Genomic DNA, 42,920 nt, shown 5'->3' with positions numbered 1-42,920 from the left:
AGGCTCTCGAGATGGCCATCGCTAACCGCCAGCCCGAGCCAGGGGGCCTCGTCCATCATTCCGACCGCGGAGTTCAATACGCCTGCGGGGCCTACTCCGAACTTCTGCATCGTCACGGTATCCAGGCGAGCATGAGCCGTGTCGGGAATCCTTACGATAACGCGAAGGCGGAAAGCTTCATGAAAACGCTCAAGCAGGAAGAAGTGCAAGGCCTCACCTACAAGGATGCGGCCGATGCGCGCAAACGGATCGGAGCCTTCATCGATACCATCTACAACCAGCAACGGCTACATTCGGCGCTCGACTATCTAACTCCGGAGGAATACGAACAGAAGCATTCACGCAGACGAGAGATGGACAAGGCCGCATAGGCGTAACACGGAAACTGTCCGCGATTTGCCTTGTCTCAGTCTGGGGGTGCACTCCACAGCTGTCCGCGACTTAGCGGAATCACTGTCCGGCTTTTGCGAAATGCGCAGTCATGCTGCAGGATCGCCAAAGTGCCGAGCGCGGCAAGGTCGACGTGCGGAACAGCTATGATGCGCCAGTTCGCGCTGGCGACCCGATCGAACATCCACGCTGGAATCTCCAGCCAACGATCCGATACCTGGCCAGAAACGCTGCAGCGGAAAACCTTTGCGTCGTGTCGATCACCTCATGAATATGGACCTGGCGACCTGCCCAAGGATGGCATGCGTAGAGAAGATCGCGCTCCGGGCCGGTGCGCGTTTCGTTGTCGAGGTGTACAACACCGTGCGTCCGACGACGCGCTTGGCGGCGCCGTGCCGCTCGACCGCTACCGCGTCTCGCAGCGCCAGAATCGCGAAACCGACGAGCCGTTGCCAAGGACGATCTCATCCGCCGCGTTCAGCAGCATGGCTTCGTCTCCATCCTCGGCCACCCATGTCAATGAAGGCGATCGGTCGGGTCTCGGGCAGCGGGTTGGATCGGCCAATCGCACTTGCCGGGCTTGTTTCATCCAGATGAACAAGTGGTTCGCGTTCATGCCATGACGTCCCGCCCACAACCGACACCGAATCACCGGACTCCTGCACCTCACGCACGTCTGGATAGGAGGGCACGCCATCCCTGAGCGGCGGTTTTTCGCCCGGATGCGCAGCCGCTCACGCATTGTTCTTCCTCACCGCTTCGTCCATCGCGGCGCGCAGCAACGGCGGCAGAGGCTGGATGGCCCGTTCCGCCTCCATGGTGCCCGGCAGATGCGTGTCGCAGAATTTCTGGGCGACCTGAACGGGCGTTTTCGGTCGCCAGCTGCAACGGCAACGTTCGGGCTGATGTCTGCGCTTCAGCTCCGCAAGGAAGCAAGGGAGACAAGCAGCCGCCGAAAACCATTTGGTTGCCATGCCAGAATCTCCTGCTGTTCGAGTGCCTCCGTCAGTCCATCAATTCGACAGGAGCGGCAAGAGTATGGCCTATCAGGTCCAACTACTTGATCCGCTCCAAGATCGAAACGTAGTTCGCTACCGCGGTACCGCCCATGTTGAAGATGCCGCCGAGCTTGGCGCCCCCCACCTGGGTGCCGCCGGCCTCGCCGGTCAGTTGCATGGCCGTCAGCGCGTGCATGGAGACGCCCGTCGCCCCGATCGGATGGCCCTTGGCCTTCAGCCCGCCCGAGGGGTTTACGGGCAGACGGCCACCCTTCTCCGTCTGACCTTCCAGCGCAACCTTCCCGCCCTCGCCGTGCTTCGCCAGTCCCATCGCCTCGTATTCGATCAATTCGGCGATGGTAAAGCAGTCATGCGTCTCCACGAAGGAAATGTCATCCAGCGTCACGCCCGCCTTCTTCAGCGCCCGCGTCCAGGCTTCCTCGCAGCCTTCGAACAGCAGGATATCGCGCTTCGACATCGGCAGAAAATCCTGCACATGTTCGTTGGCCAGGAAGGCAACCGCGCGGCGCATGGCGAGAGCCGTGACCGCGTCGGCCAGCACGATCGCCGCAGCGCCGTCCGACACCAGAGAACAATCGCTCCGCTTCAGGGGCCCGGCGACGAAGGGGTTCTTGTCGCTCTCCTGCCGGCAGAAGTCATAGCCGAGATCCTTGCGCATGTGAGCGTAGGGATTTTCGACGCCGTTCCTGTGGTTCTTCGCGGCAATGGCGCCCAGTGCGTCGGATTGGTCGCCGTGGCGTTGGAAGTAGGCGGAAGCGATCTTGCCGAACTGGCCGGCGAAACCTGCCGGAATATCGCCCTCTTCCTTCATGTAGGAGGCGCGGATCAGGTTCTTCTGCACCTCCGCCGGTAGGACGGCCGTCATCTGCTCGGCGCCGACCACCAGCACGATGCGTGCTGCCTTCGCGTCGAGCGCGCGAATGCCCTGCTTGACCGCTGCCGAACCGGTCGCGCAGGCGTTCTCCACGCGCGTCGCGGGTTTAAAGCGCAGACGGTCGTCCGCCTGCAACACCAAGCTCGCGGTGAAGTCCTGCGGCGAGAAGCCAGCGTTAAAATGGCCGAGCACGATCTCGTCCACGTCGTCGGGGCCGATGCCGGCGTGGTCCAACGCGTCGACCGCCACCTTCGTAATCATGCCCTCCAGCGTTTCGCCGTCGAGCTTGCCGAAGCGCGAATGCGCCCAGCCGACGATGCATGCGGTCATGGCCGTTCCTTCTCTCGCGGCTCGTCCGGCCGCACTGCAGCGGCGCGTAAGGCGAAGTTCAAGCTTGGCGGCATCTTGTCTACCTTCGACGTGATGAACTCGGTGGACTGATGCTATCGGGTGAAACGTCCACTCTCGCTCGGCCAGGCGACGCCGCACGCGAGAGCAAGTTCCTGTCGGACACCTCAGGCGGCGTAAAGGAGTGTTGGTCGCCGACACGAGCTCATGTATGTGGGTCGCTTCGACATCGCGGAATACGCTGACGATCATGCGGGCATTGAGTAGTTGCCAAGCCCTTTGCCTCGCTCAGAGTCCGCGAAGCGACGGGGCCGCCCCAACGTAGGTATGATACTCGTTATAGGAATTGTGCGGCAGATAGCCATGCGCCACGGCCACAACGTTCCCGTCGCGGTCTCCAATGGCGACGGTCGTGCCGCCACGGCACGTCCTCCTGTGGTGAGGATCGGCTCGGCGGACGCGCGGTGTAGGGCGAGCCACCTCACCGGCAGAGGCCGACAAACGGTCTCACAGTTCGGTGTCACACGAGCACTTGGGCCACCAAAGGTTCCGTGTCGGATACCGTTCTTCAGGACTCGATGCCCAACGGTCGCCAAGGGCATCATCCTTCCAGCTTCGACGCAAGCGCATCGCGCTGCCGCAAAGCTTCAGCAAGGATGCCGTCTTGATCCATGGTGGCTAGCCTCCCGCCCTTCATCACGATTTTGCCGTCAACCAGCACTGTGTCGACAGGGATCATGGACGAAGATAGCGCCAGCAAGATCCCAGAGTCGTCACGCCAAGAAAAATGGGTGATGTCGCGTGCCTCGCGGATGACCACGTCAGCCCGTTTGCCCACCTCAAGACTACCAATGCGGTCGCCCAGCCCAACGTTCATAGCCGCGTCAATCGTCTGCATGTAAAACGGATCAGCGTCGTGGAGCCGCTCGCCAATGGACGCGGAGAGGTAAAGGCTTAGAAGGCCGGCAATACCAATTGGATGGATCACGTTTGTATCGATCCCCAGCGAAACGCTCACACCCTGCTTATAAAGATATGGGAACCAGCATTTATGAGGGGGGGTGACCCGGTAACCAAGGGCATTATTGGGGCACCACGAAAGCCCCGGCTTTTCGGAGATGATGAGTTCGACGTCGGCATCGTCGAGAATGTTCATATGGGACAACATAGTGGATGGCTTGAGAGCGTTCAGACGATGCATGCGCACGGCTCCCGAGTCACCGCGCTTCCGTTTCTCGTCCGCCACGAACTCCGCCAGGAACGATTGATGCTGCCAAAGGATGACATCAGAATGTGCGGCAAGCTTTGCCGCTTCACGCGTCAAGTCGTCAGTCGCAGTGCCTTCGCCATAGAGACAAACGTACCCCCGGACCAGCGCGTTCTCGTCCTTGTTACGCCTAAGCTCGTAGCTCCATTGGTCGACGACACGCTGTGCGTCCGGCGGTGCCCGTTCTGCCAATGCGTCATTGTGCAATTGTGGGAAAATTTCGCGAAAAGACGATAAATCATCCCATCCGAAAGGCGCCGAAACCATCGCCCGCATTCCGCACCGCGTCATGGCATCCGCAAATGCATCAGTCTCAAACACTGTTCCAGGCTCGAAGTGAAGCGTGAACCCCCGCTGGAGCATCGAACAAGCCGCCGCCGCCGAGTAGGCGGCCGTAATTTCAGGTGTCGTTGCCGCTTTGAGAGAGGCATAGTTGACTTTACTCACTGCGCCCGATGCCGGTGAGAACGGGGCGCCATGGTATGGCATCCCAGTCATGTGCAGATGGGTCTCAATAAAGCCAGGATGCACTAGCGCGCCGCCAGCGTCGATTGTTGTCGCAGCCCTGTAGGCCGCCGCAATGTCCGCCTCGGGGCCGACAGCGACGATCTCCCCGTCCGTGATGGCTAGAGCACCAGGGCGGTAGTGGGGCCTAGCCCTGTTGCCGGTAAATACGTCACCGTTCAGGATTAGAATGTCGACTGCTCGTTTTGGCATGCCAGAGACTCTCATCTGTGATTGTATTTGTCGGATTGTTGATCTCGATCATCAGCCTCCGCTAAAAATCCTGGGCTGTCGACGGCGGAAGCATTATGGCAAAGCCCTGATTGTTATGCAGGCCGCGGATCTTCTCAGCCGGCAAATAGCGCGGGCCGACGATGTTTCCATGGCCTTGCCTCCTCCAGATCTCGCGCGACCCGGATTAGTGTGGCTTCGTCACCAAATCGCCCAACGATTTGGAGACCAATCGGCAGCCCGTCGACACTCTCAGCGAGCGGGAGCGACACAGCCGGTTGGCCGGTTATGTTGAAGATCGGCAAGTGACAGCCCTTGAAAGCCCGTCGCGTCCACTCCTCTGCTGACGAGTCGGTGTCGAGCAGGCTGTGCACCCCATGCGGATGCGCTACAAACGGCTGACTAGGTGTCAGCAAGATATCGAAACCGATTGTCGCTTCGGCCACCTGAAGCCGCAACCTTCTTACGGCTGCCTCCTGCCGCGCTATAATGGGGAGCGCATTTCGGTCAACATACAACTCGCGACGCCCGTACTCCCAGTACTTCAGATTGATCGGCTCAATGTGCTCGGCGTCGATGCTACGGCCGAGCGAGCGGGCAGCAGCCTCAAGCTCGTTCATATACATACCCGCTTCAGACAGGGCCAGGGTCACAAGATCGTCGAAATTGAAGGGCGGTAGGATCTCGGTGATTTCGTGACCCATTTCCGCGAGAAGGGTCGCAGTATCGTCTACCGCCCGCACTACTTCAGAGGCTACAGCCACCTCTCCCCAAGTGCGGCGCGCTATTCCCACCCTTAGCCTGCCAGTTGACCGTTCAAGCTCGTCCAAAAACGGGCGCTCTGGCTTCACAATAATGAATGCATCGCCCAAGTGCGGCCCTGAGAAAGCGTCGAGCGCTGCCGCCATGTCGCGAACACTCCGGCAAATCACAAAATCCCTGGCTCGGCCTCCCGTCTGGTCCTCGTTGCCGTCCGATGAAATCCGGCCCCGAGAAGGAAGACAGCCGACAAGACCGCACCATGCGGCCGGACCTCGGATAGAACCGCCGGCGTCGTTGGCGTGAGCGATGGGCGTGATACCCGCGGCGACCGCCGCTGCGGCGCCGCCTGAGGAACCACCAGCCGTCAGAGCCAAGTTCCAAGGGTTTCGCGTTATGCCGTGGAGGATTGTTTCGGTCGCTCCTGACATGCCCAACTCGGAGGTCGCTGTTCTACCAATCAGCCGCAAGCCCGCCTTCCTTGCCAATTTGACAAACGTAGCATCGGCGGAGGGACGGTATCCACGGTACAGCCTGCTGCCTTTTTCCTGCAGGCGCCCGGCTTCGCCCGGTCCGAGGTCTTTCCGGAAGAACGGAACTCCTTCGAAATGGCCTGAAGCTGCTGCCCCCACTCTCTCGAAGTCGTCATAGAACTCGATAACCGCGTTGATGTTCGGATTAACCTTACTGAAAGCGGCATGGGCAAGCTGTGACAGGTCGCTCGCCGTCACATCCCTTCCCTTCACCAGAGATGCCAATTCGCACGCGTCGAACTGGACGTACTCGCTAAGCTTCATCTTGATCGCGCTCCTACGCTTCTGCAGCTTGGACGGCACCTGCGCCCAAACAACCAGAGGGCGCCTTCGCGGCAAGAGGAAAAACTTATGGTCAACTTGAATGAGTTATGTTCCGCACTTTCGTTCTGACCTGGCCGTAGTCGCTTACGTGAGATCCAACCGAATGTTTCGCGCCCCTCTCCTCCCAATCATTCTTCCCCTCACGGTGGTATTTCCAAAACCGGTCGCAGATCTGCCGGACTTTGGCGTGATAGTTGTCCGGTGCCCCAGCGCGCGCTGGTCGCGGAGCCGCCGAGCGTCCCCATGAGAAGGCGAGCACCCTGTCGCAACCCTCAGCAAGATCTGTATTTTAGGGCATCCGCACAATAGTCCGCGTAGGGAACCAACCGTATCACCTTCCAGCCACTCGGTAAGCCATGGGTATCCGTCATCACGCGGCGGTCGCCGCAGCGGTGAAGATACCGATGGCGATGTCGAGTCTGCTACCGCTGCCGACATTGATCCGTCAGATGCCGCCGCCCAAGACCCGCCGTGCTGACCTACGACTCGTCGCATTGCGGAGAGGATCTGCTCGGGATCGATGATCCAGACGAAAGAACGAGGATCGTGATTGGCCGGATCGAAGGCGGCAAGTTGTGGCAGAACGAGATGAGGCGCCCGCCACAGCAGACCGAGGTCGCGGAAATTAAGACAGATGTCGCCGCCGGTGCCGCGCGAATTCGTCAAGCGCATCCGGAAATCGCGGCGATCTTGTTAAAATGCACATTGTTCCTGCTGGTCGCGTCGGCCATCCGTCGGCGCCACAATCTGCTAGTCTACGATATTACCGGCCTTTACCGGATGATGATGTCTACAGAAAGCGGGAATGCAGCGATTTGCTAAGGGGGCCGCAACTAAGTAAGATTTCAGTTGTTTGGCTCCGTTGGCGATTTGCCGGTGTGTGCGCCCACGCCCTTCCGGACGCGGTCTCAATTATCTCCGCCCCATAACAACCAAAGGCCGGTAATAACAAATGGGGCGTGACCAACCGGGTGCGCTTATTGAAGCTAACAGGCCAGAAGCGAGCGATAGCTCGGATGTCCACGATAGTTTCCGCGCAATGAGCTTACCCCTACAACAGCCTCAGGTTAAAAATGGTCTTTGAAGTTATGTGATGAACGACCAAATGCCCCCGTCGAATTCATCCGTTCTTCGCTTGATCGCCACGAGGCGCACACACGTACTACAGGGAGAGTCAACGCAGTGTCTAGATTTCCGTCGCACGCCCAAGTTGTTGTAATAGGCGGAGGCGTCGTGGGTGCGAGCGTCGTTTATCACCTCACGAAACTTGGCTGTACGGACATTGTCGTATTGGAGCGTAACGCCATTGGCAGTGGCACGACCTGGCATTCGGCCGCCGGACTGGCGACCACAAGCGAAAGCCCTGCCTTCCTCCGGAATTTCCGCTATTCCCGAAGCGAGATTGAATCCATTGAAAAAGAAGCCGGGCTTAGCGTCGGGCGAAAAGTAATTGGACGGCTGATCTTTTCTCACGATGAAAAGAGTATGACGCGGCTGCGGCGGATGGCGGCCCATGGTAGAAGCGCGGATCTCCCGCTAGAAGTTCTGACCTCTGCCGAGACGCTGGACTTGCTGCCGATCCTTTCTCCCGAAGGCATCTTGGGCGGCCTTTGGAACCCTGACGCATACCGTGTGGACCCTACAGGCCTGACGGAGGCGTTACTTCGCCTTGCGCGACGTAGGGGAGCGAAAGTATTCGAGAATGCTCGAGTAACGTCGATTGCTGCTGACTCATGCGTGCGCGCAGTGGCAACGGAGGAAGGGAAAATAAGTTGCGAAATCATCATCAATTGTGCTGGGATCTGGGCTCGCGAAATTGCGGGAATGGTGAATCTTTCACTGCCGATAGTCGCTAATGAACATTTCTATGTTATTACAAAGCCTATCGACGAAATGCCCACCGACATACCGAGTTTTCGTTCTGGAGACGACTTATTCTATGGCCGCGAGGAAGTAGGAGGACTTCTTCTGGGTGTATTCGATGAGAACGCACGAGTCATAAATGTCTCTGATTTGCCAAACGATTTTGCATTTGGTCTGCTACCAGAGCGATGGGAGCAACTGACTCCGTACGTAGACAACATTGTCGAAAAACTACCCATTTTTGCCAGAGCAGAGATAAAGACATTTATCAATGGTCCAGAAGCATTCACGCCGGACCATCACTACATTCTCGGTGAAGCTGACCGGGTGAAAGGATTCTATACATTGGCCGGCATGAACTCTGGTGGCATCGGTGCGTGCCTCGGGGCAGGTAGACAACTTTCCGAGCTTATTATTGAGGGTTCTCCGACTGAAGATGTGACGGATGTTGACATATGTCGCTTCCAAGAATTTGAGAGGTCGGACGAATGGCTGCGACTAATCGGTCCTGACCTGACTAGTTCCACCTATTTTTTTACAAAACCCAGCTCTATCCAAAACGTCAGGGACGTGCGGATCTCCCCTGTTCATCCTTTACTCAAGGCACAGAATGCCAATTTCGAGCCAGTTTGCGGCTGGGAAGTTGCGACGTCGTTCGGCAACCCTGATAATGATCCAATTTCGGCGGAGGTCTCGCTGCTCGGCTCAGCCGCAGGTCTCGTGGACCAGAGCTATTTTGGCAAGATCCGACTCAGCGGCTCAGACGCCACGGATGTTCTTAGGAAGACGACTGCCGAGTCCCTGCCTGAGATTGGAACGGCCGCCAAGACATTGGCGCTTGTGAACGCGCGGGCGGGCATCGAGAGCATGCCCACCGCTCTTCCACAGGGGACGAACGATTGGCTGCTCCTTGTCGAGCCAACTGAGGCGCCTCGGCTCCGCCGGTTTCTTTTATCTGTAGCGGTGCAGAGTAGGGTTGCCGAGGAAACCTCGGCTTGGGCCCAATTTCTCATCGCTGGACCATTGGCAGAAAAAGTCATTCGCGCCTTAGCGGGCTTCGACGACATAGGGCGGATACTTAGGAGCTACATCGGTGTGACGCCTGTAATAGTTTCGCCGATTGGCGCAGAATTTGTCATTCTCTGCGCCACCGAATATGCAGTCACACTCTACAAGCACATTCTGGAGCACAGTAAGTTGGCCGTTCCGCGGTTTGCGCCTGTGGGTTCATCGGCAATCGAGCGGCGGCGTATAGCGAAGGGGGCTGCCCGATGGGGGCGCGACGTTAATGCGTATCTCCCCGCGGTGCTCGGAGGGACTGAAATTGACTCTCATGTCACCAAAATAATGGCATTTCGAACCACCGGGGTGACGCCGGCCGACCCGCAGGTTCACGCTCCAATTTGGTCGGACGATGCTTGTGTCGGCTACGTTACGTCGATTGGAAAAGCACCAGACGGACCTAGTGTGACCGCAATCGCCAGGATATTCGGAAGTCTCGGCCGGGAGATTTGGATTGACACCGGCGCTGGCATGGCCCGACTCGAAAAGTATCCAACGTAGGCCGCAGGCACGTATAACCTCCAGAGGCCGAGGTTATCGCCGAGTTAGCCGCATGGCCGACCAGCTCGCTAAGTTCGTGGAGCGCGGCTCAGCAGAGGACATTGAGACGGTTGGGAACGGTGGATGACGTCTCGCCAGACTGGGCGCTTCTGTCTCCAACCAGAAAGCTTTCATCACTCGCGCTCACTTGGCTTGGGCGCGGTGATGATTTACTGCGACACGCTCCTCTGATCACCTGGCCATAAATCTTCGGCCCTCGTAATAACTCTCGTTGCTCGCTTGCTAAGTCCCTTCCCAATTAGAATGGCCAGGTAAGCTACTGGAGTATTTTTATGTCTGCTGGACGCAAAGTCGTGATCACTTGCGGTCACAGGCGAGGCGCACACGCCAACAATGTCGCCATATCTGCCGATCACCCCGGAGCAGATCGCCGAGCGGGCGATCGGTGCGGCGGAGGCGGCGCCGCGATCGTCCATTTCCATGCCCGCAATCCGGAGGACGGCCGCCCGACCCCGCACCCTGACTTATACGCTCCGGCTATCGCTCGTATACGCCGAGAGTCCAATGTGGTCGTCAACATCACAACGAGCGGCGGCCCGAAGGCGGCCATCGAAGATCGGATCGCGGCCGCGCTGCGATTCAAGGGAGCTGGCTTCCTTGAACATGGGATCGCTTTCTCCCTACGGACGGCAGCGGATCCTCGACAGGACTATCACTGGTCTGTCCTTGCGACCGGAAAGCATCAGTTCCGGCTGTACAACATGGGGGCGACCATCGGTTCAAACGTGCGGGTGGGGATTATCTCTACGTCGAGAAAGGCAAGCTCGCCCGGTCCAATGCGGAGCAGGTGTTGCGGATGCGGGACATCCTGCCCCTTTTGTCCTTCGACATCGCGACACCAGATGAGGCCCGGGAGATGCTCGGGCTCAAAGGGCCAGAGCAGACCCTTGGTTGAGATGCTGGCTGCAATGGACGAGTCGCTGAGCCCGGAGGTTCATGGCGGATATTATGGAATTGCTGTGGGCTACCTCGATGTCGAGGTGCCACTGAATCTGACTTTGTTGCCGCAGCTGAGCGCTGAGTGCTCGCTTGACAGAGGGACCCAATGATCAATGAGCGGAATGTCAGCCCCATACGTGCCGCGCCGGGGCCGTGGAGCGAGGAGGATATCAGGCGCATGCCAACCCGAGGGTTTCAGAAGGTTCTTGGGATTGAGCTCGACGAGGTGTCCCCCGAACGCATCGTTGCACATATCGACGTCGAGAACCGGCACATCAATTCTGGCGGCGCGGTGCACGGCGGCGTGCTCATGTCCCTTGCGGACAGCCTCGGCGCTATAGGGGCGCTGCGAAACCTCGGACCAATGCAAAGAACGGCGACGCTTGAGTCCAAGACGAATTTCGTGCGCCCCTGTAGAGGCGCGAGGATTTCCGCCGAATGCCGACCGCTTCACCTGGGCCGACAGACATCCGTGTGGCACACCATGGTGCGGGATGAAGACGGAAGGATCTGCGCACATGTGTGGCAGACGCAGATCCACATTGACGTCCAGGTTTGACCGGCCGGCCTTTCACCAAGACGGACGTCAGAACCATTATCGTCCCAGGTCAAGGAAGTCAGCGAGCGCGGGGGGCGAGAAATACGTCATAAATGCGAGGCCTGTTGGCGGATACCTTCGGGGTCCATGCCTGGAGGGGCGATCGGGAGGAGGGTACTCATCCACCGTAAGACCGCCGGCATCGCGCGCATTAGAGACTAGAAAGAGGAAACAGGATCGATCATCTGCTGATGCTCGATGTTGGAGGCAGGGTCCCGGTCGGGGAATCTTCGATGGAACTGAGTGGCCGACTACGTCGATGCCCGTGCTTAGATAGAAGCAGCCCCAGGCGTACACACGGAAATGCGGTATCCAACCCGCGCATAAGAGTTTGCAAACCGTCGTCTTGAGCCTGTCTCCTATATTGCGCATTAGCAGCTAGCCTATGCAGGACCAGCCAGTATTGGCGGGGTGGACAGTCGTGGCTATGCCGCCTGCATTGAACACTTGCATTGAACATAAGAATTCCAACGGGTCAGAAACCTCACTCTGCCAGAGCGTCGGTCGATATCCCCTTCCCGTGGATCTCTTCTCCTCGGCAGACAGCACGATGGCGTGCGTCGTCGGGTCGACGTAGGGGCCGACCACGCCGCGCAGCTTGTCTATGAACTGCGGATCGCTGGAGAGCTTGAATTGTTGCCAGCGGTTTGGCTGCAGCCCGTGCGCCTCCAGATACATCGCAGGCACTGGGGTTCATGTCGGCTGCTTGCGCCATCATGTTGGCGGTCCAGTGCGTCGTTTCGCCCGGCGGGTTTTCCAACGTCAGCGCCACCACGCGCTCGGTCACTTCCGGTCGAAGCGGCGGAATGCGCGAGGTCTTGTCGCGCAGCCGCTCGAAAACCTACCGCGGCAAAACATTCCTGCCAGCGCTACACGCAGGTCTTGGACTTGCCGTTTTGCCGCACGATCTCCACAGTGAGTGAGCGCCCACGCCGTCGGGGCTCAACAGTATAATCTGAGCGCGCCAGCTGCTGCGCGCATTGCGATCCCTGATCAGCCCAGCTAGGCGCTCGCGATCAATCGAAGAAACGGTGAGGGAAATTCCTGTGCACACGGCTTTGCGACCACCCTCGCCTCGATAGTTGAGCAGCGTCGACCGCTGGCGAGAACCGCGAGAAGGTGTCGACAACGGTGAGCACGCGGATCTTGCGGCCGGTCGCCAGCTGGTCGTGCACGAAGTCCATCGCCTAGTCACTCTGTGTAGGATCGGCACGATCTTCTGGCAGCTTCGCCTTGGCGTCTTGTCCCTGACCTGCAGAGTCCTCTCCTCGATAGATTCGCTTCGGGTTGACCCCCATTCTTCCCGGTGCAGCAGCACAGGAATGCCATCAAGCAGATCGCCCCACACTCTGAGGTGCTCGCTCCAGTGCTCCTTAACACCCGAATCGCGCGCTCGCGGACCTCGGGCCAATAGCTGTTGCCGTTCCGTTTGTTATGGCTCCTTCCTCCCAGGAGTTGGAGCCTCCGCAATCTCGGCCCGGTGCAAATTTCGCAAATCTCCCGCCTGCCCGTGACGCCGATGCTCCAGAGCCTGCTCTGGCTTGCAATAATTTAATAAAAACGCTATATCTTTGTCACAAAAGTTACAAAATGAGCGGGTTGGCGAACCATGCTGACATCTCCGCATGAGGAATGGTGTTTGGTTTTCATAACTCCACAAATTGCAGTATATCTCTTGATTTCAAGTGAGACTGCAGGGGCTTTCGAAAGGGAGCGCCAAATCCAGAAGAGCCATCGTGCATAGCCTCCTTCGACAGCTTGGGGAAGGGCGCTGCTTCATCCCGGTTGGCGCCCACCCGATTGGACTTCCGATCGCTCATCGCATTGTCCCCCCACAGTCCTCCGCGCGCGGATATGAAGATGCTTTCATCGCCTCTCCGGAATGCCTTGTCACCACCAAGCGAATCGAGGTCAGCCAGGGTTTTGTGGACCAGGAGTACGGATTCGGTCGGCTGGCATTTGTCTTCCATCTCAATGGCCAGCGGATCGTTGACATTTCAGGTCTGGGGAAACGCCATCTCAATGGCCCGTCGTTCAGCGTCCACTATCTGCCCAACGGCGCCACAAAGAAGAGCACTTGGATGACGAACGACCGCGAAACCGCGGTCGTGATTGGTTTCTCGCTTCATACGCCGCCCCAAGTGGTCAGCAAACTCCTAAGACAGGTGCCGGAGATTCAGCGTTTGCTACCGGTCTGTGAGAGTAAGCCGATGTGGCTTGAGCGGCCTCTGACAATCGAGATGGAGCAGGCGGCGCGCTTCATATTGTGGCCAAAGGTACATCCAGCCTTGTTCCCCAATGTTCTGATGACCAAAGTTGATGAGCTTTTGTGTCTAGGGATTGATGCTCTAATGTATTGCGCGTCTGCTGAGCGGCTAAACTCGGTGCAGGCAAAGTTGCAGCAAGCGTGGCAGATCATCGAAACAAATTTAAGGGACATTCCATCGGCGGCTGAGCTTGCCCGGAGGGTGGATTTGCCGGCCAGCACATTTTCAGTAGAATTTGAGAAAAGATTCGATATTTCGCTCTCAGATTTCAGACTACAGGCACAAATGAGGAACGCGCACCATCTGCTTGTGACAACGGGTTTGCCGCTAAAGTCGATCAGCTATCAAGTGGGCTATCATCATTCGTCCAACTTCTGCACGGCCTTCAGACGCTATTTTGGCCGAACGCCGACAGAAGTGCGGGATGCTGCGAGATGATAGTAATAGTGGGCATAACGGTAGCGGCTGTGGGACATGCGGCGCGGAATCCAGTGCTTGCATCACTCTTCGACAGCGCGATCCGCCGCGGCAGGCGCAGGCGGTGGAAGGCCCAATGACGACCGCTCGCGTTCGATATTTTCTGGCCTGCGGATTCCGATGATTTACCGGCATTCCGATCAAAAACCGGACGGTGATGTGGAGTGCACCCCCAGACTGAGACAAGGAAATCGCAGACAGTTTCCCTGCAAGGGGAGGAAACTGGAGCATGGCCGGACGGCAAAGTGTCATTGATGAGGACCAAAAGCTGGAGCTGCTCCAGTGCATGAGACGGGAGAACCCGCCAGCAAGTTGGCAGATGAGCTTGGCATCAGTCGCCAACGACTTTACGAGTGGCGTGACTACCTCAGGCTTCATGGTAATCTGAAGTCACGTTGGCGCGGCCGGCCGGCCAGATCGATAGCAGTAATTGACGCGGTCGCGTTGCACAGCGCAGTTGATGTGCCGGCGCCTCAGGAAAGGCACTGACCAAGGCCAAGCGCCGATAAAGGAACTGGAGCAGAAAGTCGGGCAACAGCAGCTTGATCTCGATTTTTTTAAGAAGCCTTGCGGCACTTCGAGGAAGATCATCGTCGGAGCAGCGCTCCTGGCGAAACGGGATCTTCAAAGTCATCGAGAAGATGACGACCGGCCTGTCGCAAGGCGAATTCAACATCGATAGAATGTGTTGGCTCGCCTTGCGACAGTGGGAACTTCATGCCGTGTGCGCGCAGCCACAGCAAGACGCGGCACGCCGAGCCCAGTTCGGCGAAACGGGTGAAGATCGTACGGATGACATTTACGACCGCCTCGTCAGGGTGGAGAAGGATCTCGCCGTCATCCTCGCCCAGACGAAGCCGACCGGCAGGCCACGGCGCAATTCGCCACGTGCCGCTTTGTTCTTGATGCCGCCCTTGAGGCGGGCGCGCAGGACATGCAGCTCGGCCTCGCTCATGGCACCTTTCAAACTCAACAAAAGCCGGTCGTTGAACAGGGTCGGGTGGTAGATGCCGTCGGCATCTCCAATCAGCGTGTCGGTCAACCCGGCCAGCTCGATCAACCGGTGCCAGTCGGCGTTGTTGCGCGCCAGCCGCGAGACCTCCAGGCCGAGCACGATGCTGACCCGGGCGAGCGCGACCTCGCTGGTCAGCCGGGCGAAACCGCTGCGCATGACGTTGCGGACAGACCGAGATCCTCGTCGAAGACCACGATGCGCTCGGCCGGCCATCCGAGATCGCGCGCCGACCAGACAGCGCGTATTGCCGCGCGGTCGATCCGCGGTTGTTCTCCACCTGCGAGGTGCTCGACTTGCGCAGGTAGACGATGGCTTGCCGCGCTAGGTGACTGGCGGTGATCTTGCTGTGTTCAGTCATGATCCGCTTCCCTGGCCATGAGCATGCGCGCGATCATCAGGGCGAGCCGACGCAGCGCGTTCGCTCGCGCCTCCACGTCCAGCCTTTCCCAGGCGGGTGGGTCGGGCCGCCGCTCGCTTTCTTCGTCGGGAAAGGTCAGCTTCAGCTGTCGTTGCATGCCGCGCCTCCTTGTGGTCGGGCGGCGACTCGCCGCGCCGCTCAAGGAGAGCGTCGGCCACAAGGCGCAGATGCAGAAGGTCTGCAAGCCGCCCAATGCCCCCATGATTGGCCGGCGTCCCGGTGGCATCGCCCTTTCCGGCGCCGAGATCCGTCCATGCCACGGGAATGTAGGTGCGGCTGCCGTCCGGCAATTCCACAAGCAGCACAGGCACGCCGCGGCGCTTGTCGGACACCCTTGCGGCAACGCGCGCCACCAGGCTATCATGATTAAACCGGTCGAAGGAAACATCTTCAGACTGCCTGTTACCAATGCGTTCCGGCCGTCGGTGACGATCACCCGCGCGGGCCATGCCTTTGAAGGGGCGGTCCCTGGTTGCATACAGCCGGCTTAAGCGTGTGCTCAAACTCATCCGAGCATTCCTCAATGCGGAGGTGATGGAGGACGGCTCGGTCCGTCCGGTGGACGAAGAGACCCCGCAAGGCGGCGGCGGTCGCGAGGCGCCCGGTATCCCGATGAATCCTGAATCTCACCAGGCCTTAGAGCAAGGCTCAGAACCAGTTGCGTTTTCCAAGGTCTCGGAGGATCTCGCGTGCTGCATTGTGACCCGGTACGCCCGACACGCCCCCACCTGGGTGTGAGGACGCGCCGCACTGGTACAGACCGCGTATTGGTGAACGATAATCCGAGTAGTGAGCAGCCGGCCGCTTGAAGAACATCTGGTCGATGCTCATGTCGCCGTGGTTGATATGGCCGTTCGGAATGTTGAGCTGATCCTCGATGTCTTTCGGGAGCAGCAGCTGCGTGTCGATGATGCCATCGGAGAAGCCCGGCGCGAACTGGTCCAGCGTATCCAGCACCGACTTCAGGAATCTTGATCGCTCCTGTCCCCACGATCCATCCGTCAGCTCGTAGGATGTGTGGCCGCCGTAAATCTGAACGATATGCTTGCCCTTTGGCGCCAAGCTGGGTTCAAGGACAGTGGGCTGCGTGATGATCATGGACGGCTGTGACGAGTACCAGCCGGGCGCGGCCTCGACGTAGGCTCGCTCGAGGTACTGCATATCGGGAGCAATCTGGACGATCGCCGGGTTTTCCATCCGCGCCTCGGCCCTATTGTACGACGAGTATTTGGGCAGGGCCTCGCAGGCTATGTTCAACTTGAACGCTGCGCCCTTGGTCTTGAAGCGCTGGATTTCCGCCACAAACTCCGAAGGCAGCTCCTTCTCCGGCACAAGCTTTCCAAATAGGAGCTTGGCGTTGAGGTTTCCCACGATTGTTTTGGCGTGGTACTCCGTGCCATCGCTGGTGACCACCGACCTCGCATGCCTGCCGCGGACGTCCACCTTAACCACGTCCCGTTCCGTCAGGATTTCAACGCCATGAGCGCGGGCGCATGCGGCCATGGCTTGGGTAATCGAGCCCATGCCCCCGACGATCTGTCCCTTAATCGCGTCTTCCTCGACCCGACCCGTGCTGCCACCATGCAGAGCTAGCCAGGCGGATCCTGCCGTTCGCGGGCCGATCAGGCTACCACCCACAGCAAAGGCGAAGGCGGCCTTCACTTCGCTACTTTCGAACCAGCGGCTGAGGTACTCCTCCGAACTCTGTGTAAAGAGGTCAATTAGCTTGTAGAAGTCATTTCCAGCCATCCGGTTCGTCCAGAGGAACTTGGCAGTCTTCATCCGTCCGCCTAACGACTCCGCGACCAGGTCCACGGGGGTTTGCAACTTCAGCTCGTGCACAAACTCGGAAACCCCAGCCAGATGGGCGCGGAACTCCGGATAACGGGCTGCGTCGGATTTTGAGAAGCGTGAGAGCATGGCCTGCGTCTCGGCCATATGCCCGCCGACCATCATAGACCGCAAGTCGTCCACCGGCCTAAATACCCGGTAATCGGCTTTGAACGACTTAAGTCCGTACTTTTTCAGCTCAAGATCCGAGACGACCTTCGGATGGATCTGAGCACCCACATACGAATAGACCGAGAAGGTGAAGCCCGGGAAGACCTCCTGGGAAAGCGCTGCACCTCCCACGACATCGCGCCGTTCGAGCACCAGAACACTGAGGCCAGCCTTGGCTAGGTAGCAGGCGCAGGCCAGTCCGTTATTTCCACTGCCGATGACGATGGCATCATAATTCTTGGGCATTGCCTGTCCGTATCTGAGTTCGAGGGGGTGAGAGGCCGCACACACTACTTGGTTTCTTCCCGGATCCGTGCGCCGCAACTCTTGCTGAGCTGGAAGGTCGGCCGCACGAACAATACCCAACCTTGTGCCATAAGCGGCCCGCGGTCATTGGTTTTTAGTTATGGCCAAGTTGGGATTACTATATGCAATCCGTCCGTGCGGGTGCTTGCCCAGAACAATCAAATCTAGTGGCCCGGTCTGCCATACCGACGCGAAACTCCGCAGTTACGATTGGGAGAGCGCCCCTCCTATGCGGTCTCGAGACGGAGACCCTGCGATGTGCCAAGGTAGCGTTTGAGCGTATTCCGGACGCGGCGGCACCGGCTGCGGTCATGCCGTGCCGAAAGTACTGGAGCCCCCCGCATGGGTTCTGTGAAGGTAGCCCAATCACCATTCGGTCACCCTGGGTGGCGCTGCCTGCGAAGACGCACCCGATACGGTCTGCAGGAGTAGCGGGTGGAAGGGGGGCGAAAAGCTAAACCGGCGTCGCCGGTTGGGTCTCATAAGCAGATCGGCCTGAACTGTGCCGAGTGTAGACCATCGACCGCGGGCCGGGCTACAACGTCTTAGTGAGATAACGAAGTGAGCGCCGGAAGCCTCGGATTCAACCGGCAACGCCTCCAAGTCGCGCGATGGCGTGGGAGGTAAGAAGCGATCAGACGCGGGAGGATTCGTCTATCTTCACTGCCGGGCGCGGACAACACGCTCGAGACGGGGGAAAGCTCTCATTGCCCCGTCTTCCGCAACGCCCCGGGGTAGAGCGCACCGCCTAGGGGCATCAAGGTTGGAAATCGGAACACGGTAACTCGGATCGTCTGCCCAGTACGGAACTGGGCTCGCCGCGACGGCCGGAGATGGACGACCACCGAGGGCGGAGCTTCCGTAGTAGTCGGAGCGCGGGAAAGCCGCGCGCACGGCGAAGGGAAGCAGGAAGACGGTAGACTTGCACGACGGAGGAGTGATCTGTGGAATGGATCACCGGGCCGCCAAGGCTTGGGTACTCGGCGTTCAGCGCGAACTCTACCAGTTGAGCAAGGTAAATCCCGAAGACGCGTGGCGGGACATGTGGGGTTCGGTAGCTGCCGCGATAACCGAGTTCCTTCAACTCCCGGAAAAGCCGGCTGCCGGTAAGGCCGGGATATCGCGTAACACGTCCGCTATCGGTCCCGGCGTCCGCCGGAGACGGAGCTGCGCACACGGGTACGCGACCTCGCCAACGAGCGCCGCCGCTTCGGCTATCGACGCCTGTTCATTCTACTCCAGCGAGAGGACGCGCCATCAGGGGTCAATCGCATCTACCGGCTCTAACGCGAGGAGGGCCTGACGGTGCGCAAGGGCCGAGCACGGCGACGAGCGGTCGGCACGCGGGCGCCGATCCTGGTTGAGGCGAAGCCGAACGCGCGCTGGTCGCTGGACTTCGTCCATGACCAGTTCGCCTGCGGGCGGCGGTTCCGGCTGCTGAACATCGTCGACGACGTAACGCACGAATGCCTTGCCGCGATCCCGGATGCGTCGATCTCCGGTCGGCGCGTTGCTCGGGAAATGACTGACCTGATCGCCCGGCGCGGCAAGCCGGACATGATCGTTTCCGACCACGGCACAGAGTTCACCTCGAACGCAATCCTCGCCTGGTCGAAGGATCATCGCGTCGAATGGCACTACATCGCGCCGGGCAAGCCGATGCAAAATGGCTACGTCGAATCCTTCAACGGCCGAATGCGCGACGAGCTGTTGAACGAGAGCCTGTTCTTCGGCCTCGACCACGCCCGCAGTGCCATCGCCGAATGGAGGCAGGACTTAAATCCTGTTTCATAACACCCATCTGTCTATGTCGTTGAAGTGAATAGGTTTTGCTGATCTGGATGCGATCCCATGGGGTATTTTGGGTTTTGCCGCGCGCGATGAACGATGCGCTGAGCCGCCGGTTCGTCAACCGTTGATCGGCTGAAGACCCATGGACCATCCGGCAGAGGATGAACGCCTTCGATCTCGCCCGCCTCGGCGGCGAGCCTGAGGGTCTTCGGTGCAACGCCGAGAAGGCGCGCCGCCTTGTGATGCGACCTGTGCGCGGTGACCCGCTCGCGTGTTCATCGATTGCCGTGGCCGGTCACCAGTCCATTGCGGTTGAGGATGCCGGCAATCAGATCATCATTAGCGATGAGCACCAGTTGGCGGACGGCCGCGATGATATCGCCGGACGTGCTGTTGCGCTGTCCACGGCGCCGCTTCGGCAGGCGCAGTTCAGTATGGACGCCGCCAACCCAATGGATCAGGAGAACGATCTCGGAGGCTTCGTCATCGATATCGGCGACCACCTCCCGGATGACGGTACGAACGATGCGCTTCTTGAGCCTTGCATCCGTCGTCGGCGCCGCCCACACAGCCTTGAGATCGGCGGCGAGCGCGGTGACGTGTATTGGCGACAGAAGTGATGGCTCCGATGTCGAGGCATCATGCGCGGCAATCCTGCTCTCGATCTTGCCGACACGCGTAAGCGCCCGGTTCCATCGCAACTCCAGTTCCGCCGCAACCAGCCGGTTCTGCGGATCGATGGCGTCGTATCGCCGGAATGCCCGATCGGCGCTTTAGCGTGCCGCCTCGCGATCGCGCATCAGAGCATCGCGGACCTGATCGCGGCGACTGGCCGCTTGCGCTTCGGCCTCGACGGCCGCGGCTATCGCTCCCGGCTCGACAACCCGCAGAAGAGCTTCCTCGATGACGTCGTCGACGCGTAGTCAGGCGATGCAACGCGGCTCGCCATTGTCAAGCAGACCCCGCCAGCAGGAATAGCGCGGAATGTTGTGTTTGGTTCCCGTGTAGCGGACCGTCAGCTTGCGGCCGCAGCGCCGGCAGCGGACAAGGCCGGCGAGCAGAGCGTCGCCATGCTTGGGCGCCCCGTGATGCCGGCTCGTGGGCACGTTGTCGCTCACCATCTTGCGGATCGCTTCCGCCCTTTCCCAGCCGACGTAGCCTTCGTGTGCACCCGGGATCAGCGCCAGCCATTCATCACGCGCCTTACGGCGGCTGTGCGAGCGAATGGCTGTTGCATCATATCCCGACGCAGCACGAGTCTTGCCATAGGCGTAGGCGCCGCCGTAGATCGGGTTCTCGATCATTCGGTGGATGGTCGCATAGCTTGGCCTGCGCCAGACCACATCGCCATTGTTGCGCTTGGCGGGCAAATCCAGCCCATGTTCGAGGAACCAGAGCAGGGCCTGGCGGGCACTGCCAAGTTCCGCCACCTTGTCAAACACAAGGGTGATGGCCTCCTGCATGCGACGATCGGGATCCTTCTCCAGCCGGTCGCCGACCTTCACAAAGCCGACCGGGGCAGCGACGACGAGTTCACCGCGCCGGGCCTTCTCATGGCGGGCCGACAGGGAGCGCTGACGCAGAAGAGTGAGCTCATACTCGTTGAGACTGCCCTTCAATCCCAGCAGCAGCCGGTCATTGCCCTGGCGCGGTGCGTAGACCGTCTCCTGGTCGATCAGCACGGTATCGACGACGCGGCACATCTCGATGAGCTGCTGCCAGTCGCGGCTGTTGCGGGCGAAGCGCGATACCTCCCGCACCGCAACCGCCCCAACCTTGCCGAGACAGACTGCGGCGACCATCCGATCGAAGCCCTTGTGGGCGTTCTTTCGTCGTGTTGTTCAACACCGCGAGGCCGCATTCCACCCTCGGCTACCAGACCCCGGCGGCCTCCGCCGGAACCCTCGCCGCAACCGGCCCCGACGCTGCGCTCAATGAAGGCTTCGCGTCTCCGCCGGTTGCTCAAACCGCGCCATACGGCGCAACAGAAACGGCCGAGGCTCTAATCGCCGCTGGATGAAAGTTCAGTGGCAGGTCAGGGAGTATTGAGCCGGCATCGACAACGCCGCCGCCTCAAATGCTCCGACCCGTTCGCTAGCAGTATCTTTCCCGAAGCAAGTCGACTGCGTGCGTGCCTCGGTTCGAGAGCAAACGCGCCACATGTTTAGAATCCGCCAATCTGTTGCGAACGCGACAGCACGCCCCCCCGGAAGGACGCGAATTTGCTGCTGCGCAAGTTGGTCTAGATCTTGCGCTGTCCATTATTGCCGCACGGAAAGGGCGGTCGCAGGACTCCTAAGTTAACGGAAGGGGCATCGTGAGTGCTTCTCCTACGATTTTCCACTGCGACTTCTTTGCGGTAGCGAGCGATGCTGTTCGTAGGCGTTCCAAGAGAGGTGTGACTATGAAATCCTCGTCAAGGGAGAACAAGCCGGTCAAGAGGTTCTGTGGCAAAATCGCCACGGAGCTTGCAACAGGAGGGATGCCCTCCAGTTTCAGGAAAGCCGAAAGGATTTCCCGATGACCGGAGCCAGTCGGGAGCAGCCTCAAAGCCAACAGCAGCAGGCGCGCAGGCCTCGGCCGGAGGCCAGGATTGCGCAGGCCCTGCCGCCGGAATCGGTGACGTGCGACAGCCCGCAGCTTCCGGGCCAGACCTTGTCCATGACCGCTCCCGCAGGGCATCTGACGCTGACGGATCAGCAGGGCGCCCCTCAGGCCGAGCTCGGATTCGTCGCCTATACACGGGACGATGCCGATTCGGCGACTCGTCCGTTGACGTTTGCGGTGAACGGCTGTCCGGGCGTTTTCTCAGTCTATCTGCATCTTCTCGGGGTCGGAACCTGGCTCTTGCCGATGGGGGGACCGACAATCAGCCCCTCGACTCCGCCGACCCTCGTGCCTAAACCCCAAGACTTCGACTTCACGGATCCCGTGTTCATTGAGCCCCCCGGCACGGGCCACAGCCGCGTTGTCAAGAGGGCGGAGACTTATGCTTCGGGCGAGTATCTGGTCGATCTTGTGCGGGGCCTACAGCGCAAGCAGGCCGTCGATCGGATCACTCGACGCGTGGCGAAGTTGAGCAGGCTCGATCCCGAACTGACGCGCCCCCTTGCAGGGCGTATCGACTTGCGCACGATCCAGCAGGAGTTGCGGCGTGGCTCATCATGGTCAGCGCCTACGGTACGGATAGCGCTTGATCGCCCGCCCCCTCATTCCAAATCCCGACAGGCGTCTCCCGCACCCGACACCAATCTTCATCTTGCCACAGAACAGAGACCAGTGTGGCTGCAAGGGTATGGGTCGAAATACATACGGTCGCTGCTATACACTATTTTCAAATCCACCTTGATCACCGCTGGAGACAATACCGATGCGTTCCCTTGAACTTATCTATAAGGCCATTAATGAGATCAACGCCCAGAACCCTAACGCACCGCCTGTCTCGAAGGGTCCTGATACCCTGCTCCTTGACGCCAAAGGCGGCGTTGACTCTCTTACCTTGGTCAACCTCGTAGTCGCTATCGAGCAGGTCGTTTTTGACGAAACCGGCAAGTCGATCGCTCTGGCGGACGAGTCGATATTCTCGTCGGCCGAGAACCATCTTCAGAGCATTGGAAGCCTCTCCGCCTATCTGGATACCCTCTCGCTAGACGCCTAAAGTATGTCTGAGATCATCAATTTACACGGAACCCCTCCAAACCCTAGGGTTATTTTAGTAACCGGCTCCAGCCGCGGAGTCGGCCGAGGTGTCGTAGAGGCGTTACTTGCTAGAGGCAATGATGTTTACGGCTGTTCGCGCAGCAGAGGCCAGTTGCTTGAACATGAGCGATATCGCCATGTATCGCTTGACGTCGCAAACGAAGCGGCCGTGCGGACGATGCTCAATTGCATCGTAACGACACACGGGCGTCTTGACGTTGTAGTCAATAATGCGGGCGTGAGTTTATCACGCCTCGCCCTGTTAACCCCGGCATCCGATTTTATGAATGTCCTAGAGGCTAACTTAGTAGGAGCATTTGTTGTCATGCGCGAGTCCATCAGGTTGATGAAACGCGCGAAGTTCGGCCGAATAATCAATTTTTCGTCCGTCAATGTACCGCTGGCAAGTGTAGGTGGCGCATCCTACAACGCCAGCAAAGCGGCACTGGAGAATCTATGCATCACCCTTTCGCGTGAATGCGCTAGCGATGACATCACAATAAACTGTGTTGGTTTGTCGCTCGTAGGCGAATCCGGTATGGTCGATGCTCTATCTCATGAATCTCTCGCGGATAAGAGACAGAATCTTATTAAGCCGGCCCTGCTGAACGTCCAAGATATACTGCATGTAGTGGACTTTTTTGCTTCGCCATTCGCCCGTAACATTACAGGTCAAACCATATATTTTGGAGGCGTTTCGTGAACGTGATTTCCAACGTGCACAAAATCACAACGGAACTTGGACGGCAGAATGGCTATATTGTAGAGAGCATCAGTCGCCATGCCATCGTCATTGATCCAGGCGCAGAAGCGGAGCGTTTTCTTGGCGTCATTAGCGCTCGGAAGCTAATGCCACTGGCTATCCTCAACACACACGCCCATTATGACCACGTTGGCGCTGTGTGCAGACTGATGGAGAATTTCGCGAATCTACTGTTCTACCTTCATGGAGCAGATAGAAACTTGCTTCGTCAAGCGAACCTTTACCGTAGCTATTTTCGCAAAGGACAATCGATATCGCTTCCGTCCGACTTCATCGATCTTGCGGATTTCGACGGATGCGGTTTGCCATTGAGAGACTTCCAGGTCGAGTGCATTTCGACGCCTGGCCACACCAAAGGCAGCGTCTGCTTTAGGTTGGGCGATCATCTATTTACCGGAGACACTCTCCTCCCCAATGGAGCCGGTCGCACAGATCTGCCAGGAGGGTCGGTCACACAGATGCAGGAGAGCATCCAGCTCTTAATGAAACTGCCAAGTCACCTCACGATGTATCCGGGGCATGGTGCCATTGGTCCGTTTCGTGACGCTCAAGCTCTCGCAGCTTCAACAACCGCGCTCACAAATTGAATGTCTATAAACATGGATACGTCGATGGATCCTCTCGAGCGCCCCATGGTCACCAAAGCCAGCATCGAGGCCATTGCTTATGCTCTGCCTGAGCGCGTTCTTACAAATGAAGAACTCGCACGCGAAAACCCAACTTGGGACATGGTCCGCCTCCTTGGTAGGACAGGAGTTGAAGAGCGGCGTATCGCTGCGCATGACGAAACTGCTCTGGACCTGGGCTACCGTGCATGCCTTGCGCTCGAACAGCGAGACAGACTGGCCCGCGGCGAAATTGACACAGTTATCTTTTGCACAGAAACGCCGGACCATCCAATACCGCCGAACTCGTGCATTTTACACGAAAGGTTAGGCCTTTCACCACGTGTTATGGCCTTCGACATTACACTCGCTTGTTCAGGATTCGTATACAGCCTCGGTATTGCGCGTGGTCTTGTACTAGGCGGAGTCTCGCGACGCGTCCTGATAGTTACTGCGGATACCTACTCGCGCCTCATTCATCCAGCAGATCGCTCAAGCCGCTGCCTTTTTGGAGACGGTGCGGCAGCGACAGTTGTATCCAGATCAAGCAGACATCAGTGTTCAACAGGTGACGATCAGCTCGATGTGGTCGATGTTTTGTTCGGCACGTCAGGGGCTCAGTACGAGCGCTTCATCGTTCGAGCAGGTGGCGCTCGTTTACCTCGATCTACCGAGACGGCAAAAGAAGTTTCCGATCAGAGCAACAATATCCGCACGGCAGAGCATATTGAGATGGATGGACTTGGCGTATTGTCCTTCTTCAACACTACTATCCCAGAAACCGTGCGCGACCTGCTCGATCGAAACAATCTTCGCGTCGAGGACGTTGGATCATTTGTATTCCATCAAGCGAGCAAGATGGCAATTGATGGTATTGCTCGTTCGCTGGGTCTCAACGCAGACCGACTCATATTCGATATGAGAACCCTTGGAAACACGGTATCTGCGTCGGTCCCAATAGCTCTTCGAAGAGCGCAAGAGGTTGGAAGAATCCGCAAAGAACGACCGATCGTTCTGTGTGGATTTGGCGTCGGCCTTTCGTGGGCGTCAGCACTGATCAATCCGTAGTGTCAACGAAGGCTTGTCCCAGCCACTTCTCTACGAGCAAAATGCGGCAACGATGATGGCAACTGACTTCGGTGATATCAGCTTTCTCATATACAAGTTCCGCGAGCGTGGCGGAGAGCGAGCGTTCGCATGGCATGGACAGTACATTACGTATATGGAGCTTGCTGACCAAGTCGAGCATGATGTCGAGTGGCTTTCCAATGAACTCGGAATCGGCGTAGGTTCACGCGTTTTCCTGCTAGGCGATTTTTCATTCCGCTCGATCCCGCTCCTACTTGCGCTGATCGCTCGCCGGGCCATCACAATCCCTCTCACGGAAACAACCTACTCGAACGTAGGGGATCTGCTGAGCGAGATTGGACCTCACCTTATTCTCGACGTGCGAAATGTAACTGAAATTTCCTCCGTTCCTGTCGTTGAGAAAGGAATACCCCAGGCTGCAGTCCATAACCTGTTCGAGATTTTGTTGGAGCGAGCAGTGCCAGGGCTCGTGCTCTTCACCTCGGGCTCGAGCGGAAAGCCGAAAGGCGTTGTTCATGATTTCTCCCGATTGCTGACAAAGTTCCGTAACCCTCGCCTCGGGCTTATAACGCTGAACTTCCTTCTCTTCGATCATTGGGGGGGGCTGAATACTCTGCTTGGCTGCCTCGCCAGTGGCACCCTTGTCGTGTTCCCCGAGACTAGAACCTCGCATGAGATTTGCCAACTCGTTGAGCAGCACCGCATTGAGTTGCTTCCGACGACACCGACTTTTCTCAATATGCTCCTGATAAGCCGTGCATATGTAGAGTATGACCTGTCGAGCTTGAAGCTGATCACCTATGGGGCCGAGCCGATGCCGGAGACCACACTTGTCAGCTTGAAGTCGATCTTCCCCAATCTGGAGCTCCGACAAACCTATGGTATGATAGAATTTGGTGTCATGCGCGCTAAATCAAAGGCGAGTGACTCGCTCTGGGTAAAGCTAGGTGGCGAGGGCTACAAGACGCGTGTCGTTAACGGCATTTTGCAGGTTAAAGCAGAGTCGGCAATGTTGGGGTACTTAAATGCGCCAAGTCCGTTCACAGAGGACGGATATTTAATTACAGGGGACATGGTCGATCAGGAGGGTGAATACTTCCGTATTCGTGGCCGACAGTCAGACGTGATCAATGTAGGAGGGCAGAAAGTTTACCCCGCAGAGGTCGAGACCGTTATTCTTGAGCTACCTGAAGTTGTCGATGCCGTGGTTTATGGCGAAAACCATGTCCTCATGGGAAAAATCGTCTGTGCAGACATCATCGTTTCTGGTAGATTCGATAAGGCCGCTATGCGGCAAAAAGTGAAGCGCCATTGTCACATTAAACTTCAGTCGTTCATGGTGCCTGTCCGTATCGGTTTTCCAAAAGAGGGGTTCCATACTAGCCGCCTGAAAAAGAGACGGGCTCGCTAGTATCGTGATCCACAAATCAGTTACATTCTTGCGTAACCTTGAGTAGGAGGCGAGAATGGCAAAAGCTCGAGCGGTGGCGATTGTACTCGATGATGCGGAGAGAGTGGCGAGTTGACAGCGCTGACGCGCAAGCATGGTGCACCCCAGGCATACGGCGCCGGCGATGTGTCCCCAGTGACAGCAAGCTAGTCCTCGACCCCGAGCTTGTCCCTGGGTTTCATGCCTCCATTTCTGCGGAACGCGGGGGGCCGCCGAGTTCTGGTCAGACGTTTCGCTTCTGCACGGTTCGATCGATTCGACCGAAGTCAAAGGTCAAATAGGAATTCGTTTTGACTTCAACTGGCTTTTCTCGCCGGAGGCGAAGGGGGACCCTGCCCTTCTCGTCTCAGCCCGAGGTCTGTCCGACCGGGCCGGTGCACAGAGCCGCATAGTTGCAGTTTCACCGCCGATACCTGTCATGGTAGACTGATGTTGAGGGTCGTAGTTGGGCCGTGACAACCTGAGTGGCTTTGACTCCGGAGTGACCTGCCCCGGGCGAGCCGTCAGTACCGCTGAGAATGCCGCCCCCCTAACCTACTCCCTTCAGGCGCTGTCATTATCCGGGTCCCGTTCTAGACTAGGGCGCTGTATCCCAAATAGGGCTGCTGCATTGTTTCGGCTCAACCCGAGCACAGCATCAAGCTCCTTGCGCGTCAGGAAGGGCGCACTTGCGGTCCGGTTCGGGCTGTGATTGGCACCGTTTTCGAGAAAGAGGGCATGAACCCGCCCGGCTGCCTGCATGCCACCGTTGAAGAACACGGTCTCGAGCATTGTGACCGGGTCCGTTGAGGCCCACAGCAAATAGCGCGTCAACGCGACGGCATAGTCCTTGCCCGTTTGGAGGTGCAGGAGGTGGGCGTCGATGTCGCGGACCAGTCGGTGTGTTGCGGCAATCAGGGTGGAGAGATCAACCAGCGTCGGCGGCACATCTGCGTCAAATCTCGCGACGATGTCCTTGATCGCGACGCCACCAAACTCCTTTTTGATAAACGCGACATGCTGGAGCAGTTGCTGTCGTTCAGAGCGCGAGCGATTGGCTCGGTGCTCCTGGTGCACGAAACGGTTGCGCCATGGCCACCAGCAGGGCGACCGCGAGTACGTAGGAAGGATGAACGACGCCGCTGTAGTGGGAGCACAAGGATGCTATACGTTCGGGCCAGGTTGGGCGGTGGTCCTCGCCGGTTGCCTTGCGGCCGTTCAGGCGGTTCATCCAGAGCCGGTGCGGTAAGCCCGTCGACGCGGCTCAATATCCTGAGGTATCGGTCGAGGACGTCGACGATGACCACCATTGTGCCGCGCAATGCGAAATTGTGCGTTTCGCTCCACTCTTCGGCGGTGCTGGGTAGGCTCCAAGGCATGACGAGATCCGGCGGGGCTGGAACGGCCGCTCTTATGATGTTTCCGGCCAATCTTGTCGACGGCGATCATGTCGCGGTCCATCATCCCGATCAGCTGCTGCCGCAGGATCAGTCATCGTGGCCCTGAGTTGCAAGCTGTCGTAAGCAACCCTTTTAGATAAGTTCAGAGCGCCACAACGACGCCAGTCGTTGGCTCGTCCTCTTCGCCGTCGCCCTCCCCACTCGCCAGCCCGACCGGAATATCGCCGGCCAGCAGCTTCTCCTTCGACAGCAGCCCGTCATCCTCGAGCGCCTCGAAATCCGGCAGCTGGCGCAGCGTGTCGAGCCCGAACTGCGACAGGAAATTTTTGGTCGTCACATAGGTGTAGGGCGCGCCCGGCTGCGGGCTGCGCGGCCCCGAGGCGATCAGCTGCTCAGCGCGCAGCACACCGATCAGGTCGCGAGATACCTCCTTGCCGAAGAAGCTCGACAGCTCACCCCGGGTGATCGGCTGGAAATAGGCAATGCACATCAAGACCAGCGCCTCCGCCTGCGACAGTTCTTTGCCCCCTCGCCCGCCGCCGTGCCGAAGGCGGCGCGGATGGCGTCGCCAAAGACTTTTTTGGTCCGGTGCTGCCAGCCGCCAGCGACCATGACCAGCTCGTAAGGGCGGCCGGCAAGTTCGGCGCGGATGTCGTCGATGACCAGCTCCAGATTGCAGTTCTTGCCGACGACGCGCGCCAGCACCTCGCGCGGCACGGGTTCATTTGCCGCAAAGATCACCGCTTCGACGCGGCCCATCCACTCGCGCCAGCGCAGCTCCGGCGGCAGGTGGTCGAGCTCGGTGTCGAGCAGCGCCGGCTGATCGTTTGGCTTGCGGCGGGCGGAGGCTTCGGCCATCGCTAGAGCCCGAACAGACGAAAGGTGGTGCGGCCGGAGAGCTCGCGCACGGCCTCGAGCTGTTGCAGCCGCTCGAACAGGCGGCGCGCCGCAAACCGCGACAGGGTTTTGGTCGTCAGCGAGCCGGAGACGGCGTCTTCACTGAGCAGCAGAAAGATTGCGTCGCCGGCGCCCTTGGCGCGCAATTTTGGTGCAATGGCGATGAGCCTTTCGGCACGACGCGACACATCGGCGGCCAGCCGGCAGGCATCGGCCGCCGCGTGAACCAGCGCGCCGCAGACCGCGCGCTCAAATCCTTCTCCCCCTGGTCGGAACCGCTTGCCGTCGGCGCGAAAAGCCGGACCAAAGGCCTGAGTCATCAGCAGCGGCAGGGGGTGCGGCCAGCGCAGGCTTTGCGCCAGCACCAGGTCGGCGAGCCACCAGGCCAAAAGCTCGGAGTCGGGCCGCATCGCCACGACGCGGGCGGCGATCGCCGCGGCGGCAAACGGCGCCGGCCGCTGCGACCCCGCAACTTCTTCTACCTCCGTGGAGAGGTCAGCTAAAGCCGCGCCGTCCCAATGGAGCCCCAGCTGGTCGACGATCTTTTCGAGCCGATCGGCGCTGGCAACGGGTGGCTGCGCTGCCAACTGCCGCCAGCCGCCCAAAATAGCGCCGGCGGGGGCCGGGATCGGCGCCGGGCGGGCGCAGGTGCCAGGCGTCGCGCAGGGCGGCCGCGTCCTCGGCGCGGCCGGCGAGCCGCATGCTGGCGGCGGCGCAGTTGAGCGCCAGCCGCTGGTGCCAGGCCCCGGCCCAGCTGGCTTGCGCGCGGGCGAGCGTGTCGAGGGCGGCCAGGGCGGCGCCGGCCTGGAAGGCGGCGTCGGGGCCCCGGCCCTGGCGGGCCGGGGGGCCCGCCCCCCGCCCGCACCGGGGGGGGGCGGGCCGGGGGGGGGGGGGGGGGGGGGGGGGGGGGGCGGGGGCGGGGGGGGGGGGGGGGGGGCGCCCGGGGGGGCGGGGGGGGGGGGGGCGCGGCGCTGGCGGTCGCGGGATCGAGGCGAATCATGGCTTTCGAGGGTAAGGTGGCGGTGCGCTTTGCGCCATGATTTTCGCGCCCAAACGCACAGCCTGTCGGACCAGCACGACGAATGATAATCTTGCCTTATCATTCGTTATGGGGATGTACGGCATGAAACTGTACATCTTGACGCCGAGCCCCCGAAATCATACAGTCAAAGCCTCCGAAAAGCGAAGGATTCGCCCCCATGCCCCGCTCCGCCGTCAGTGACAGCCAGCGCATGTCGTTTCGCATCAAGCCCGCCGACAAGGCGGTGATCCTGCGCGCCACCCAGCTGGCGGGCGCCGCCGGGATAACGGATTTTGTCCTGCGCACCGTCCTCGACGCCTCGCGCGAGATCATCGAGCGCAACGACCGGATCGTTCTGTCCGAACGCGACGGACTGCGCGTTCTGGAGGCGCTGGAGAACCCGCCTGCCCCCAACGAGAAGCTGATCGCGGCGGCGCGGACGCTGCCCGCTGATCTATGAGCCTGCCGGCGTGGGGCGAGGAGCCCGTCGCCCGGCACGACCGCGACAGTTTCGACTGCGGCGATGCCGCCCTCAATGAATTTCTTCGCATGCATGCGCGCCGCAACCATGAGCGGGGCGCTTCGAAGACATTTCTGGCCGTGGCAAAGCACGACGCAACGGTTCTCGGTTTCTACACGCTGAGCCCCGCCGCGGCGGAGTTCGAGCGCGTGCCGGAGAAACTCCGCAAAGGCCTGGGCCGCTATGAGATCGGTGGCTTCCGGTTGGCGCGCCTCGCCGTGGCGCGGTCGGCCCATGGTGAGGGACTGGGCGGCCAGTTGCTGGTTGCGGCGGCGTTGCGCTGCATTCGGGCCGCGGCCGAGGTTGGCGGCACCCTGATGTTCATCGATGCCAAGAATGAGCGTGTGGCGGCATGGTATCGATCGTACGGCGCGCTCGGTCTGGAGGATCGGCCTTTGTCGCTCTTCCTGCCGTTGGCATCTTTCGAGGCCGCGCTTCGTCTCGGCGGGAGGCTTTGATCATGACGGCCGCCGACAGGTCCAAAGGCGCCGGCCAGGACGACGATCTACCGGACGTCATCGAGATCATCCGTGCCATGGGACTTGATGCGATGGACGAGGACACGGAACCCCCCTCCCCTGCCCTGCCGGCGGCCGCAGCTCAGGCGGATGATGGTCCGCGCCTGCCGGCGCATCTCGAGAAGCTTGCCGATCGAGCGCGGGACTATGTCGAAGCGGCAAGCTCCGCCAACACCCGCCGCGCCTATGCCGCCGATTGGAAGCATTTTTGCGCCTGGGCACGACGACAGGGTGTCGATGCGTTCTCGCCCGATCCGCGAGTGGTCGGCCTCTATATCACGGCTTGCGCGTCCGGGTCTGTCTCTGGAGACAAGCAGCCCAACTCGGTATCGACCGTCGAGCGGCGGCTGTCGTCGCTGAGCTGGAATTTCACTCAGCGCGGGCAGCCGCTCGACCGCAAGGACCGTCACATCGTGACTGTCATGGCCGGCATACGCAATACGCACGCCGCGCCGCCCCGGCAAAAGGAGGCGATCCTGCCGGAGAATCTGATTGCCATGCTGGAAACGCTCGACCGCGGCACCCTGCGCGGGCTGCGCGACCGCGCCATGCTGCTGCTCGGCTTTGCCGGCGGGCTGCGCCGCTCCGAAATCGTCGGTCTCGATTGCGGCCGCGACCAGACCGAAGACGGCCGCGGCTGGGTCGAGGTTCTCGACGAAGGCATATTGGTGACGCTGCGCGGCAAGACCGGCTGGCGGGAGGTCGAGATCGGCCGCGGTTCGTCCGACGCCACCTGCCCCGTCGCCGCCCTGCAGACCTGGCTGAAGCTCGCTCGCATCGCGCACGGACCGCTGTTCCGCCGCGTCGCCGGCCAAGGCAAGGCTGTTGGCTCGGAGCGGCTGCACGACCAGGAGGTGGCCCGGTTGGTCAAGCGCACGGCCCTTGGCCGCCGGCGTGCGCGGCGATCTTCCGGAGGGCGAGCGGGAGATGAAATTTTCCGGGCACTCGCTGCGCGCGGGCCTCGCCTCCTCGGCCGAGGTCGACGAACGCTACGTGCAAAAGCAGCTCGGGCATGCCTCGGCCGAGATGACCCGAAAGTATCAGCGGCGCCGCGACCGATTCCGGGTCAATCTCACCAAGGCGAGTGGCCTCTAGGAGGTCGGGAAAAAGCCCCCTCCCCTTCCCGTTTGAATCGAACAAGGAGTGGTTTTCCGTCAAAAGCCCGGCATGATCAGTCTCAACGTCGGATAGGTCCCGTATCGGCCGATATCGCGGGCTGCGCGAGGAGAAACGGCTTGCCCAGCGAGCTTGACGCTGCGAACACTCGAAGAGTGTATTGGCGCGAACGCAATACCCATCGCGCGCCCTGACCCTAGCCCGAATTGGCCAAACAAATCGTAAACGCAGGAGCGCGCATCGATGGAAACCAGGATCATCGACAGCCGTAACGATTTTGCGCAATGGGCGGTCGATAGGTCCAACGCGATCCTGACGGATCAGGGTTCTGAACTCGCCACCGCGGCCCGCAAGGGAAACGAAGCTCAGATCACTGAGACAGCACAGGCGCTCGGCCAAGCGATCGTCGACGCGCTGATGGAGGCGTTCGATGGTCTCGCCGGCGACGAATGAGCCACCGCTTGGCCGGCACGACTGGCGGCGCCAACGGAAACGACGGCCGGTACGCGCGCTCCCAAGTCCATCCAGCCATCATGATTTCAGACTGCGCCGAATCCGCCTCGGCGGCATCGCGAGAGCTGCGCGCCGGGCTTGCCGCCTCTTTGAGAGGAACGCTACGGCAGAAGCCGCTCCGCTATCCTCGTGGCGGAGATGACCCGAAAATATCGGAGGCGGCGCGATCGGTTCCAGGCCAACCTCACCAAGGCGTCCTCTGAACAAGCCCCTTCCCCACGTGGGGTCGACTTTGTCGCCTTGCCGGCTGATGCTGACAACGTATATACTTCATGAGTATCTAGCCCGCAGGAGGCCGAGCATGCCGAAAGAGGCGGTTTTCACGATGAAGCTTGAACCAGAGTTGCGCGACGCCTTCATGGCCGAAACCGAAGCCGACCATCGGCCGGCGTCGCAGGTGGTTCGCGAGCTGATGCGTGACTACATCGAGCGCCGGCGCGAAGAGCGCGAGTATGACGAGTTCCTCCGCCGCAAGGTCGAGGTCGCGCGATCCTCTATGCGGGCCGGCCGAGGCCGGACGAATGACGAGATCGAGGCTGCCTTCGCTGCCCGGCGTGCCAAGACGGCAAGCTAGGCGTGAGGGTCGTTTGGACGCCAGAGGCCGAACACGACCGAGCCGACATTTGGGACTACATTGCGGCCGACAGCCCGTCAGCGGCCGCTCGGATGGACCAGCTTTTCAGCGACGCGGCGGCGAGGCTGGCGGATTTCCCCAAGCTCGGCCGCACCGGAAAAATCCCCGGCACGCGCGAGCTGATTCCACATGAGAGCTACCGTCTGGTTTACGAAGTCGAAGGCGAAAGCTTGTGGGTGCTGGCCTTGGTGCATACAGCTCGCCGGTGGCCGCCGACAAAAGAGTAAGGCAGGGCTGATATCAAAGGCAGGATTTTCGCGCCACTTCCGTAAACGCACCCCGCCAGGACCGAAGTTGGGCTGGAATTTCAGCTTACGCTCAACAGAGATCGGAAACTAAAGGCTACAGCGTTTATCACAATCTCTCTTGTCGACAGTGATTGGTCTCGCCGCCCGGATCCGCGAAGATTCTGACCTTTGGATCGTTGAGCAGCCCTGGAAACGCAGGTCTTGTTGCTCTTCGTCGACCTAATTTAATGGATTCGCTCCCCCTGCTTGAGTGGACCACCTGGATGAGAGGAGCGCCGGAATGACAATAGAGCCGATCCGCCTGCCCGATGCCCGCCACCGTCAAGGCCGAGCTCGCATCTCTGGAGGGGTAGTCGGCCGATGCCGAGCTCGCCCCTGCCCTCAACAAGGCCTTTCCAAGTTTTGCCTTCACCGTCGTGACGATCGATGATCCTTATTGGTGGAACCCTCACGCGTTATTGCTGCTGACGGCACGCGCTGCGGAGACGATCGCCTGGGTCGAGAGGCAGCTGGCCGAACTCAACGGCGATCTAACCGCCTTCTGGAACCGGATCGCGAGGACAGGAAGAAGTTCGCCGAATGGCGCGGCGCCAGCGCCTTCGCCTTTCCACCGACCGGCCGGGCGTCGCCGACTTCGTGCAACTCTCGCTCGGCCGCGAGTTCGAGGTCCTGGCCGGCCCCGTAGTTTGATCGCAACTACCGACCCAACAGCATCGACCATCTCTTCGAGCCGACCTGGGTGCTGCGCGAGCCTGTCGTTGACGCGCCGTACTTTCCGGACCCGTCTACCGCCTGCGCGGCATCGTCCATATGCGGAGTTTTTTGGCGCGCAGGGACGCCTTGGACGCGAGCAACGCGAGGCGAGGCGGTCTGAGCTCGAAAACCGCATCATCCGTGAGGTCGGCCCCGACGGCACGCGCGACAGAGCGTTTTAGACGCCAGTCCGGACTGGGCTTATTTTCGTGCCGCGCGATGTCCGCCTTTTTGCCGAGTGGGAGCGATCAGCGCGGCCACCGACCGCATCTTTGCCCACTGGGCTTCGACATCCACGACCTTGAGAAGCGCGGCCGACGCGAAACCGGCTTTATCCCGCAGCCGCTCAAAATCCCGATCGAGCCGCTGCTCGACGACGAGAGCGTCTCCGTGCACCGGCTGATGGAACGGATCGAGGCGATCGACGCTGAAATCGGCTTGCCCTTCGCCTGGTTCTTTCTGATGACGCACGGACACTGGGTTGATCCGAATGTCGGCCACGCGATGCGCGAGACGGGTGCGGCTGCCCGACCAAGATGCTGCCATTCTGCTAGCCTGGGCCGACAAGCCGTATCTGTTCTGAGTGGCTGCCATGAGTTCATGTGCCAAAGCTCGCATCCCAAGCAAAGCTGACGGGCGCGCCGAGGTACTCGACGCGTTCGATTAGGTCTACCGTTCGATCGCCGCGCGTTTCTGACTAGGCGCCATCTGGGAAAGGAAGACATTGGCGAGACATCGTTAAACGCGCTTGGGCCGGACGTCGGCTATCTCGAAGCGTAGTTGCCAGGCCGTCATAGGTCGGCTGCTGCGCCTTCGGCGCCGGAGCGCACTGCTGATCAAGTTCGTCGCGCATCGTCCGTGGGATCCCGCCAAGCGCGATCGTTTGTCCACGCACGACATGCCGGAAGACGTGGCAGCGGCCCTGAAGGCGCAAGGCCTGTTGTGTCCCGACGGCCCGCACGCGCCGGCAGGGTCCCCTGGCGGCTTTCGAGATGGTCGACGCTTGGCTTGGCGGGAGTTCACGCTCTGGGGCGGGGCACGACCGTCCGCCGTCGCCATTCGCGCGGCGGACCGCAATGGCACATCGAATAGACCGCCGTCTAAATGGCAAAAAAAACTAGTGAAAACAGTCTTTGAGCCATTCAGACTGCCGGAATTGTATCTCTCACGAAGCCGGCCGGAATCGCCGACAATCCTTCGATCTTCCTTGCGCCTAGAACTGGAACAGTCCCCGCTTGCATGGAAACCGTAGGATCGCATTCCCAAACTGCCCGGGACGCACGGGTGCCGAGTTTCAAAATCACACAATTAGTTCCGCACAGCTTTCTGGCACAGTTAGCGTTAACCTTTTGTTAACTTAAAATTTCTTGTCGGCACGAACGAATCGGACATAATGACGGCATTCGAAAGAATTTCGCCGAAATGCCGTCACTTGAGGTTCCGGAAAACATGAACGTTTTAGCGCCCGTGTCGAAACCTTTGTTCGACGACACCATTCTGGCACAAGGCCGCGAGATTTCCAGGAAACTGAACCAGCTTCGTTTCGAGACATTCCCGCCGAACGCAAGGAAGACCTTGCGGCAATTCTCGCTCGGGGAAGCGGCGTATTTCCTCGGGGTTTCGACTAGCAATCTCAAGAAGCTGCACCTGGAAGGCAAAGGTGTCGAGCCCACTATACACGCCGGGGGTCGGCGGACATATTCGGCCGAGCAGATCATGGAGCTGCGTCATTGGCTCGACCGTCACGGCCGAGCCGATGTGAAGAAATACGTTCCTCACCGCCGCAAGGGAGAGAAGCTGCAGGTCGTTGCTGTTGTTAACTTCAAGGGGGGCAGCGGAAAGACAACGACGGCCGCACACCTTGCGCAACATCTGGCGCTAACGGGGCACCGTGTATTGGCCATCGACCTTGACCCCCAGGCTTCGCTGTCGGCCCTCTACGGCATCCAACCCGAACTCGACAAGAATCCGTCGATCTATGAAGCGATCCGCTACGACGACGAGCGGAAGCCCATCACCGACGTAATTTTGCCGACAAACTTTCCAGGCCTTGAACTTGTCCCTGCATCGCTCGAATTGCAGGAATATGAGTATGACACTCCACTGGCGATGCAGGATAAGAATTCCGTCGCCGGCAAGACGTTTTGGAATCGCATCGAAAAAGCATTGCAGGAGGTCGATGACCGGTATGACGTGGTCGTAATCGATTGTCCGCCCCAGCTCGGCTATTTGACACTGACTGCTCTGTCGGCGGCGAGTTCGGTGCTGATCACTGTACATCCGCAGATGCTCGACCTGATGTCGATGTCGCAGTTCCTTCTGATGCTCGGCGACATCCTGAAGACAATTCGCCAGGCGGGCGGCGAAGTAGATTTAGATTGGTTCAGATATTTGATCACTCGATACGAGCCGACCGACGTCCCGCAAGCTCAAATGGTCGGATTCATGCAGTCAATGCTCGCGTCGCAAATGCTCAAGACGCCGATGTTGAAATCGACCGCTATTTCGGATGCTGGGCTGACGAAGCAGACGCTTTATGAGGTCGAGAAATCCGGGATGAATAGGGCAACGTACGACCGCGCAATGGAGTCGATGGAAGCGGTTAACGCGGAAATCAGAGAACTAATCCACGGGGCTTGGGGACGTGCGAAATAGACGGCCGTCTAAGTCAGGTTTTAATGCAATGAAATCAGATGATTGACCCAAATTTTGGGACGCTGAAATGGCAAGAAAGCACATTTTCGACAATTTGATGCGGGAATCCGCGCCCGAGACGGCAGAAGATGGCGAGCCAGGTTCCGGGTTTCGCAAATTCGGAGCGGCGAGGTCCATCTCATCATCGATCGATGAATTGGCCAGGCAAGCCTCCAAGCTCGCCGAAGGCGAAACGGTTATTGAAATTGATCCCGACCTGGTCGACAGGTCATTTGTGCCTGATCGCATGAGCGTTGATGAGGACGACGCATACCACGAACTGCTGGAGGCCGTCAGGGAGAGGGGACAGGATACCCCAATCCTTGTAAGACCCCATCCCAGCGTCGAAGGGCGCTACATGGCCGTTTTCGGACACCGACGGGTGAGAGTTGCCAAACAACTCGGCAGGCCTGTCCGCGCAGTGGTGAAGACGCTGGCAGACATCGACCACGTTGTCGCACAAGGGCAGGAAAACTCCGCACGCGCCAACCTGACGTTCATTGAGCGTGTCATGTTCGCCCAGCAGCTGGGCGGGCTTGGGTTCAGCCGCGAAACCATCCAATCTGCTCTGTCGGTCGACTACCAGACGCTCTCTAAGATGCTGACGATTCCGAAAGCTATCCCTGCGGTCATCATTGATGCGATTGGGCCGGCCAAAGGGATTGGACGCGACCGGTGGTTGGATCTTCGGAAGCTCGTCGAGAACCCGAAGAACACGCCAATTGCCAACAGCTATGTGGCCAGCAAAGAGTTCGCGGCCGCGGATTCTGACGAGCGTTTCAACTTGCTCTTTGATTTTTTGAACGGAGCAAAGTCCAACAAGGCGATCAGGAAAGGGCTCGGTCCGCGGATCAACAGAATCTGGGCACCGGCCGACAAATCAGTCGCCGCGACGATTAAAAACAATGGAAAGGCCTTCAGTCTGGCGCTGAAAGCGAAAGATGCGGCCGAGTTCGGCGAATACATTTCGGAGAACCTGGACAGCCTTTACGAGGCATTCAGGACATCGAAGAAAGAGGCAACAGGAGACTAAACCGCAAAAGAAAAAGGCCCCCGAACGTCACCGTCGCGGAAGCCCTTCTCAACCATAAGCAAGCTGAGAATCACATTTTCGCGAATCACTGTCAAGAGTCTTTGGCGTCGTTTTGGCGAGCAGATTTCTTTTGCCTAATTGAAGGCGAAGGAAGAAATGGAGACGGCTATTGCAACGACGCCCTTTGGGCGGCGGCCGATGTCGCTTGCCATGCTGGCAGCGCAAAACGAGTCACGTGAGATTCCCAAGGGCAGGGTCGTCGACAAGTGGCAGATCTACCGCAACCTCTGCGAGGGCAGGAGCATCGTCGGCATCGGCGATCGTGCTCTGGCCGTCCTGAATGCGTTGCTATCATTCTATCCTGACAGTGAGCTGAGTGAGGAAAACGACCTCATCGTCTTTCCATCAAACGCACAGCTGTCGCTCAGGGCGCACGGAATGCCCGATGCCACACTCAGGCGGCACCTGGCGGCGCTTGTTGATGGCGGGCTGATCATCCGTCGGGACAGCCCGAACGGCAAGCGTTACGCCCGCAAGGGCAGAGGAGGGGAGATCGAGGAAGCCTTCGGCTTCTCCCTGGCGCCGCTGCTGGTCCGTGCTTACGAGTTCGAGGCGGCCGCCGAGCGTGTTCGCGCCGACAACAGGGCGCTCAGGCTTATGCGCGAGCGGATCACCTTGCACCGTCGCGACATCCACAAACTGATCGAGGCCGCCGTTGACGAAGATGTGCCGGACGACTGGGGAGGCCTGTGGAAGCGCTTCCGCCAAGTGGTGGAGGCTATTCCGCGCCGAGCCGGCATTGCCGAGCTCGAACCGATCGCAGCAGATCTGGCAGCACTACAGGATGAAGTGCATAAGCTGCTGGATATCCATATGAAATCCACGAATCCGAGCGGCAATGACTCTCAAAACGAGCGGCAGCAATCTGATTCAAACACCGACTCTATCTTTGAATTTGAACCTGCTTTAGAGAAAAGCGGGTCGACGGTCGAGCCCAGCACGAGAACCGCAGAGCCCCCGAAAACCTATCCGCTGGGGCTTGTGCTGAAGGCCTGCCCCGAAATTGCGGACTACGCCGTCGATAGGATCGACAATTGGCGCGATTTCATGATTACCGCCGCTCAGGTGCGGGGCTACCTTGGCGTCTCGCCGTCGGCGTATGAGGAGGCCTGCCATGCGATGGGCCAGGAAACCGCCGCGATCGTGATTGCCTGCATCTTGCAACGCGCTCAGCACATCAATTCCGCCGGCGGATACCTGCGCGTGCTGACTGACAAGGCCAGGGCAGGGGCGTTTTCGGTCGGACCGATGCTGATGGCGGCGCTGAAGGCGAACGGCGCCACGGCGAGGATGGCGGGGTGAGCACGGGGACGGTCTCAAGGGTGTCGGTATGAAGCTGAAGGACCTGCATCGCGGCGCGAACGGCACTGGCGGAACTCCGCTTTTCCGGACAGTTCCAAAGGCGGTCCTGGTCAATTCGATCCCGCGCCTCGACGCGCTTATCACCGATCTGCCGAGTGGCGATCCGAGGTTCGATTTCCCGCGGTCAGTTGCCTTGGGATTATTGGGCACTTTGTGCCGGGCACTGCCTTTGGTCTCGACATATGCGTGCAGCCTAAGGGCGGGAGCTTGTTGTACGGCGCGTTCCGCGCGAAACGGCATGCGCGCGCCGCGAGCGACCCGCACCATCATCCGGATCTATATGATTATCCGCGCCGCCCGCCCGAGCGTGCGTTCGGCATCGTTGTAGTAGTTCGATGCCTGCTGCACCGAGCGGTGCTGCGACTGCTGCATGGCTTCGGGCAGCGGAATGCCGCGGCGGGCGGTTTCGGTGAGATAGCCGGAGCGCAGGCCGTGGGCGGAGAAGGCTTGCGGGTCGAGCCCGGCCTCGGCGATGCGCCGCTTGAGGATCAGGTTGACCGCTTGCGGCGTCAGCGCGCGTTTTTGGAGATTGCCCCAGCGGTCGATGCCGCGAAACACGGCGCCCTCGCTGATCCCGGCGCGCTCGAGCCAGCCCTTCAGGGCCAGAACAGGCCGGCCGACGAGCAGCACGAAGGCGTCGCTGTCGGCCTGTGTCGTCTTGGTCCGGCCGAGCCGGATCGAGAGGCATGGCAGTTTGTCGCCGTCGGGAGCTTTGGGATCGGCCGGCACCGGGTCTTCTTCGATGATCTGCTCGAACCTGAGCGAAGCAATTTCGCTGCGGCGGCGGCCGCCGGAGGCAAAGGCGGTGATGAGAACGGCGCGGTCGCGCACGTCGACGAGCTTTTCTCCGGCGCATGCCTTGAGCAGTGCGACCAAAATATCGGCGGTCACCGCCTTTTTGCTCTTGCGGCCGCGCGGACGGGCGCTGGCGCGCACCGCCAACTTGATCGCGCTCTGCAGTCCCGGTGCGTTGAATTTTCCCCTAAGACCGCGCCATTTGGTCAGCGTCGACCAGCTCGACAGGCGCCGGCGAACGGTGTTCGGCGCGTGCGGTCCATCGACGCGCAGCAGGCCTTGGGTCCTGAGCGCTGCAGCCACCTCTTCGGGCATGCCGTGCGTGGACAAAAGATCGCGCTTTGCAGGATCCCACAGGGGATGGGCGACGAATTTTATCAGCAGCGCCTCCGGCGCCGGCCAGGGCAGCGAAAAACCGGTGGCGGCGAGCGACCAGGCTTCGAGGTAACCGAGATCCGAGGCCAGGGCGCGCAGGGAATTCTCGCCGATGCCTTCTTTGGCGAGATGGCGCAGTGTGGCGACATCGTCGTCGGTCAAAAGTTCGGCCAGCAAATCGCGCCGGTCGAATGGCAGCACCGAATCCAGCGCATCGAGCGCCTCCGCACGGCGCAGTTTTTGGTCGGCTACGGGTCTTTGGCAGGCGAAGATCCATGACGGCGGCTCAGAACAGATATTTTTTGTCGGCCCAGGCGAGCAGCACGGCGGCGTCTCGATCGGGCAAACGCACCCGACCCTGGCGAAGGCCCTCAGCGATCGCATCGCCGACGTCCGGATCGACCCAGTGCCCGTGCGTCATAAAAAAGAACCAGGCGAAGGGCAGGCCCACCTCGGCGTCGATCGCCTCGGTCAGCTCCATCAGGCGGTGCACCGAAATACTGTCTTCCAACGCCAGCTTCCCGGCGGGCATTTTGAGCGGCCGCGGGATAAAACCGATCTCGCGTTTTTGGCCACGATCTTCAAGATCGTGGATGTCGAAGGCCCAATGATCAAAAATGCGGTGGGCGCAGGCGCTCGACCGCTCCCAGTCGGCAAAAAAGCGGTTCTCGCGCGGCACAAAGTCGAACCAGTCCGGATTGGCGTCTAAAAACGCGGTGTCGCGCGTTCCGTCGGGGCCGACCTCTCGGATGATGCGGTTTTCGAGCTCGGGACGGCCTGCCTCGCGCTGTTCCTTGTCGATGCGCGCCCGGCGCGCCAAGAAACTTCTCATGTGAACGATGCCGCCGCCGGCGCGGCCGCGCAGCCGGTAGACTGGTCCTGCGAGCTGCTGCGCCTCAACCGCGGAATCGCGAGAAACCCAGGTCGGCTCGAAGAGATGATCGATGCTGTTGGGGCGGTAGTCGGGATCGACTACGGGGCCGGCCAGGACTTCGATCTCGCGGCCGAGCGAGATCTGCAAAAAATCGGCGACGCCCGGCCCGGTCGGGGCGAAGGCGAAGGCGCTGGCGCCGCGCCATTCGGCGAATTTTTCCCCGCCCTCGCGATGCCGGTTCCAGAACGCGGTGAGATCGCCGCCCAGTTCGGCCAGCTCGCGTTCGACCCAGGCGCGATGATCGCCGCAGCGCGTGCCGTCGGCAGCGACAACGGCGTGAGGGTTGCGCCAGTAGGGATCGTCGATCGTCACGACGGTGAAGGCAAAGCCCGGAAAGGCTTTGTCGAGGGCAGGGGCGAGCCCGGCGTCGGCCGACTGCGCCTCCAGAGAGGCGAGCACGGTTTCGACGGAAGCGGGGTCGGGCAGGCGGACGGGTTTTTGGTCGCTCATGCCGGTGGGCCCTTTTTGCGCGGTAGAAAGCCGCGCTTTGCGTCATTCGCGGCCGCGCGGGACGTCGCCGGCGGCCATCCTGGGGCCGAAAATGACTGATTTGCGCCGCAAAAACAATCACTATCGATAAGAGGTGATTATCGATAGTGATAAGGACGCCAGAGAAAATCCCCTGCAAGTCAAGTTAACTGCCGGATAGCTTGACTAACGCGAATCAGCCATCATGAAAACAATGGCTTACACGCTCGACAAACTGCCCCTGGAAACCCTAATCGGACCAGTCGCCCGCGCGACTGTGGCTTTTACTTCCCGATTTCAATTGAAGTCCTAAGCTGAAACCCAACCCTCGATCTTTTTATGTTGCAGCTTCAATCAGGGGAGGGGCTCTTCAGAGCCCGGACGCCTTGGTGAGGTTGACGCGGAATCGGTCACGGCGTCGCTGATATTTTCGGGTCATCTCCGCTG

40 protein-coding genes and 6 pseudogenes are annotated in these 42,920 nt (G+C 59.9%); 28 read left to right on the top strand and 18 right to left on the bottom strand.

The annotated features are described in order from the left end of the window. Both AC0L3D_RS27770 and AC0L3D_RS27765 read left to right on the top strand, forming a co-directional pair. Window positions 1-371 (top strand): transposase (locus tag AC0L3D_RS27770; protein ID WP_473646463.1); only part of this gene is annotated, 371 nt, incomplete at its 5' end. 165 nt (window positions 372-536) lie between these two features. After that, window positions 537-1,013 (top strand): hypothetical protein, encoded by a 477-nt coding sequence (locus AC0L3D_RS27765; protein ID WP_473646461.1) that lies wholly within the window; start codon window positions 537-539, stop codon window positions 1,011-1,013. Window positions 1,014-1,124: 111 nt separating this feature from the next. On the opposite strand, the gene AC0L3D_RS27760 is transcribed toward AC0L3D_RS27765, so the two are convergent. The 4 genes from AC0L3D_RS27760 to AC0L3D_RS27745 form a co-directional block, all read right to left on the bottom strand. Continuing rightward, a complete protein-coding gene (locus AC0L3D_RS27760) occupies window positions 1,125-1,364 on the bottom strand; it encodes a hypothetical protein (protein WP_473646459.1) in 240 nt (79 codons plus the stop codon). 82 nt (window positions 1,365-1,446) lie between these two features. Then, the gene (locus tag AC0L3D_RS27755) at window positions 1,447-2,613 is read right to left on the bottom strand and encodes an acetyl-CoA acetyltransferase (protein ID WP_473646457.1); all 1,167 of its coding nucleotides are present in this window, start codon (window positions 2,611-2,613) and stop codon (window positions 1,447-1,449) included. 619 nt (window positions 2,614-3,232) lie between these two features. Further along, a complete protein-coding gene (locus AC0L3D_RS27750) occupies window positions 3,233-4,615 on the bottom strand; it encodes an amidohydrolase family protein (protein ID WP_473646455.1) in 1,383 nt (460 codons plus the stop codon). Window positions 4,616-4,749: 134 nt separating this feature from the next. Beyond that, on the bottom strand, window positions 4,750-6,189 hold the full coding sequence (locus AC0L3D_RS27745) for an amidase (protein WP_473646454.1): 1,440 nt from the start codon (window positions 6,187-6,189) through the stop codon (window positions 4,750-4,752). A gap of 531 nt (window positions 6,190-6,720) precedes the next feature. Between AC0L3D_RS27745 and AC0L3D_RS27740 the strand changes: the two genes are divergently transcribed. From AC0L3D_RS27740 to AC0L3D_RS27725, 4 genes and pseudogenes are all read left to right on the top strand, one after another. Further along, a complete protein-coding gene (locus AC0L3D_RS27740; protein WP_473646452.1) occupies window positions 6,721-7,071 on the top strand; it encodes an aspartate/glutamate racemase family protein in 351 nt (116 codons plus the stop codon). 360 nt (window positions 7,072-7,431) lie between these two features. Next, entirely contained in the window at window positions 7,432-9,675 is a 2,244-nt protein-coding gene (locus tag AC0L3D_RS27735) for an FAD-dependent oxidoreductase (protein ID WP_473646451.1), read from the top strand. Window positions 9,676-10,007: 332 nt separating this feature from the next. Continuing rightward, window positions 10,008-10,630, top strand: a pseudogene (locus tag AC0L3D_RS27730) (beta-keto acid cleavage family enzyme). A gap of 150 nt (window positions 10,631-10,780) precedes the next feature. Next, window positions 10,781-11,233, top strand: coding sequence for a PaaI family thioesterase (locus AC0L3D_RS27725; RefSeq protein ID WP_473646449.1), 453 nt, complete (start codon window positions 10,781-10,783; stop codon window positions 11,231-11,233). 417 nt (window positions 11,234-11,650) lie between these two features. Here the strand turns inward: AC0L3D_RS27725 and AC0L3D_RS27720 are convergent, their stop codons facing one another. Continuing rightward, entirely contained in the window at window positions 11,651-11,950 is a 300-nt protein-coding gene (locus tag AC0L3D_RS27720; RefSeq protein WP_473646448.1) for a hypothetical protein, read from the bottom strand. Between the two features lie 395 nt (window positions 11,951-12,345). Continuing rightward, window positions 12,346-12,459 (bottom strand): annotated as a pseudogene (locus AC0L3D_RS27715) (IS3 family transposase); the annotation flags it as partial. A 549-nt stretch (window positions 12,460-13,008) separates the two neighbouring features. On the opposite strand from AC0L3D_RS27715, the gene AC0L3D_RS27710 reads away from it, so the two are divergent. Beyond that, window positions 13,009-13,977 (top strand): helix-turn-helix transcriptional regulator, encoded by a 969-nt coding sequence (locus AC0L3D_RS27710; protein WP_473646446.1) that lies wholly within the window; start codon window positions 13,009-13,011, stop codon window positions 13,975-13,977. 406 nt (window positions 13,978-14,383) lie between these two features. On the opposite strand, the gene AC0L3D_RS27705 is transcribed toward AC0L3D_RS27710, so the two are convergent. From AC0L3D_RS27705 to AC0L3D_RS27695, 3 genes are all read right to left on the bottom strand, one after another. Next, window positions 14,384-14,650, bottom strand: a complete 267-nt coding sequence (locus tag AC0L3D_RS27705) for a hypothetical protein (protein WP_473646444.1) — start codon at window positions 14,648-14,650, stop codon at window positions 14,384-14,386. 165 nt (window positions 14,651-14,815) lie between these two features. Further along, window positions 14,816-15,187 carry a recombinase family protein gene (locus tag AC0L3D_RS27700; RefSeq protein WP_473646443.1) on the bottom strand — a complete coding sequence of 124 codons (372 nt, stop codon included), beginning with the start codon at window positions 15,185-15,187 and terminating at the stop codon, window positions 14,816-14,818. Between the two features lie 194 nt (window positions 15,188-15,381). After that, the gene (locus AC0L3D_RS27695; protein ID WP_473646441.1) at window positions 15,382-15,546 is read right to left on the bottom strand and encodes a hypothetical protein; all 165 of its coding nucleotides are present in this window, start codon (window positions 15,544-15,546) and stop codon (window positions 15,382-15,384) included. On the opposite strand from AC0L3D_RS27695, the gene AC0L3D_RS27690 reads away from it, so the two are divergent. After that, the gene (locus AC0L3D_RS27690; RefSeq protein ID WP_473646439.1) at window positions 15,545-15,940 is read left to right on the top strand and encodes a hypothetical protein; all 396 of its coding nucleotides are present in this window, start codon (window positions 15,545-15,547) and stop codon (window positions 15,938-15,940) included. The genes AC0L3D_RS27695 and AC0L3D_RS27690 overlap by 2 nt on opposite strands. Before the next feature lie 157 nt (window positions 15,941-16,097). Here the strand turns inward: AC0L3D_RS27690 and AC0L3D_RS27685 are convergent, their stop codons facing one another. Further along, window positions 16,098-17,696: a phytoene desaturase family protein gene (locus tag AC0L3D_RS27685; RefSeq protein WP_473646438.1), complete on the bottom strand. Its 1,599-nt coding sequence runs from the start codon at window positions 17,694-17,696 to the stop codon at window positions 16,098-16,100. Window positions 17,697-18,887: 1,191 nt separating this feature from the next. Between AC0L3D_RS27685 and AC0L3D_RS27680 the strand changes: the two are divergent. The 3 genes and pseudogenes from AC0L3D_RS27680 to AC0L3D_RS27670 form a co-directional block, all read left to right on the top strand. Continuing rightward, window positions 18,888-19,538: pseudogene (locus AC0L3D_RS27680) on the top strand (IS3 family transposase); the annotation flags it as partial. Between the two features lie 170 nt (window positions 19,539-19,708). After that, window positions 19,709-20,167, top strand: coding sequence for a hypothetical protein (locus tag AC0L3D_RS27675; RefSeq protein WP_473646437.1), 459 nt, complete (start codon window positions 19,709-19,711; stop codon window positions 20,165-20,167). Between the two features lie 21 nt (window positions 20,168-20,188). Continuing rightward, entirely contained in the window at window positions 20,189-20,470 is a 282-nt protein-coding gene (locus AC0L3D_RS27670) for a hypothetical protein (RefSeq protein ID WP_473646435.1), read from the top strand. Here AC0L3D_RS27670 and AC0L3D_RS27665 read toward each other — a convergent pair whose 3' ends face one another. Then, on the bottom strand, window positions 20,471-21,349 hold the full coding sequence (locus AC0L3D_RS27665) for a recombinase family protein (protein ID WP_473646434.1): 879 nt from the start codon (window positions 21,347-21,349) through the stop codon (window positions 20,471-20,473). 38 nt (window positions 21,350-21,387) lie between these two features. On the opposite strand from AC0L3D_RS27665, the pseudogene AC0L3D_RS27660 reads away from it, so the two are divergent. The 7 genes and pseudogenes from AC0L3D_RS27660 to AC0L3D_RS27630 all read left to right on the top strand — a co-directional run. Then, a pseudogene (locus AC0L3D_RS27660) lies at window positions 21,388-21,567 on the top strand (IS3 family transposase); the annotation flags it as partial. Between the two features lie 500 nt (window positions 21,568-22,067). Beyond that, entirely contained in the window at window positions 22,068-22,931 is an 864-nt protein-coding gene (locus AC0L3D_RS27655) for a hypothetical protein (RefSeq protein WP_473646433.1), read from the top strand. After that, window positions 22,918-23,205 carry a hypothetical protein gene (locus AC0L3D_RS27650; RefSeq protein WP_473646431.1) on the top strand — a complete coding sequence of 96 codons (288 nt, stop codon included), beginning with the start codon at window positions 22,918-22,920 and terminating at the stop codon, window positions 23,203-23,205. The genes AC0L3D_RS27655 and AC0L3D_RS27650 overlap by 14 nt, the downstream gene beginning before the upstream one ends. Window positions 23,206-23,208: 3 nt before the next feature. Further along, window positions 23,209-23,949 (top strand): SDR family NAD(P)-dependent oxidoreductase, encoded by a 741-nt coding sequence (locus AC0L3D_RS27645; RefSeq protein WP_473646430.1) that lies wholly within the window; start codon window positions 23,209-23,211, stop codon window positions 23,947-23,949. Beyond that, the gene (locus AC0L3D_RS27640) at window positions 23,946-24,596 is read left to right on the top strand and encodes an MBL fold metallo-hydrolase (protein ID WP_473646428.1); all 651 of its coding nucleotides are present in this window, start codon (window positions 23,946-23,948) and stop codon (window positions 24,594-24,596) included. Before AC0L3D_RS27645 ends, AC0L3D_RS27640 begins: the two co-directional genes overlap by 4 nt. Window positions 24,597-24,620: 24 nt before the next feature. After that, a complete protein-coding gene (locus AC0L3D_RS27635) occupies window positions 24,621-25,682 on the top strand; it encodes a 3-oxoacyl-ACP synthase III family protein (RefSeq protein WP_473646426.1) in 1,062 nt (353 codons plus the stop codon). Between the two features lie 52 nt (window positions 25,683-25,734). Beyond that, complete coding sequence (locus tag AC0L3D_RS27630) at window positions 25,735-27,114, top strand: ANL family adenylate-forming protein (RefSeq protein ID WP_473646424.1); 1,380 nt, start codon at window positions 25,735-25,737, stop codon at window positions 27,112-27,114. A 582-nt stretch (window positions 27,115-27,696) separates the two neighbouring features. Here AC0L3D_RS27630 and AC0L3D_RS27625 read toward each other — a convergent pair. Then, complete coding sequence (locus tag AC0L3D_RS27625) at window positions 27,697-28,209, bottom strand: hypothetical protein (protein ID WP_473646422.1); 513 nt, start codon at window positions 28,207-28,209, stop codon at window positions 27,697-27,699. A 222-nt stretch (window positions 28,210-28,431) separates the two neighbouring features. Between AC0L3D_RS27625 and AC0L3D_RS27620 the strand changes: the two genes are divergently transcribed. Then, a complete protein-coding gene (locus tag AC0L3D_RS27620) occupies window positions 28,432-28,638 on the top strand; it encodes a hypothetical protein (protein ID WP_473646420.1) in 207 nt (68 codons plus the stop codon). Between the two features lie 36 nt (window positions 28,639-28,674). Here AC0L3D_RS27620 and scpB read toward each other — a convergent pair. The 3 genes and pseudogenes from scpB to AC0L3D_RS27605 form a co-directional block, all read right to left on the bottom strand. Further along, a pseudogene (gene scpB / locus AC0L3D_RS27615) lies at window positions 28,675-29,390 on the bottom strand (SMC-Scp complex subunit ScpB). A gap of 2 nt (window positions 29,391-29,392) precedes the next feature. After that, window positions 29,393-30,034, bottom strand: coding sequence for a DUF1403 family protein (locus AC0L3D_RS27610; RefSeq protein WP_473646419.1), 642 nt, complete (start codon window positions 30,032-30,034; stop codon window positions 29,393-29,395). Then, on the bottom strand, window positions 29,925-30,221 hold the full coding sequence (locus AC0L3D_RS27605; RefSeq protein WP_473646467.1) for a DUF1403 family protein: 297 nt from the start codon (window positions 30,219-30,221) through the stop codon (window positions 29,925-29,927). The genes AC0L3D_RS27610 and AC0L3D_RS27605 overlap by 110 nt, the downstream gene beginning before the upstream one ends. Window positions 30,222-30,628: 407 nt before the next feature. Between AC0L3D_RS27605 and AC0L3D_RS27600 the strand changes: the two genes are divergently transcribed. The 6 genes and pseudogenes from AC0L3D_RS27600 to AC0L3D_RS27575 all read left to right on the top strand — a co-directional run bounded on the left by AC0L3D_RS27600 (window position 30,629) and on the right by AC0L3D_RS27575 (window position 33,978). Then, entirely contained in the window at window positions 30,629-30,910 is a 282-nt protein-coding gene (locus AC0L3D_RS27600; RefSeq protein WP_473646417.1) for a type II toxin-antitoxin system TacA family antitoxin, read from the top strand. Further along, entirely contained in the window at window positions 30,907-31,428 is a 522-nt protein-coding gene (locus AC0L3D_RS27595) for a GNAT family N-acetyltransferase (RefSeq protein WP_473646414.1), read from the top strand. Before AC0L3D_RS27600 ends, AC0L3D_RS27595 begins: the two co-directional genes overlap by 4 nt. A gap of 92 nt (window positions 31,429-31,520) precedes the next feature. Beyond that, window positions 31,521-32,583 (top strand): annotated as a pseudogene (locus AC0L3D_RS27590) (site-specific integrase). Window positions 32,584-32,847: 264 nt separating this feature from the next. Next, window positions 32,848-33,057 carry a hypothetical protein gene (locus AC0L3D_RS27585; RefSeq protein ID WP_473646412.1) on the top strand — a complete coding sequence of 70 codons (210 nt, stop codon included), beginning with the start codon at window positions 32,848-32,850 and terminating at the stop codon, window positions 33,055-33,057. Between the two features lie 361 nt (window positions 33,058-33,418). Beyond that, window positions 33,419-33,691: a hypothetical protein gene (locus tag AC0L3D_RS27580; protein ID WP_473646410.1), complete on the top strand. Its 273-nt coding sequence runs from the start codon at window positions 33,419-33,421 to the stop codon at window positions 33,689-33,691. Between the two features lie 2 nt (window positions 33,692-33,693). Next, window positions 33,694-33,978 carry a type II toxin-antitoxin system RelE/ParE family toxin gene (locus AC0L3D_RS27575; RefSeq protein ID WP_473646408.1) on the top strand — a complete coding sequence of 95 codons (285 nt, stop codon included), beginning with the start codon at window positions 33,694-33,696 and terminating at the stop codon, window positions 33,976-33,978. A 975-nt stretch (window positions 33,979-34,953) separates the two neighbouring features. On the opposite strand, the gene AC0L3D_RS27570 is transcribed toward AC0L3D_RS27575, so the two are convergent. Next, complete coding sequence (locus AC0L3D_RS27570; protein WP_473646406.1) at window positions 34,954-35,298, bottom strand: hypothetical protein; 345 nt, start codon at window positions 35,296-35,298, stop codon at window positions 34,954-34,956. A 903-nt stretch (window positions 35,299-36,201) separates the two neighbouring features. On the opposite strand from AC0L3D_RS27570, the gene repA reads away from it, so the two are divergent. From repA to repC, 3 genes are all read left to right on the top strand, one after another. Beyond that, window positions 36,202-37,407 (top strand): plasmid partitioning protein RepA, encoded by a 1,206-nt coding sequence (repA, locus tag AC0L3D_RS27565; protein ID WP_473646465.1) that lies wholly within the window; start codon window positions 36,202-36,204, stop codon window positions 37,405-37,407. A gap of 67 nt (window positions 37,408-37,474) precedes the next feature. Then, window positions 37,475-38,479, top strand: a complete 1,005-nt coding sequence (repB, locus tag AC0L3D_RS27560; RefSeq protein WP_473646404.1) for a plasmid partitioning protein RepB — start codon at window positions 37,475-37,477, stop codon at window positions 38,477-38,479. 156 nt (window positions 38,480-38,635) lie between these two features. Continuing rightward, window positions 38,636-39,841, top strand: coding sequence for a plasmid replication protein RepC (repC, locus tag AC0L3D_RS27555; RefSeq protein WP_473646402.1), 1,206 nt, complete (start codon window positions 38,636-38,638; stop codon window positions 39,839-39,841). Window positions 39,842-40,177: 336 nt separating this feature from the next. Here the strand turns inward: repC and AC0L3D_RS27550 are convergent, their stop codons facing one another. Continuing rightward, entirely contained in the window at window positions 40,178-41,344 is a 1,167-nt protein-coding gene (locus AC0L3D_RS27550) for a site-specific integrase (protein ID WP_473646464.1), read from the bottom strand. Between the two features lie 13 nt (window positions 41,345-41,357). After that, the gene (locus AC0L3D_RS27545) at window positions 41,358-42,455 is read right to left on the bottom strand and encodes a hypothetical protein (RefSeq protein WP_473646401.1); all 1,098 of its coding nucleotides are present in this window, start codon (window positions 42,453-42,455) and stop codon (window positions 41,358-41,360) included. Between the last annotated feature and the right edge of the window lie 465 nt (window positions 42,456-42,920).

The sequence above is a fragment of the Mesorhizobium sp. WSM4837 genome, assembly GCF_055811435.1.
The sequence above is the reverse complement of the archived record's forward strand: the minus strand, read 5'-3'. Positions and strand labels throughout refer to the sequence as shown.

What these genes read in the sequence shown, in the direction of transcription:
- AC0L3D_RS27765 (WP_473646461.1), top strand. Translation starts at nt 537, where the DNA reads ATGATGCGCCAGTTCGCGCTGGCGACCCGATCGAACATCCACGCTGGA.
- AC0L3D_RS27760 (WP_473646459.1), bottom strand. Translation starts at nt 1,364, where the DNA reads ATGGCAACCAAATGGTTTTCGGCGGCTGCTTGTCTCCCTTGCTTCCTT.
- AC0L3D_RS27755 (WP_473646457.1), bottom strand. Translation starts at nt 2,613, where the DNA reads ATGACCGCATGCATCGTCGGCTGGGCGCATTCGCGCTTCGGCAAGCTC.
- AC0L3D_RS27750 (WP_473646455.1), bottom strand. Translation starts at nt 4,615, where the DNA reads ATGCCAAAACGAGCAGTCGACATTCTAATCCTGAACGGTGACGTATTT.
- AC0L3D_RS27745 (WP_473646454.1), bottom strand. Translation starts at nt 6,189, where the DNA reads ATGAAGCTTAGCGAGTACGTCCAGTTCGACGCGTGCGAATTGGCATCT.
- AC0L3D_RS27725 (WP_473646449.1), top strand. Translation starts at nt 10,781, where the DNA reads ATGATCAATGAGCGGAATGTCAGCCCCATACGTGCCGCGCCGGGGCCG.
- AC0L3D_RS27720 (WP_473646448.1), bottom strand. Translation starts at nt 11,950, where the DNA reads ATGTATCTGGAGGCGCACGGGCTGCAGCCAAACCGCTGGCAACAATTC.
- AC0L3D_RS27705 (WP_473646444.1), bottom strand. Translation starts at nt 14,650, where the DNA reads ATGACTTTGAAGATCCCGTTTCGCCAGGAGCGCTGCTCCGACGATGAT.
- AC0L3D_RS27700 (WP_473646443.1), bottom strand. Translation starts at nt 15,187, where the DNA reads ATGCGCAGCGGTTTCGCCCGGCTGACCAGCGAGGTCGCGCTCGCCCGG.
- AC0L3D_RS27690 (WP_473646439.1), top strand. Translation starts at nt 15,545, where the DNA reads ATGCCGCGCCTCCTTGTGGTCGGGCGGCGACTCGCCGCGCCGCTCAAG.
- AC0L3D_RS27695 (WP_473646441.1), bottom strand. Translation starts at nt 15,546, where the DNA reads ATGCAACGACAGCTGAAGCTGACCTTTCCCGACGAAGAAAGCGAGCGG.
- AC0L3D_RS27685 (WP_473646438.1), bottom strand. Translation starts at nt 17,696, where the DNA reads ATGCCCAAGAATTATGATGCCATCGTCATCGGCAGTGGAAATAACGGA.
- AC0L3D_RS27675 (WP_473646437.1), top strand. Translation starts at nt 19,709, where the DNA reads ATGAACGCCTTCGATCTCGCCCGCCTCGGCGGCGAGCCTGAGGGTCTT.
- AC0L3D_RS27670 (WP_473646435.1), top strand. Translation starts at nt 20,189, where the DNA reads ATGCGCGGCAATCCTGCTCTCGATCTTGCCGACACGCGTAAGCGCCCG.
- AC0L3D_RS27665 (WP_473646434.1), bottom strand. Translation starts at nt 21,349, where the DNA reads ATGGTCGCCGCAGTCTGTCTCGGCAAGGTTGGGGCGGTTGCGGTGCGG.
- AC0L3D_RS27655 (WP_473646433.1), top strand. Translation starts at nt 22,068, where the DNA reads ATGACCGGAGCCAGTCGGGAGCAGCCTCAAAGCCAACAGCAGCAGGCG.
- AC0L3D_RS27650 (WP_473646431.1), top strand. Translation starts at nt 22,918, where the DNA reads ATGCGTTCCCTTGAACTTATCTATAAGGCCATTAATGAGATCAACGCC.
- AC0L3D_RS27645 (WP_473646430.1), top strand. Translation starts at nt 23,209, where the DNA reads ATGTCTGAGATCATCAATTTACACGGAACCCCTCCAAACCCTAGGGTT.
- AC0L3D_RS27635 (WP_473646426.1), top strand. Translation starts at nt 24,621, where the DNA reads ATGGATCCTCTCGAGCGCCCCATGGTCACCAAAGCCAGCATCGAGGCC.
- AC0L3D_RS27630 (WP_473646424.1), top strand. Translation starts at nt 25,735, where the DNA reads ATGATGGCAACTGACTTCGGTGATATCAGCTTTCTCATATACAAGTTC.
- AC0L3D_RS27620 (WP_473646420.1), top strand. Translation starts at nt 28,432, where the DNA reads ATGACCACCATTGTGCCGCGCAATGCGAAATTGTGCGTTTCGCTCCAC.
- AC0L3D_RS27600 (WP_473646417.1), top strand. Translation starts at nt 30,629, where the DNA reads ATGCCCCGCTCCGCCGTCAGTGACAGCCAGCGCATGTCGTTTCGCATC.
- AC0L3D_RS27595 (WP_473646414.1), top strand. Translation starts at nt 30,907, where the DNA reads ATGAGCCTGCCGGCGTGGGGCGAGGAGCCCGTCGCCCGGCACGACCGC.
- AC0L3D_RS27585 (WP_473646412.1), top strand. Translation starts at nt 32,848, where the DNA reads ATGGAAACCAGGATCATCGACAGCCGTAACGATTTTGCGCAATGGGCG.
- AC0L3D_RS27580 (WP_473646410.1), top strand. Translation starts at nt 33,419, where the DNA reads ATGCCGAAAGAGGCGGTTTTCACGATGAAGCTTGAACCAGAGTTGCGC.
- AC0L3D_RS27570 (WP_473646406.1), bottom strand. Translation starts at nt 35,298, where the DNA reads ATGGCAGCATCTTGGTCGGGCAGCCGCACCCGTCTCGCGCATCGCGTG.
- repA (WP_473646465.1), top strand. Translation starts at nt 36,202, where the DNA reads ATGAACGTTTTAGCGCCCGTGTCGAAACCTTTGTTCGACGACACCATT.
- repB (WP_473646404.1), top strand. Translation starts at nt 37,475, where the DNA reads ATGGCAAGAAAGCACATTTTCGACAATTTGATGCGGGAATCCGCGCCC.
- repC (WP_473646402.1), top strand. Translation starts at nt 38,636, where the DNA reads ATGGAGACGGCTATTGCAACGACGCCCTTTGGGCGGCGGCCGATGTCG.
- AC0L3D_RS27545 (WP_473646401.1), bottom strand. Translation starts at nt 42,455, where the DNA reads ATGAGCGACCAAAAACCCGTCCGCCTGCCCGACCCCGCTTCCGTCGAA.